This is a genomic window from Ktedonobacteraceae bacterium, from assembly GCA_035653615.1.
In the GTDB taxonomy this organism is placed as follows: domain Bacteria; phylum Chloroflexota; class Ktedonobacteria; order Ktedonobacterales; family Ktedonobacteraceae; genus DASRBN01.
Window position 1 is genome coordinate 1 of sequence record DASRBN010000027.1, and the last position, 57,671, is coordinate 57,671.

The 57,671-nt window shown below is 53.7% G+C and carries 47 protein-coding genes and 1 CRISPR repeat array (1 of these 48 running past the window's edge); of the genes, 25 read left to right on the forward strand and 22 right to left on the reverse strand.

Features of this window, described 5'->3' with window-relative positions:
* Nucleotides 1-174: 174 nt before the first annotated feature.
* Nucleotides 175-729: a CRISPR direct-repeat array (repeat unit 37 nt; unit sequence GGCTAAATGGCCTGAGACGCCCGTTGGGGATTGAAAC).
* Nucleotides 730-1,120: 391 nt separating this feature from the next.
* Nucleotides 1,121-1,480 (forward strand): hypothetical protein, encoded by a 360-nt coding sequence (locus VFA09_14125; GenBank protein ID HZU68409.1) that lies wholly within the window; start codon nucleotides 1,121-1,123, stop codon nucleotides 1,478-1,480.
* A 226-nt stretch (nucleotides 1,481-1,706) separates the two neighbouring features.
* On the opposite strand, the gene VFA09_14130 is transcribed toward VFA09_14125, so the two are convergent.
* The 4 genes from VFA09_14130 to VFA09_14145 all read right to left on the reverse strand — a co-directional run bounded on the left by VFA09_14130 (nucleotide 1,707) and on the right by VFA09_14145 (nucleotide 4,065).
* On the reverse strand, nucleotides 1,707-2,297 hold the full coding sequence (locus tag VFA09_14130; GenBank protein ID HZU68410.1) for a hypothetical protein: 591 nt from the start codon (nucleotides 2,295-2,297) through the stop codon (nucleotides 1,707-1,709).
* A 193-nt stretch (nucleotides 2,298-2,490) separates the two neighbouring features.
* On the reverse strand, nucleotides 2,491-3,051 hold the full coding sequence (locus VFA09_14135) for a GNAT family N-acetyltransferase (protein ID HZU68411.1): 561 nt from the start codon (nucleotides 3,049-3,051) through the stop codon (nucleotides 2,491-2,493).
* A 166-nt stretch (nucleotides 3,052-3,217) separates the two neighbouring features.
* On the reverse strand, nucleotides 3,218-3,511 hold the full coding sequence (locus tag VFA09_14140) for a GlsB/YeaQ/YmgE family stress response membrane protein (protein HZU68412.1): 294 nt from the start codon (nucleotides 3,509-3,511) through the stop codon (nucleotides 3,218-3,220).
* Nucleotides 3,512-3,774: 263 nt separating this feature from the next.
* A complete protein-coding gene (locus VFA09_14145) occupies nucleotides 3,775-4,065 on the reverse strand; it encodes a GlsB/YeaQ/YmgE family stress response membrane protein (protein ID HZU68413.1) in 291 nt (96 codons plus the stop codon).
* Between the two features lie 339 nt (nucleotides 4,066-4,404).
* Between VFA09_14145 and VFA09_14150 the strand changes: the two genes are divergently transcribed.
* Together VFA09_14150 and VFA09_14155 are read left to right on the forward strand one after the other, a co-directional pair.
* On the forward strand, nucleotides 4,405-5,790 hold the full coding sequence (locus VFA09_14150) for an MFS transporter (GenBank protein ID HZU68414.1): 1,386 nt from the start codon (nucleotides 4,405-4,407) through the stop codon (nucleotides 5,788-5,790).
* 330 nt (nucleotides 5,791-6,120) lie between these two features.
* Nucleotides 6,121-8,550, forward strand: coding sequence for a transglutaminaseTgpA domain-containing protein (locus VFA09_14155; protein HZU68415.1), 2,430 nt, complete (start codon nucleotides 6,121-6,123; stop codon nucleotides 8,548-8,550).
* 36 nt (nucleotides 8,551-8,586) lie between these two features.
* Here VFA09_14155 and VFA09_14160 read toward each other — a convergent pair whose 3' ends face one another.
* Entirely contained in the window at nucleotides 8,587-11,355 is a 2,769-nt protein-coding gene (locus tag VFA09_14160) for a DNA methyltransferase (protein HZU68416.1), read from the reverse strand.
* Between the two features lie 261 nt (nucleotides 11,356-11,616).
* On the opposite strand from VFA09_14160, the gene VFA09_14165 reads away from it, so the two are divergent.
* Complete coding sequence (locus VFA09_14165) at nucleotides 11,617-12,522, forward strand: hypothetical protein (GenBank protein ID HZU68417.1); 906 nt, start codon at nucleotides 11,617-11,619, stop codon at nucleotides 12,520-12,522.
* A gap of 41 nt (nucleotides 12,523-12,563) precedes the next feature.
* Entirely contained in the window at nucleotides 12,564-13,466 is a 903-nt protein-coding gene (locus VFA09_14170; protein ID HZU68418.1) for a hypothetical protein, read from the forward strand.
* A 47-nt stretch (nucleotides 13,467-13,513) separates the two neighbouring features.
* Here the strand turns inward: VFA09_14170 and VFA09_14175 are convergent, their stop codons facing one another.
* Nucleotides 13,514-14,311: an anti-sigma factor gene (locus VFA09_14175; protein HZU68419.1), complete on the reverse strand. Its 798-nt coding sequence runs from the start codon at nucleotides 14,309-14,311 to the stop codon at nucleotides 13,514-13,516.
* A 241-nt stretch (nucleotides 14,312-14,552) separates the two neighbouring features.
* Here VFA09_14175 and VFA09_14180 point away from each other — a divergent pair, with 241 nt between their 5' ends.
* The 4 genes from VFA09_14180 to VFA09_14195 all read left to right on the forward strand — a co-directional run bounded on the left by VFA09_14180 (nucleotide 14,553) and on the right by VFA09_14195 (nucleotide 17,969).
* The gene (locus tag VFA09_14180) at nucleotides 14,553-15,830 is read left to right on the forward strand and encodes a DUF4010 domain-containing protein (GenBank protein HZU68420.1); all 1,278 of its coding nucleotides are present in this window, start codon (nucleotides 14,553-14,555) and stop codon (nucleotides 15,828-15,830) included.
* A gap of 183 nt (nucleotides 15,831-16,013) precedes the next feature.
* Nucleotides 16,014-16,658 carry a DoxX family protein gene (locus tag VFA09_14185; protein ID HZU68421.1) on the forward strand — a complete coding sequence of 215 codons (645 nt, stop codon included), beginning with the start codon at nucleotides 16,014-16,016 and terminating at the stop codon, nucleotides 16,656-16,658.
* A 201-nt stretch (nucleotides 16,659-16,859) separates the two neighbouring features.
* Entirely contained in the window at nucleotides 16,860-17,309 is a 450-nt protein-coding gene (locus VFA09_14190; GenBank protein HZU68422.1) for a nitroreductase/quinone reductase family protein, read from the forward strand.
* Between the two features lie 24 nt (nucleotides 17,310-17,333).
* The gene (locus VFA09_14195; protein HZU68423.1) at nucleotides 17,334-17,969 is read left to right on the forward strand and encodes an ERG2 family protein; all 636 of its coding nucleotides are present in this window, start codon (nucleotides 17,334-17,336) and stop codon (nucleotides 17,967-17,969) included.
* Between the two features lies 1 nt (nucleotide 17,970).
* Here the strand turns inward: VFA09_14195 and VFA09_14200 are convergent, their stop codons facing one another.
* A complete protein-coding gene (locus VFA09_14200; GenBank protein ID HZU68424.1) occupies nucleotides 17,971-18,915 on the reverse strand; it encodes an NAD(P)-dependent oxidoreductase in 945 nt (314 codons plus the stop codon).
* Nucleotides 18,916-18,987: 72 nt separating this feature from the next.
* Nucleotides 18,988-20,664: a hypothetical protein gene (locus VFA09_14205; GenBank protein HZU68425.1), complete on the reverse strand. Its 1,677-nt coding sequence runs from the start codon at nucleotides 20,662-20,664 to the stop codon at nucleotides 18,988-18,990.
* A 389-nt stretch (nucleotides 20,665-21,053) separates the two neighbouring features.
* Between VFA09_14205 and VFA09_14210 the strand changes: the two genes are divergently transcribed.
* The 6 genes from VFA09_14210 (at nucleotide 21,054) to VFA09_14235 (ending at nucleotide 25,975) form a co-directional block, all read left to right on the forward strand.
* Nucleotides 21,054-22,235: a cellulase family glycosylhydrolase gene (locus tag VFA09_14210; protein ID HZU68426.1), complete on the forward strand. Its 1,182-nt coding sequence runs from the start codon at nucleotides 21,054-21,056 to the stop codon at nucleotides 22,233-22,235.
* Between the two features lie 118 nt (nucleotides 22,236-22,353).
* The gene (locus VFA09_14215; protein ID HZU68427.1) at nucleotides 22,354-23,103 is read left to right on the forward strand and encodes a class I SAM-dependent methyltransferase; all 750 of its coding nucleotides are present in this window, start codon (nucleotides 22,354-22,356) and stop codon (nucleotides 23,101-23,103) included.
* 116 nt (nucleotides 23,104-23,219) lie between these two features.
* The gene (locus VFA09_14220) at nucleotides 23,220-23,582 is read left to right on the forward strand and encodes a DUF488 domain-containing protein (GenBank protein ID HZU68428.1); all 363 of its coding nucleotides are present in this window, start codon (nucleotides 23,220-23,222) and stop codon (nucleotides 23,580-23,582) included.
* A gap of 147 nt (nucleotides 23,583-23,729) precedes the next feature.
* Entirely contained in the window at nucleotides 23,730-24,482 is a 753-nt protein-coding gene (locus tag VFA09_14225) for an HPP family protein (GenBank protein HZU68429.1), read from the forward strand.
* 116 nt (nucleotides 24,483-24,598) lie between these two features.
* Nucleotides 24,599-24,844 (forward strand): DUF2630 family protein, encoded by a 246-nt coding sequence (locus VFA09_14230; GenBank protein ID HZU68430.1) that lies wholly within the window; start codon nucleotides 24,599-24,601, stop codon nucleotides 24,842-24,844.
* Nucleotides 24,845-24,853: 9 nt separating this feature from the next.
* A complete protein-coding gene (locus VFA09_14235; protein ID HZU68431.1) occupies nucleotides 24,854-25,975 on the forward strand; it encodes a glycosyltransferase in 1,122 nt (373 codons plus the stop codon).
* A gap of 28 nt (nucleotides 25,976-26,003) precedes the next feature.
* Here the strand turns inward: VFA09_14235 and VFA09_14240 are convergent, their stop codons facing one another.
* Nucleotides 26,004-28,274, reverse strand: a complete 2,271-nt coding sequence (locus tag VFA09_14240; protein ID HZU68432.1) for an NAD-dependent epimerase/dehydratase family protein — start codon at nucleotides 28,272-28,274, stop codon at nucleotides 26,004-26,006.
* Between the two features lie 345 nt (nucleotides 28,275-28,619).
* Here VFA09_14240 and VFA09_14245 point away from each other — a divergent pair, with 345 nt between their 5' ends.
* Entirely contained in the window at nucleotides 28,620-31,136 is a 2,517-nt protein-coding gene (locus VFA09_14245) for a cellulase family glycosylhydrolase (protein ID HZU68433.1), read from the forward strand.
* Nucleotides 31,137-31,222: 86 nt separating this feature from the next.
* Here the strand turns inward: VFA09_14245 and VFA09_14250 are convergent, their stop codons facing one another.
* From VFA09_14250 to VFA09_14270, 5 genes are all read right to left on the reverse strand, one after another.
* Entirely contained in the window at nucleotides 31,223-32,035 is an 813-nt protein-coding gene (locus VFA09_14250) for a sugar phosphate isomerase/epimerase family protein (GenBank protein ID HZU68434.1), read from the reverse strand.
* The gene (locus tag VFA09_14255) at nucleotides 32,032-33,102 is read right to left on the reverse strand and encodes a Gfo/Idh/MocA family oxidoreductase (protein HZU68435.1); all 1,071 of its coding nucleotides are present in this window, start codon (nucleotides 33,100-33,102) and stop codon (nucleotides 32,032-32,034) included. The genes VFA09_14250 and VFA09_14255 overlap by 4 nt, the downstream gene beginning before the upstream one ends.
* A 4-nt stretch (nucleotides 33,103-33,106) precedes the next feature.
* Entirely contained in the window at nucleotides 33,107-35,080 is a 1,974-nt protein-coding gene (locus VFA09_14260) for a hypothetical protein (GenBank protein HZU68436.1), read from the reverse strand.
* Between the two features lie 68 nt (nucleotides 35,081-35,148).
* Nucleotides 35,149-36,408: a lactate racemase domain-containing protein gene (locus tag VFA09_14265; protein HZU68437.1), complete on the reverse strand. Its 1,260-nt coding sequence runs from the start codon at nucleotides 36,406-36,408 to the stop codon at nucleotides 35,149-35,151.
* Nucleotides 36,409-36,446: 38 nt separating this feature from the next.
* Nucleotides 36,447-37,271: an SDR family oxidoreductase gene (locus VFA09_14270; GenBank protein ID HZU68438.1), complete on the reverse strand. Its 825-nt coding sequence runs from the start codon at nucleotides 37,269-37,271 to the stop codon at nucleotides 36,447-36,449.
* A 576-nt stretch (nucleotides 37,272-37,847) separates the two neighbouring features.
* Here VFA09_14270 and VFA09_14275 point away from each other — a divergent pair.
* The gene (locus VFA09_14275; GenBank protein ID HZU68439.1) at nucleotides 37,848-39,035 is read left to right on the forward strand and encodes an acyl-CoA dehydrogenase family protein; all 1,188 of its coding nucleotides are present in this window, start codon (nucleotides 37,848-37,850) and stop codon (nucleotides 39,033-39,035) included.
* Between the two features lies 1 nt (nucleotide 39,036).
* Here the strand turns inward: VFA09_14275 and VFA09_14280 are convergent, their stop codons facing one another.
* The 3 genes from VFA09_14280 to VFA09_14290 form a co-directional block, all read right to left on the reverse strand.
* Entirely contained in the window at nucleotides 39,037-39,597 is a 561-nt protein-coding gene (locus VFA09_14280; protein ID HZU68440.1) for a phage holin family protein, read from the reverse strand.
* Nucleotides 39,598-40,011: 414 nt separating this feature from the next.
* Entirely contained in the window at nucleotides 40,012-41,202 is a 1,191-nt protein-coding gene (locus VFA09_14285) for an MFS transporter (protein HZU68441.1), read from the reverse strand.
* Nucleotides 41,203-41,442: 240 nt separating this feature from the next.
* Nucleotides 41,443-41,709: a hypothetical protein gene (locus tag VFA09_14290; protein ID HZU68442.1), complete on the reverse strand. Its 267-nt coding sequence runs from the start codon at nucleotides 41,707-41,709 to the stop codon at nucleotides 41,443-41,445.
* Between the two features lie 419 nt (nucleotides 41,710-42,128).
* On the opposite strand from VFA09_14290, the gene VFA09_14295 reads away from it, so the two are divergent.
* The 4 genes from VFA09_14295 (at nucleotide 42,129) to rlmD (ending at nucleotide 46,090) form a co-directional block, all read left to right on the forward strand.
* Complete coding sequence (locus tag VFA09_14295; protein HZU68443.1) at nucleotides 42,129-42,914, forward strand: sigma-70 family RNA polymerase sigma factor; 786 nt, start codon at nucleotides 42,129-42,131, stop codon at nucleotides 42,912-42,914.
* Nucleotides 42,895-43,440 carry a hypothetical protein gene (locus VFA09_14300; protein ID HZU68444.1) on the forward strand — a complete coding sequence of 182 codons (546 nt, stop codon included), beginning with the start codon at nucleotides 42,895-42,897 and terminating at the stop codon, nucleotides 43,438-43,440. Before VFA09_14295 ends, VFA09_14300 begins: the two co-directional genes overlap by 20 nt.
* Nucleotides 43,441-43,528: 88 nt before the next feature.
* Nucleotides 43,529-44,512: a polymer-forming cytoskeletal protein gene (locus VFA09_14305; GenBank protein HZU68445.1), complete on the forward strand. Its 984-nt coding sequence runs from the start codon at nucleotides 43,529-43,531 to the stop codon at nucleotides 44,510-44,512.
* A 222-nt stretch (nucleotides 44,513-44,734) separates the two neighbouring features.
* Nucleotides 44,735-46,090, forward strand: coding sequence for a 23S rRNA (uracil(1939)-C(5))-methyltransferase RlmD (gene rlmD, locus VFA09_14310; protein ID HZU68446.1), 1,356 nt, complete (start codon nucleotides 44,735-44,737; stop codon nucleotides 46,088-46,090).
* Nucleotides 46,091-46,154: 64 nt separating this feature from the next.
* Here the strand turns inward: rlmD and VFA09_14315 are convergent, their stop codons facing one another.
* Together VFA09_14315 and VFA09_14320 are read right to left on the reverse strand one after the other, a co-directional pair.
* Nucleotides 46,155-47,714, reverse strand: a complete 1,560-nt coding sequence (locus VFA09_14315) for a PH domain-containing protein (protein ID HZU68447.1) — start codon at nucleotides 47,712-47,714, stop codon at nucleotides 46,155-46,157.
* A 103-nt stretch (nucleotides 47,715-47,817) separates the two neighbouring features.
* Nucleotides 47,818-48,393, reverse strand: a complete 576-nt coding sequence (locus VFA09_14320; protein HZU68448.1) for a hypothetical protein — start codon at nucleotides 48,391-48,393, stop codon at nucleotides 47,818-47,820.
* Between the two features lie 429 nt (nucleotides 48,394-48,822).
* Between VFA09_14320 and VFA09_14325 the strand changes: the two genes are divergently transcribed.
* Nucleotides 48,823-49,605, forward strand: coding sequence for a 2-phosphosulfolactate phosphatase (locus VFA09_14325; protein HZU68449.1), 783 nt, complete (start codon nucleotides 48,823-48,825; stop codon nucleotides 49,603-49,605).
* Nucleotides 49,606-49,735: 130 nt separating this feature from the next.
* On the opposite strand, the gene VFA09_14330 is transcribed toward VFA09_14325, so the two are convergent.
* The 3 genes from VFA09_14330 to VFA09_14340 form a co-directional block, all read right to left on the reverse strand.
* The gene (locus tag VFA09_14330) at nucleotides 49,736-50,713 is read right to left on the reverse strand and encodes an NAD(P)H-quinone oxidoreductase (protein ID HZU68450.1); all 978 of its coding nucleotides are present in this window, start codon (nucleotides 50,711-50,713) and stop codon (nucleotides 49,736-49,738) included.
* Between the two features lie 23 nt (nucleotides 50,714-50,736).
* On the reverse strand, nucleotides 50,737-51,378 hold the full coding sequence (locus VFA09_14335; protein HZU68451.1) for an SCO family protein: 642 nt from the start codon (nucleotides 51,376-51,378) through the stop codon (nucleotides 50,737-50,739).
* Nucleotides 51,379-51,486: 108 nt separating this feature from the next.
* Nucleotides 51,487-52,413 carry a heme o synthase gene (locus VFA09_14340; GenBank protein HZU68452.1) on the reverse strand — a complete coding sequence of 309 codons (927 nt, stop codon included), beginning with the start codon at nucleotides 52,411-52,413 and terminating at the stop codon, nucleotides 51,487-51,489.
* Between the two features lie 196 nt (nucleotides 52,414-52,609).
* Between VFA09_14340 and VFA09_14345 the strand changes: the two genes are divergently transcribed.
* The 3 genes from VFA09_14345 to VFA09_14355 form a co-directional block, all read left to right on the forward strand.
* Nucleotides 52,610-53,461 carry a cytochrome c oxidase assembly protein gene (locus VFA09_14345; protein ID HZU68453.1) on the forward strand — a complete coding sequence of 284 codons (852 nt, stop codon included), beginning with the start codon at nucleotides 52,610-52,612 and terminating at the stop codon, nucleotides 53,459-53,461.
* A gap of 118 nt (nucleotides 53,462-53,579) precedes the next feature.
* Complete coding sequence (locus VFA09_14350) at nucleotides 53,580-56,708, forward strand: SMC family ATPase (GenBank protein HZU68454.1); 3,129 nt, start codon at nucleotides 53,580-53,582, stop codon at nucleotides 56,706-56,708.
* Nucleotides 56,692-57,671: the 5' portion of a DNA double-strand break repair nuclease NurA gene (locus tag VFA09_14355; protein ID HZU68455.1), read on the forward strand. The gene runs 295 nt beyond the window's last position; 980 of the gene's 1,275 nt are visible here — the first part of the coding sequence; its start codon is at nucleotides 56,692-56,694; its stop codon lies off the right edge, out of view. Before VFA09_14350 ends, VFA09_14355 begins: the two co-directional genes overlap by 17 nt.

Sequence of the window (57,671 nt, forward strand, 5' to 3'; positions counted from 1 at the left end):
TCACATCCAGCTGAGAAACGCACGAGATGTGAGAGCATCCCGGGAAGAGGCCGTTGACGGAACCAGAAGCAGAGAGTACAATGAGCAACAGAGAGGCATCCCGGGACTCTTCCCGGGATTTTGCAAGTGCAACTGTAGTGAGGATGAACCAGAAGATATATTTGGCATCCCAGCGGCTAAATGGCCTGAGACGCCCGTTGGGGATTGAAACGTACTGTACCGTTGGGGTTCACCTGTTTCTTTGGGAGGGCTAAATGGCCTGAGACGCCCGTTGGGGATTGAAACGATAATTTTATATAATTTTCAGAAAGTTTTTTTATAAGGCTAAATGGCCTGAGACGCCCGTTGGGGATTGAAACGAGTAGAGTTGACCAGCACCAATGTTATTCAATGGGGCGGCTAAATGGCCTGAGACGCCCGTTGGGGATTGAAACGCCCACGTAAAAAGCAGGATGGCTCATCATTTACAGCGGCTAAATGGCCTGAGACGCCCGTTGGGGATTGAAACGAGGAAAGGCGGGCTCGAAACGCAAGGGCAAGAGCAAGGCTAAATGGCCTGAGACGCCCGTTGGGGATTGAAACCATCTCTGCAAATTGCGGTGGCAAGGTCGGTTTGTCGGCTAAATGGCCTGAGACGCCCGTTGGGGATTGAAACTATTTCCCATCTGTGGCGTAGTCGGGATCTAATGCCCGGCTAAATGGCCTGGGACGCCCGTTGAAGGAAAGCAACAAACTCATAGGGGATTTAAGACATGGGAAACAACAAACGTTTCTACCTTGATCCAGATCGAGAGCAGATAAATAGTTTTTGGGAAAAAGCTTTCGAGTAACAAGAAAGAAGATTTAGACGCAAAGAAAAACCTTCTCTTGGTGTTTATATAATTATCTTTAGTGCATTGATTGCCGCCCTACTAAGTTCTTTTATCCCTCTCATCGTGGGTGGCATAATTGGATTACTTTTGATTATCCCGGTACTGCTTTGAAAATGACTAACTAGCCTGGGAAGCCTATTGGGAATTGAACCCCTTTATTGCCATACTATGGAATTCAAAATTCTTACCGTTTCTGTGAATTGTAGTAGTTCTATTCAGACTATCATGCAGGGGAAAGGAGAAAACCAATGGAAGACTACATTTATCAAGTTCTGAAGCAAGCAGAAGCAATAAAAGATGAGTTATATTGTACTAAGCCTTCCGAAAGCCAGTTTGGGAAGCTTGCCGGCGAGGTGTATAGGCTGCTTAATTACATCATTATTGACTCAGACGCTGATGATTTAGCATATACAGAACACATCAAAGGGAAGGTTGATGAACTCGCGGCAAGTGTATATAGTGATAAACAAGCTCGTCTTTTCATGGCGAAACACAATTATCAAAGTGCAGTAAATCACGCAAAACAGGGTTCAGGAAAATATGGGAGAAGCGCTGTTTTTTATGAAGACGAGTTAGCAGAGTTTCGGATTCATTGGCCAAATGCCTGACATAATTAGGGCCTAACCGCTTTGGCAATCTCATTTTTCAAACGACTTAGACTACTCACAAAAGTTGCCGAACAGCTTGATAGTGCTGTGAAAACTGTTAATGCCGCTCCACCTGTAAGATATAATCGTCCAGGTTGCCGTGTTCGACCAACCTGGATAAGAAAGTGTTCAATTTCCTGTTGCCCCACCTTTTGTCGCATGCTCATAATGACACTTCTTTCTTACCTCAGGCACTCAGTTGCACGAGCGCTTTCCTCAAATTATCAGACAATTCACGCTGATGGGCTTCCTCCTGCATGAGCAAATGATTGATCTGATTCTGCCAATCGTCAAGAAAATTGAGAGGAACAGCGTACCTCTCCTGCTGATACTCCTGGAGTGTTAGTAGTCCGGTTAATCCATAACCCACTGATGGCGGCGGCAAATGACGTTCTTCCCATAGAGCAGCAAAAGGTGCTTCGGGAAAAGAGGGGAGGCAACCAAGCGCAAATGCCAGACGGAAGAACCACCACTGCTGAAGATAGAGTGTAGCAAGTGTGACAACCGCGATATTTTCAGCAATTCCACCTTGACTGCGCTGAAGTGCTTCCACAACAGCAGGCGCAAGCTCTGGATGTAAGATGAACAGGGAAATACTCGCATTCTCGACGAGTGGATAGCCACACGCTGCCAGTCGCTGAATAAGGTCAACCGGGTCCACGTCCTCATGATCCTCATTCACCGCCGAACCATTTCCTATGAGATAGAAAATTCCTTGTGCGCGTAAAAACGTGATCAGCGCATCAACTTCATCCCAGTCAAATGTGCTATTCATCATCCCGTTATTCCTCTCACAGAACTTCTGATTGTATCTTTTGGGAGCATAGCATAATCAATGCGGTCTCGCAATGGGCCATTCATTGTTCATCTTCGTTTATTTTCCAGTCTTTCCTACAGATGAGGTGAAAAGAGCATATTTCCATGTTCTTCTCTGATACAGTGCGGTCAGGTTGCCTGGAACTGATGAGAACCTATCCCTGTTCCCCGTTCTCCAATGTCTTTACCATGCGCAGGTAGCGCCGTTGGTAGAGGATGGTGTGCCGGGTGACTACATAGTGCAGGTGCGTATACAGCTCCAATGCCTTCTGGTTCCCCTCGGCGACATTAAGCGCGATCCTGGAATAGTGATGCTGACCTGCCAGCTGCTCCGCTGTTTGCAGCAGGCGCGTGCCAATTCCCTTCCGACTCCAATTTTTGAATACAGCGAGCGCGTCAACATACCATTCATCGTCCTCCGCCTCGCGTTCGAGCCAGCTTCCAACGGCAGCATTCAGCCGTACCTCGTCTCGTCCCCCAAAGCTCAAAACCAGTCCGACCACCTCCGAGCCATGTTCAGCGAGTTGGACGTTTTGATAGCTGAAACGATCGCCTTCCTGCCGGAAGAAGTGCCGCAAACGCTCGCTCCACCCGCTCTCGTGTTCTGTGCCCAGAGGATAGGTGACCTGTGTATGTATGTATGCTGAGTAAAGCAAGACTGCCGCTACCTCAGCATCGACCGGCACGGCTGGTCTGATCTGTATCGAATCTCGCATCGCTTCTCATAGAGATGGTTACCATCGCTGTGTTTGATGGCAGGATGACCTGTACCTGGTCACTATACCACACCGCACCAGGCCGATGCCGGGAAATGCCGGAACCCAACCGGTACCTTACTCTAGTGGGACTTCAACGACCACGTCTTATTTGGGATATAAGGAGCTATCTCCTACTCGGCCCGCCGCTAAAGGCCTGCAAAATTGCCACTAATATGCACGCTCCAAGGAAGGCGATAATGACGGTGCCCCAAAAATGAAAGGTGCCCGTAATATTCAGCAGGCCTGCCAGAAAACCCCCGATTACAGCTCCGATTAGCCCGACGATGATGTTGCCGATGCAGCCGTAACCGCGACCGCGAATGACGGCGCTGGCGAGAAAGCCTGCGATCAGGCCGACAACAAGCCAGGTGAGCAGATCATTTATGGCGAAAGTGACGGTAGTGGCTAGAACTGTCATAGTATGCATCTCCTTTTGCTTCTTATTATTATTCTGTTTACTTTTTTGTTATTGAGCAAACGCTAGACGTACCATCATTAGTACGTAGAAGAAGCTCTGGAGTTGTGTGTACCTCGCTCACGCCAACCTGTTTCTTTTTGCCAAAAAATATGGGAGGGCGGCTCAACTTGTTTGAGCCGCCCTCCACGTTTTGCACGAATTGGGCATCCCCGCTATCCTGAGCAGGCATTCGTGCTTACCCCGCTACTTCTCCCTACCATCCATTATAGCGTGCGTCGTGGTCCATAACTGCCACTGATCAGGCGCAGGATAGCAATCAGGATACACGCGCCGATGAAGGCGACGATGATGCTCCCGATAAATCCGCCTGTTCCTATACCTATCAGGCTGAACAGCCAGCCACCGATGAACGCGCCGATGATGCCGACAATGATATCACCAATGATACCATAGCCGCCGCCGCGCATTACCAGGCTGGCAAGAAAACCTGCGATTAACCCTACTACTAACCACCAGATCACGGCACCAACACTAAGGTCTGCAAGAACCATCATTGTAAAATCCTCCTAACTATTCTCTAGTCGATACTTTCGCAAATGCTGATATCGAGCAACGATTATTTCTACTCGAAAATTGCCTAAGCAATCTTCACCAATCCTCCGAACTTTACGCATTTGCTGATAATACATTAACCTGATTGATTCCATAAGGCAAGTCAACAATAAAAACGTTAAGTAAGCTCCAAACTAGTGTTAATCTTTTTAAGTTTCTATCAATAGTGTAAATAGCGTTTAGCTCGCCTGCCCTCCTGTCCTTTTGTCCATTGTTCGCGCCGGGGCGATATGGTACTCTATCTACTACATACACGTTTGCAGTAAGCAGGAGTATTCATTATGTCCTTCGTGCCCGATTCCCCGGAGACAACGCCGGAGATAGTGGCGGCGGATACACGGGTATCACGAAAGCCTCGTTTTGGTTTATCGCTGTCGCGTTTGCCATTAAATGTCTATCTGTTGCTCCTTTTCACGTTGGGGAAAGGGTTCCAACTCAGCATAAGCGCGTTGACGCTCAATTACTATGTGCATAGCCTGGGCTACCGTCCCGACTTCATCGGCGTTTTCAATGCCATGCCCGCCCTGGGAGCGCTGGTCAGCGCCGTTCCCGTTGGGATGCTTTCAGATCGTATCGGACGCAAGCCGGTGCTGGTATTGACGGCCATCCTCACGCCGCTCTTTCTCGCCTTCTGCGGGCTGGTCGCCGCCCCTTTCTGGTTGCTGTTCTGTGCTTTTATGCAAGGCGTCGTCTCCACCGCCTACTGGGTGACGAATCTGCCGCTGTTGACCGAAAGCACGACCGAAAGGCAGCGCGTCGGTGTGTTTGCACTGAATAGCTTTCTCTTGCTTGGTGTTGGCGCTTTCGGCAACCTGCTAGGTGGCGGCTTGCCCGAATTTGTGGCCGGTTTGCTGCATGTTTCTGCTGCCAGTACGATCGCGCTGCGTTGGGGAGTGTTTGCTGCCGCGCTTTTTACCTTTGTCTTTGGCCTTCCCCTCTGGTTGTTGCGCGAACCAAAGCGAGCCAGGGCAAAAACAGCGAGCAACGTAACGGAGAAGGCGGTCTTAGAGGAAACCATGCGCACTGGCGAGCCGGTGGTTGAAACGGTGCTCCATAAAAAGCGAGAGCGACTGCCCATTGTGCTGTTCGCGAAATTACTGGTGCCTGACCTCCTTTTTACCATGGGCGAGGGCGCTGTTGTTGCGCTCATGCAGCTATTTTTCATCTTACGCTTCCACCTGTTACCAGGCCCCCTGGGTCTCATTTTCACCTTTTCGGGTCTGACCGGTGGCGTCTTCTCACTGACTGCGCCCCTGTTTGTCAAACGCTGGAGTAAATTACGCCTCATCACCTCTGTACAGTATCTCAGCGCGCCCTTGATGGTGCTGATAGGTTTTTCCCCCACGTTACCTGTAGCAATAGGTGGCGAGTACACGCGTTCACTTATGCGTACCTTGATAGAACCCGTCTATGCCGCTTTTGCTATGGAACAGGTCTCAGACCGCCACAGGGCGACGCTGTCAGGTTTCTATTCGGTCACCTGGAGCATTGGATATAGCATCGGGCCTTCTGCTGGTGGATGGTTGCAGTCCAATGTCAGTCTTTCCGCCTCCTTTGTCTTCGGAGCGTTCTGCCTTGTGCTGGCCGCCAGCCTGTTGCTCGTATTTTTTGGTAGCCAGCTGAGAAGCCCTCGTGCGATTGAAAATCAGGCTGTGAAAAAGGAATAAGGGGTAAGATGCAACAAATTGGTTCACCCTTTCGTCTTTTTAAAAGAAAGGCCTGTACTCATTTTTGCCTGTCGAAATGGGTGGGAGTCCCATTTTCACCGGGCCATAAGCCCTGCCTTAAACTGAACGCGGTCTGAACCACCGGGATGCGAAATTGTGAACTACTGCATAGCCTTCTTGTGAGTTGTGTCGTATACTAGCAAGAAGCATCGTATGTTTCTACTGCTATTGTCTTGCCTGATAGGGGCAAGAGAGCGATACCCTTGATGAACTAGAAGCCAGCTCAGGGTGCCAGAGAAGGTAAACCTGTGGCTATAGAGGAGCCTGTTGATGCGGTCCAGTGTAGTTGAGCCTCAAAACCCACGCGGCGTTGGGACTCGTAGTAGTAATGCGCCTCGATCAGATATACGTCCTCCCTATCCTCAGCAGCGCATGCCGAAGCCGCCCAGATATGAAACAAAATCGTCGATCATCCCGGTACCGGCTGAAGGCTGGCTGGCTATGCTATTACTGGCCGTATCCGTCTATTGCGTTGTCTTCTCGATTGTCGCCGCGAACTGGGTCAGTCACAGCTTCATACTCTTCTGGAGTACGGCCGCCGGACTGCTGCTGGGGCTGGTGGTGGCGAAAATTCACCGCTTTCCGCAGGCCATCCTGCACCTCGCGGCCTGTCTCGCGGGCCACTGGCTGTCCATCTGGCTGACGAGCGTCCTGGCCTATCATATTTCGTGGCTGCTATTACTCGAAAATTTACGCTCCGTGATCGGCGGGGGCTTCACATCCGCCGTCTCTCCCGGCAGCGCGATGGTCTTTCTCTTTTACCTCTCGTTCCTCTGCTTCTTCCTGGGCTATTTTGGGTCCTGGTTGATCTACCGCGCGCACCTGCCCTGGCTGGTGGCGCTGGTCTACTGCGCCATCATGCTCGTCAACCTCAACTATGTCAAGCAGGACCTCTCATTGCTGGTCATTGTCATGCTGGGGGCCTTGATACTGCTGATCGCGCGCATTCACCTCGTCAATCAATTGAACCAGTGGATGAATGATGGGCTGCATACCGATCGCACCTGGCTGCGGAACATCTCGCGCCGCTTCGTGCAGATTCCCGCGGTCTTTGCGTTGCTGGCGCTGCTCGCTGCCTCAATCCTGCCGGTCCTGGCCCAGCCTGCATCCGGCGTCTCTTTCTGGAACATGCTGGATAACGCCTGGACGAACATAACCAGTGGGCAATTCTCTCTCAGCGCGCCGGGTCAGTTATTTTCGCCCTACGAAGCCCCGGCCAACTTTTTTGGCGATACGCTTGCCATTACAGGCAACGTCAATTTGCCCAGCGGCGAGGTGCTTTACTATAGCAGCACGGCCCAGCAACAGTCGCAATACCTGGAAGGCTTCACCTACGATCACTTCGATGGGCATATCTGGACAAGCAGCATTCCCGGCCAGGCGCAGCTTTATCCCGCCAACAGTCCCTTACCATTTGATGATTCCGGCAATGGTACTCATCAGCAGGTCACCACCTCGGTAACAGTATTGCTTCCACCTGAAGGGACGAAGCATTATATCTTCGCGCCCGCCGATCCGCAGAGCTTTAACGTAGATACCATCGTTTATGACAATGGGTCTAACCTCACTACTGCCTGGACGCAGCGGGCGCCCCTGACCGCGGGCGAGCATTATACAGCGGTTTCTATGGTCTCAACGGCAGGAGCGACGGATTTATCGACCGTGCCATTGTACCAGGATAACCAGGATTTCTGGGCGAGCGATGGATACTTCCAACAACTCCAGAATTATTATTTGCAGACCCCCGCCGATCTTTCGCGGGCCGTCTTTCAGACGGCTCTAAATTGGACGCAGAGCGCGACAAATGAGTATGACGCGGCTCTGATGCTGGAACAACATCTGAACAATTCCTCGCAGTTCACGTACTCGGTCAGCAATCCCCCGGTTCCCAGTAACGTGGATGCCGTGGACTGGCTGTTGCAGACCCACCGTGGTTACTGCACCTACTATGCCACGGCGATGACTATTATGGCTCGCCTGCTGGGTATGCCCGCGCGCGTGGTCAATGGCTTTAGCCAGGGGCATTACGATTCCACCCGTAAAGCATGGGTAGTAGATGGCACTGATGCCCATAGCTGGGTGCAGGTCTATTTCCCCGGTTTCGGCTGGATCAACTTCGATCCAACGCCCGGTTTTTCGTTCAACGGGGCTGCCAATCCACAGCCGATCCCTTCGCCCGCGCCAACGCAGCACCGGCCTACGCCAACGCCCACGGTTACCGGTGGTTCTACTCCGGGCAAGCATCATACTCCCACACCGGCCTCTTCCGGTTCGGGAGGCAATTCCAGCGCTAAGCCGGAGACGCAGGGTCTCTTTTTGGGCTTCTCAATACTCATCCTGCTGGCATCGCTCTTCATGCTGCTGCTGGCAATAGCCAGGTACAGGCGCGTTACCGCTGCCGGCGTTACGACCATATCCAGCATATTCTGGCGCCTTTCGCGGCTTGCCAGTCTCGCGGGTATGCCGCCCCAGCCATGGCAGACGCCTTACGAATACACCCGTACCCTCAGCCGCCACTATCCGCAGGCCAGGACGCCCTTGCGCCGCCTCGCTGAACTCTTCGTACGCGAGCGCTGGGCCCCTGCTCACCAGGCGCCGCGGGCCGCGGAAGCTGAGGATATCGAGAAGCTCTGGCCCACTTTGCGCAACAGCCTGCTGCGATCCCTCTTCAGGCGACTGGCCAGGATTGGGAGAAAGTGACCCGCGTGAGGAAAGGCGAGCAAAACGTGCCGATTTTCATATACGGAGATTAGAAAGTCCAGCCTGCTCCTCGCCCTCATCATCCTGGTTTTGCCCCATACGGTACTTGATATCATAATTGATGATGAAGTCCAGTTCTTCACCGGTGAAGCCGTAGTGTTGCGCAAGAACGCGGTCTATTTCGTCGATGATGGGCTTGGAGTGCCTGGGATAAAACTCATCATAGATCACTCTCCCGGTAGCCTTATACTGTGCCTCTTTGCGTACCGCATGCCTCCTATAATCATCCATCAGTCTCTGGCAAATTGATGCGAGCACCTGCTTGTCGCATTCTCGCATGGAATCCAATCCCAGTGGGAAATGCTCTATTTCCCGCATCGTCAGATCGCGGCAGTTTGATAGGACAATAAACCACCAGTAAAACAGGCTGCTGTTCATCACCCCTGCCACTACATCGCTGTCTATCTTCTCAGATAGGAGCAGAGATTTTACATGTGAGGAGATTTGCTCACCGTCGCGCTCATTCCAAAAGTAAGGCGCAAAAGTCATAGCCCTGATCCAATAACGAGGAGCATTGTGGAAGAAAACAGGTGTTCCTGTATCTGAAAGCTGAGATAAGAGTTCTCTGAAAGTAGTTAATTTCTTCCAGATGTTCTTTTCGCTAGCAGTGTGAATCTTCGGTATCGAGTTATGAAAAGCTACACCCGTCACATCTTTGTATTCCAATGTAGTGAATAAGGCTGGTCGCGCCTCCTCCTGCCAGCGATGATATTGGGTAGAATAGAGTACCGCCGGACCAGCGCCAGGTTCACTCACAAAAATAGCAAGCCGCTGATCAACACCGGCAAAAAGCTTAGCAGGCCGGATACAATAGGTGGATATCCACATGCTTACGCAAGAATGAATGCACAAATCCATCAATGGCTCCATCCTGTCGGTGCAAAATGCCGAATGCGGTACGATCATTCCAAATCTGCTATGTCGATGTTGTAACTTCAGTGAACGCTCTACGGTATAAGCATAGAGATTCCCACAAGATGCAGTCATATACTGCTGAATAGTGTATAACCCTCGAACCTTGCCATACTCCACATATGGCGGATTCCCAATGATTACGTCGAAGCCGCCACGCTTCATAATGCCATAAAACTCAACCCACCAGTGGAAAGGCTGATCCTGGGCTTTCTGCTCCAGGCGATCATCAAAGATCACCTGGTTCTGGAAAGCCCTTTCTTCGCGGGTGCTGCCCTTGCCGGTGGTCTTGCCCTCGATAGCACGCTTTGTCTCTTCTTCCGAGGCAAAGCCCACCAGTGTATTGCCGGCGCGAATGTTGAAGCCGATGCCGGGCAGCGATTCGATGTCGTTGAACTGGCTGGCCTGGGAGACGAGCTTGAGGAAGAGGCGCAGCTTGCAGATTTCGGTGGCCTCTTCCATGATATCGACACCGTAGAGATTATTGATGATGATGGATTTGTAGATGAAATATGTGCGACTGGGATGGCTTGCAATCTCGCGCAGGATGGCGCGGAAATAGTCCAGCCGGGGATGCTGCTGGCGTTTGTTGGCGAGTAGAGCGGCATCGAGCAGGTCGCGCTCATCGATCATCTGCTGCATGCGCTCCAGGCAGGCTTCGTAAAGACGTTCCAGGATGTTGAGCGCGGCGAAGAGGAAGGCGCCGGAGCCACAGGTCGGGTCAAGCACGGTGACGCTGCGAATGCTCTCATAGAAGGCGCGCAGCAGGTCGGACTCCCCGCAATTGCTGATGGCATCCCCGGCGAAGGCGACGATATCCAGGTTGTATGTCACCAGGTCGTTGATCGAGGTGATCTCGCCCGCCGCCAGCTTCGCCCGCACCTCCTGGTAGCGATTGTGCCGGGCCACCACCTCGCGCCAGATTTCGCTGGGCAGGGCATATTCTTCCGGCGCTGTCCTGTTCCATTCGTCGCGCTGTGCCACATCATGCAAGCCGGCCTCGATTTTAGGGGGCAGCGGCAAATCACTGCCTTTTTTGACGGCCTCGTAGATGTAGCGGTCGGGGTCTGCGCGCAGCAGCGACCAGGCCGGCCCATCGGAGTTGAAGGCCACCGGGCACTGCTGCTGGGCGGCATCGAAGATATAGGGGATGATGGTATTCTTGCTGATGTACCTGGTAATGTCCTCTTTGGTGTAGTAGGCGCCCATCTGCTTCTGGTTGATGTCTTTCTCGAAGATGTAGCCCAGCACGTCGGGGTTGATGTCTTTCTCGTTGCGCAGTGGCCGGTCGTCCAGGCGCCAATCATAATCGTCGAAGAAGCTAAACAGTTTTTCAAATGCCTCGTCTGGAATGTTGAGGTCGGGATAGCTACGTTCGAGCGTGTGGATATCGAACAGGCCGCCGTTGAGATAGGGAATGTTGCCCAGCAGCACCTCGAGTTCGGGCGAGCGCTCGCGCTTGCTCAGCCCATCATGAAACAACGGGAGCAGGAAATAGCGATAGAAGCTATGGAACTGGTCTTCTCCACACTGCTGCTGCACCCATTTCAGGCGATTGGACAGGTAATGGGGATCGCCATCCAGCGCGCCCGGCGTTTTCGTATCGAGAAAGCCCTTGCGCTGGATGAAGTAGATGCACATCAGGCGATTGAGCATCAGCGAGGCGTACCACTCGCGATCTTCTTTTGAGGGAATGCCCTGGATAAATTTGAGGAAGGCGTCGCGTTCGAGCTTGAACCGGTCGTAGAAGCGCCGCGTGACGCGCTCGACATCAAGGACCCTCGCCGCGCGCTCAACCATCACTGCCGTGTGAACGCTTGTGCTGGTTGCCATCTACGTTTTTTCCGTCTACTCTCACCGCTTTTGTTCTGTCCTGCACCTGAGCTACTTCATGATTGAGGATGGCATGAGTATAGCAAAGTGGCGCGTAGAACTCAAGTAACATGCGTAGGCATGCATGGATGTATCAATCAACGTTACATCCATGCATGCCTTTCGTCTCATCTAATTGGAAGATATATTGCTATATATATCTTGCTTGCGTGTTGAAATGTAGCGGTTGGGCATCCATAAAGGTGCCAGAGGTGGGGAGCGATGGAAGAGGAGTGGGTGGCACAAGATCGTCCGCTTGTCGCGTGCGCATTTGGTTGGGGTCGAACCTTTCGCCTGTATCGCAATCGTCTCGATGTCGATGGTGAATCCTATGACTTAAAGGACCTCACACACGTCAACCTGGTGTATCATGGTTTTCTGGGCATTCAGTCGGCGCGGCTGGAATTGCGTTTTGCCCGCAAACGCCTCGTCCTGCGTGGCATTGCCGCCATTAATGAGGCCCGGGAAGCCGCCGACTACTTGAAAACATGGTATGAAGATAGCAGGCAGGTCACCGATTACAGCGCCGCGTCCTGTAGAGACAGCGCCTGGTGCCTGTCCCCCGCAATAGAAGCCCAGGCAACCGCGGGAACACCCTCTGCTGAATCATTTCCCGCGTTTCGCCCCGGGTCTGACATCGCATCGCACGATGATGTTTCCACAGCCGATTGGGAACACGAAAGGATTGCGGCACCAGCTCAACCTCCGGCAGACCGCCTTGAAATGATCAAAACAAATATAAGCCTGCCTGTTGTGCGCGTCCCTGTACGATTGCTGCCTGGCGAATATGCTCATTACAGCACCAGTGCCACTCTTTGTGGTGAGCGCGCCGGTCTAGAACAGGAGATTCGCAAGCACCCCGCCGGTTACTACCCGGAGCGAGACCATGGCATGCTCATACTCACGAACAGGCGCATGATCTATATCGGGCGTAACGATCAAATTGTGCTGGAGTATAACTCCCTATTGCACTTTTCGCGCCTGCGCACCGCCGTCGCATTTCAAGCCGATCATTGGCAAAAACGCGTCATCTTTACAGTGCCCCAACCCATCGAGTGCGCGCTGTACATGGAAGCAATATTGCACCGCTTGCAACAATCCGTGTCATATCACGAGCAACTTTTGTGATTGCTCTGTAATACGGGGGAAGAATAGGATAGGGTAGAAAAATGATAGATACGCTCATGGCTCTCTGGAATCTCATTTTCCGCAGGAATGTAGCCCACTACGCGCTGGCGCGTCCTCGTCGCTTCAAAGCGATACCGCTTGTGCTGGCTTTGCTCCTCATTTGCACCAGTATATCCCTACTTCTGGTTACGATTGGCGGCATATGGCCCTCCTTGCAACATTCAGGGAAAAACTCGCATGGCAATGGCAAAGCAGGCGCTCATCAAATAACCTTAAGTACCGCGACTCCTCAATCGACAATACCCGCGATAGCTACAGTTCCGGGGACAATAACGCCAATGATTACCAGCACGGTAACAACCTGTAGCGGCACTCCTACAATGACCGGTTCGCGTGGCATACCCGCAAGTCCGACGCCAACGCGTGGACAGGGTGGCAAGGGTAAGCAACCGGGCACGCCCACACCTGTACCCACACAACAGGGTTCGCAGCCCACCCCCCCCATCATCTCCGTGTCGCCGGTCGTGAATACCACGCCTCCATCAACACCTGTGCCCACGCCGACAGTGCCGCCCTCACCAACAGCCTCGCCCACTCCCAGCGTTACGCCGACCGGCACACCTACGTCCAGTCCGACTGTAACTCCTTCGCCTGGCGTCACGCCTTCTGTTACGGCCACGTCAACTCCAGGTGGCAGCCCGACAGTGACGCCAACCGGTAGTATCGAGGCTCCGGCCAGCGGAGGAGGTCCAGGTGCGGGCGCCGGGCAAAATGGTTACCCTGCCGCGGCAAATTGCCTGAACGATAGTCTGGGTATAGATGGCAATCAAGATATCCTATGGACTGTAGGGCAGTATATATGGATCATCCTGGGTTGTGCCATTCTGGGCGCGCTGGCAGTTTGTGGGAGCATCTATCGTTTACGACGGGGTAGGGACAGATAATGGCATGTAATTATTTCATCCGGCCCCAATTATCTTTTAATCCGTCTCTACACCATGACTAACACGGGATGGCTCAACTGGCCTGATGCCACGACCGGCCCGGCGGGGGCATTTTTGCTGCCGTTTGGGCCGCGCTCCAGGCTCACGGCTGCCGCTGAATAGCTGCTAATATCGCCGGGAAAGTCTACGCTCGCAATACCATTCTGAACCGAGAGCAGGCCAATGTTTACCGTCCTGCCGTTTTGAATCAACCAGCCCTGGTACACTTGCTGGGCCTGTAGTTTTGGCAGTCCCTGCATAATCAAAATCGTCAGGTGCTGCTTCGGCAGGTAGATCAGTTTGCCCGAAGCATTCTGAGTAGATGGAGTTCTACCGGTGAGAATATATGATTCGGCCACCTCGGGCCGGAGCCCATTCACCTCCTGCGCCAGAGCGCCATTTTGTTGTTGAAGAGATGCCACGGTATGCTGCAACGAAATATTCCAGGCCGTCATGCCGCCCAGCAGGGCCAGCATCAATACCGCTGCCGCTGCGATACCTGCCAGGCGCCGGCTCCATCGTCTCGCCCCAATAGCGCGGGCAGACCGCACCTGGCCGCCTCTCTCTAGCGGAGGAACATCCTGTTCCCCGCGAATAGTCGCCAGCAGCCTGTCTTTTGCCTCTGGCGGCGGATTTACCTGCGTGACAGACAATGGCAGCAGATCCACGACGGAGCGCAGTTCCTCGTAGAGATGCGCGCATTTCACGCATCCCGCCAGGTGCTCTCGCGCCGCCTGGCGTTCTTCGGGAGTCACAGCATCTAACGCAAATGCGCCCGAAAGCTCTTCAAATTCTTCACAGGTCATATGCCCTCATGCTCCATTCTGTCTCTCCATTTGCACTGTACTACGAAAAGAGGTGCTTACCAGATTACCTTTTATAGCCCTGCTATATGCTACCAAAACTCAGGCATACGTTATGACGTGTAATGATACTATCGTATCTTTTGAAGGTGAGGGCAGGTCACCTATCACGCTCTGGTACTTCATAGCGTATAATGGGTAAACAGGGTAATGAACCCCTCAAACTCTCAGGTTTCCGGTACATATGGATACATCACTCCTACTCGCTGAAAAAGTCGCGGCATCAGCGGCCATCGGTCTGCTCATCGGCCTCGAACGCGAATGGGCACATAAAGAAGCCGGCGTCAGAAGTTTCGCTATTGCTACGCTGCTCGGTACGCTGGCCTGGATCGTCTCGCCCACGCTGGGCTTCATCGAAGTCAGCGCTGTCCTGGTCGCGATCATCCTTGTGAATCTCTATTCGCTGACACAAAGCCAACCCTTGCAGATTACCACATCTTTGGCATTAGCGGCAACAAATGTACTTGGCATCCTGGTAGGAGCAGGCTACTTCTTCCTTGCTTTTGGGTGCGCCATTGTCATCGCTGCCCTGCTGTCGTGGAAGACCGAACTTATTTCTTTCACCAGCAAGCTAACGGTGCCCGAAATTCGCGGCGCACTGCTGCTCGCCTTCATCGCCGTCGTCGTTTATCCCTTGCTGCCGGATCAGAATGTTGGCCCGCTCAGCATCGTCAATCCACATGCCATCTGGCTAACGGTCATCATCGTATGCGCCCTTAACTTCTTCAACTACATCCTCCTGCGCCTCATGGGGCCAAGGGGCATCCCCTATAGCGCGCTGCTTGGCGGGCTGGTCAACAGCGCGGCCATCTCTCACTTCCTGGCCGAGGAACTCAAGCGTGATAAAGGAGCCTCTGCCATCCGGGCTCCTACAAACCTGATCCTGGCAGACCTGGCCATGATGTTGCGCAACGCCGTACTGGTTATCTTCTTTTCATGGGCCGCCGAACTGCAGGCCGCCGTCGCTACCGCGGTCGTACTTGGGCCAATGATCCTGGTCGCGGGAATCGTCGTGCTCATTGCCTGGCTCCGCTTGCATATAACAGGCAAGGAGAAGGCATCCGAATTCACATCTCCCCAGAAGGCGCCCCTCATGTCGCCGCTTGACCTGCGCTATGTACTCACTTTTGCTCTCTTATTCTTCTTGCTGACCGTCTTCAGCGGTATTGGGCAGCACTTTTTTGGCGCGGTAGGCTTCATCGTCGTCGCCATCGTCGGGGCATTGATCAGCGCCACCTCTTCATCTATCCTCATCGGAAATCATGCCAGCATGCACCTGCTCGCGCCTGCTCCTGTGGCCGCGGTGATCTTCGCCGCCACGCTAATGGGACTGGTAGAGAATGTGGCCATCTTTCTTGTGGTTTCGCGCCAGCGACAGATAGCGCTGCGTATGGCGCTGTTGACGCTGCCGGTTATCGCAGTGGGGGTAATAGCTCTTGTACTGCTCGTCATCTTTGGATGAGGAAAAGAATTTCTGTGATGTTCCCGTGATAGTTTTACCTCGTCCGGTGATGAGTTCGTGATCTCCAAACCTTATCCTGTAAGTGGCGGAAGAAAAGCAAACAAAGAGTACCTCACGAAACAGGGTGAGGCCACAAAACAGGCACATTCCGCCTGCAAGAGATAAATAAAGGAGCAAGAGATCATGAGTATCGTAAGCACTATTCATCCCAAAGATTCGACCCATATTCCTGAGCCGCCGATTGCGAAATTCCTCTTTGCGGATACGCGCATGGCCTGGTTCTGGCTGATCGTCCGTGTGTATGTTGGCTATCAGTGGTTGACCGCCGGGCTGGAGAAGTTGACCGGGCGCGACTTCACGATTGGAGCCTCGTTCAGTAAAGTAGTCAGCACGCCCTGGGTCTTTAATGCCCACGCGGGAGCCGGTCTGAAAGGCTTTATTATGGGAGCGATTGCCCAGGCGAATGGATCGTATGCGCCGGTGCAAGGCTGGTATGCCTCGTTCCTGCAGCATTTCGTCCTGCCAAATGTGGGTGTCTTCGCCTACGTCGTCACCTTCGGGGAAATCCTGGTGGGACTTGGTTTGATCTTCGGCGTATTGACCGGTATAGCGGCCTTCTTCGGAGTATTCATGAACCTGAACTTCATGCTGGCAGGTGCGGTGAGCATTAATCCGATCATCGGCACGCTGGCCTTGTTCATCGTACTGGCCTGGAGAGTGGCGGGCTACTACGGCGTCGATAGTCTTCTGCTCCCACTGCTGGGCACTCCCTGGACGGGCAGGTTGGCCAAAGGTGGCAAAGCAGTTCCAAAAGAGAAGGCAGCCTGACAGTAGGGTAGTTGAAGTAACCGGGGAGTATAACGCTATCTCGAATTGAGGCGGGTGGCCGGAAAGCTTTCTTCCGCTTTCCGGCCACCTGGTTTTTTCTATGGGAGAGAGGTAAGTATCCTTCTGCTCATTTGACACGCTCAACAATGAGAGCGCACAATAGAAAGTGTTCTATCAAAGAGAAAAGAGGCAACAAACAGGTTGAGCTGGCACATTCCCAACGCCGTCATGCTGGCCGCCGACAAGGTGACCCAGTTTCTCTACTGGTCCACCGGCGGGCGGTTGGGCGAAAAGCAGTTAAGCTATTCGATGCTCCTGCTGCACACCATTGGACGCAAAACCGGCAAGCGGCGCACGCATACACTTTTATATTTTCGCGATGGAGAAAACCTGGTTATCTGCGCCTCCAATAATGGCTCCCCGCAGCTTCCTGCCTGGTATCTGAATTTACAGGCACACCCGCGCGTCTGGATTCAACATGGGCGCACCAGGCGCGAGGTGATCGCGGAAACGGTTGGTGTGGAGGAACGGCAACGCCTCTGGCAGCGACTATTGCAAATCCGTCCTCAATATGCCGACTATCAAAAGTATACCTCGCGTGTATTTCCCATCGTTATTCTCAAGCCTCTTCCTGGAGAAGAGCATGGTTGATCAGATCAAGGAGAAACGTTGCGTATGGCCAACTATGTATTCGATCCGCAAGTCATTCACGAAATCAGCCTCAAACATCTGGGGAAGCCGCTGGAGCAGATGTTTGCGGATATTAGCGCCGAATTATCGGAACGCTATCCAGGCATGATAGATGATTCTAAGCCCTGGATCTTCAATAACGCGGGCGGCGTGATGCTCGAAATGAAGCTGCTGTACGCCTCGACGAAAGAATACATCATGCTCTGGGGCACACCTATTGGAAGCGAGGGACATACCGGGCGTCACCTGGTCGAATTTTATGATACCGTGCTCGATGGCGAGGCCTGGTACTATACCGAGGGCCAGTTTACGCGCGATGTCTATACGCCGGGGGATCATATCTTTGTCGGCAAGGGGCAAAGCGCCGGAATGCATTATCCAGATCACGTGTGGATGATTGAATACGCTCGTGGCCCCCTGCCGACGCTGCTCCCATTCGGCCTTGCCGATGCCCTGACCAGCACGCACGATTTCAAAACTGCCATCCAGACGGTCGTCATCTACTTTTCGCTTACCGGTCGCCAGATGTCAAGAGGCCAGAAGATGGCGCTCGGCTCGCTTGCCGCCGCCGTCCTGCTCTTATGGAGTGTCAGAGGCAAAAGAGGGCGGCGGCGGGGATAAGTTACCTGTGGTAATAGGGCGACATGCGCAAAATCCACCAGCGGGCGGCGGGACGTACCATGCGCGTGAGATAGCGTTTATAGCCGACGATGCGCGTCAATTGCCGCATGATGTCGTCGAACGAATAACGCTGGTAGTGCAGCAGGCGCTGGCTCTCTTCTGTATCAAGCCAGTCCGTGCAATAGGGTTTGTGGCCAAAGGCGCTCTCCGGCAACATGCCGATGCCCATCATCTCCAGCATGCGCCCCAGGTAGTCGCGGTAGAGCATCTGGCAGCTGGGGCCACCGCCGATGAGCAGCGTTTTGCCCCAGGCCTCTTCGCAACGGATGCCGTTGGCGATTGCCATGCCCGCATCGTAGGTGTGAACGACCTCGAAGCGTGTGACAAGAGGAATTTCGAACATGATAGGATGCGGGCTGCGCAGGCTCAGCGGCGGGACATCGGCAAAACGGAAGATACTCCACTCGAGGCCAGATGTCTTGACCATCTCCTCACAGGCAATTTTGTGTGTCGAGTAGTGGTCCGTCGCCTGAACCGGGTCGGTTATTCTGCGTGGCGGGGGTTGCTCCTGCGTATAGCCGAAGACATCGAAACTGGATGCGAAGAAAAACCTGGGCGGTCTGGATAAGCTGCGAGCAGCGACGAGCAGGTTGCGCGTTCCGCCAATATTGATCTGATGCGCGAGCTCAGGATGTTCCTCGCTGTATGGCGGCAGCATGTAGGCCAGGTGAATGATCGCGTCTCGATCCTGCACTGCCTTCGACACGTCCGCCGGTTGCCGGATGTCACCCTGTATCAATTCTATCCTGCCCGCGAAACGCCTGGCAGTGCGTGCATGAGCCTTGCGCCTGGATACGAAGCAACGCACTTCGTGTCCCTGGCGCAATAACTCATGCAGCGTACTCATCCCGATATTGCCAAAAGCGCCGGTCAGTAAAATCTTCATCTCGTTCCATCCTATCCTGTCTTACCTCAAGCATTGTCTTTGACAGTATAGCACAGGACGAGGGGAGAGAGTTTACAGCAACCCGTAAATCTCCAGACTCCCTTGCGTGCCCACGAAGACCTCGCCATTGGCAACGGTTGGTGTCGAGAATTTGACATAACTGGGTAGTCCATCACGGCCCGGATTCTGGTTCGTGTTGTAGAGTTCGGTGCCCAGATTGGTGGCATCGTAGGCGTGCAGGATGGCGTTGGGATCAAGCGTCCAGAGGATGCCTGTGCCAGGAGTCGCGCCATTGCTGGAGATGACGGTATTGCCGCCCGTGAAGCCGAAGCTCTCTGGCGTGCGCGATGTAGGACTCTTCGAGAGCAGCCCGTTACTCAATTGATACGCCTTCACCGAATCGCCATTTCCGCCGAAATAGACATATTCCCCATTGGAGCCGTTCCAGTATGCCGGCGTGCTGAAGAGACCGCCAATGGTTCCAGGCGCAAATTCCTGCACGATTCTGTCCACATTGGTGCGGTACTGCTTGCTACAAGGATTCTGGATCGAATGATATCCTCCCATCGATTGACTATTGACGACGTAGATGCGTCCTTCTTTTCCGGCGCTGATGATCTCGTTCTCGGCAGGCAGCAGCAGTGGCCCTCCTGAACCCAGGTCAGTATCTTGCTGCTCAAGGCATAATTGATTGAAAGGCGTGAAGTAGCTCACAACCGATAAATTTTGTGAGTTCAATTTGACGAAGCTATCTCCGGCATCCTTTCCGCCTCCTTTAAGGTCGAAGGTGCCGTTGCCGGACATGAAGTAGATGTTGCCATTGCTATCGGCGGCCAATCCACCGCCGGCTTGCCAGATACCTGCCTCGGAACCGTTTGGAGAGTCGTTATAGACGGCAACGCGCTTGAGAGTGGAAGCATTATACCCCATCACCCACCCATGATAGGGGCCGATATCGCAGTGTGAGGCCCAGGCGATATAAACCACGCCGTTCAGCAGCAAGAGGCCGGCACGCTGGCCTTCGCGCAAAGCATTAAAGGTAATATGCCCATTGATGCTGCCATCGCCGCTGCCCTTAACTTTCGCGGCAATCGTTGCCGGCTGTTTCACCTCGTTACCGGTCGTGATATCGATGGCGTGCAGGCGCTGGAAGTATTGACCGTGTTCTTTAGTCGCGGCCACCGCGTACAAAATGTTGGCATTGGCATCGATCACCGGCGTGCTGGTGATGCCAATCTCCGGTGTGAGGTCGCCGCAACCCGTATCGCTGCTGGGGATGGGGGTGATAGCGGGAGGATTGATAAAGCTGGCGTGCCACAACAGCAGATTCTGGTCGGCATCGAAGGCGTAGACACTGTCATGTTCGGTCGCTACGATGACCATGTTGTGCAGGCTGCCACCGGTATTGACATTGGGCACGAAGAGCGGCTGCGCATAGACCTGCCCGTCAACCGGGTACGAGAGTTTTTTGCCGAACTGCTTCACATTGACATTGCCTGTAGTGAGGATGGTTTCATTCAGGTTTTCGCCTGTGCGATAGGTGTCATACTTGTTGGTTAGCACGGCTGTGTTTGATGGCGCCGGGTGATAGGCGCCTGGTGCGGCACCTGCTTGAGCATAAGCCGTACTTGTTAGTCCTGTTGCTCCCGCGAGCATGAGAAGGAGAAGGCCCGCTCTTATTATAAAGAGAGCGCCGGGAGACGAAAAAGGCCCGTTTTTGGGCCAGAGAATCATGCGGTCTTTTGACATAAAGCATGTCAATCCTTTCTTCATCACAAAACGAGAGGGGCGTAGCGCATGAACTCCAGCCGGGATAAGAGCCATCCCTTGCCCTCACAAAGCAAACGAGCATTGCAAGGAAATTATAAACATATTCTCTATTTTATTCAAGCAATAAGATGATATTTTTTGAAATATAATGAAACAATATGAGGTGATTTGAAGTGGTGACGCTCAGATTTCCTCTCTGCATGATTTCTCCCCCTCAAAAATGGCAGGATCAGAACATCTAGTACTTTGTGGGCCGCCTGTCAAAAAATGAAACTTGCTTGCTTACTGCATCGTACAAACTTGTAGATATTGGACATCTCCGTTTTTGGCAACTTCCACAATCGTTACTCAACCCGGAGGGTATGACGATGAATAACAATCCTATCAATCCTCGTCGGAATCGCAATCTGCTCATCTTTTTCGTGTTGCTGGCTGTAGTCGTCTTGATCGCCAGCTTTGCTTTATCGTATGTGTTTTTACACAGGCCTAACTCGTCGCTAACGACTTCCGCTACACCCACGCCAGCTGGAACCTCATCGGGGCCGGCCACGTGCAACGGCCAGGGTGTGACAAAAAATCCCGATGGCTCCTATACCTTTTCCTGGCTGCACATCAATTCGCAGGGGCAGGTCGTCGATTCGCATAATTGCCTGGTTCACCTGCTTGGCGTGAATATGGGCGGTCTGTTCCTCAGTTCAGCCGGACACGAACCGCTGGCATCGGTTAGCTGGTATAAGCAGAATGTTCCAATGAACGTGGTACGCGAAGCCATCAACACCTACTGGTGGGACACTAACGTCTACGTGCCGGACGCGCACATGCATTACCAGCAGTGGCTCGAAACGGTGATCAACTGGCAAAAGCAGAACGGCAACTACGTGATTATCGACGCTGCCACGCAATTCCACAATCCACCCTGCGGCACGGGAGTCACTGTTCCCTGCCCCTCGCAGAACCAGGCGAGCAAGAATACTCCACCCAACCCGCAAGAGCAATCAACCTATCAGCCTACACCTTTGCAGGCGCTCACTGACCTGGCAAAGTTATATGGCAATGACCCACAGATCATCTTTGACGTGTGGAACGAACCCTCGCCCAAGGAGATCAGCGGCATCAGCATGCAAACCTACTTCCAGTACATGAACCAGCGCATCGACACGGTGCGGCAATATGCGCCCAATTCCATCGTTATGGTCTACGAAAACGGCCTGTCGCAGATCATGTCCGGTCAATATCCCATGTACGCGCAAAAAAATCTTATGTTTGATGCCCACATCTACGATGCTGGCTGGAAGCCGGGTGACACAACCGGGCTTGTCTCCTTCGTACATGCGCACGGAGACGCCTTTATCGTCGGCGAATGGGGTGGAGTTCCTGGTCAACCCTCGCCCAGCGTCATGATCCCTTTTCTCAAGCAGTATGATGTCGAGGCCTGCTACTTCGGTTCGAAAGACCTGGTAAAAGGCAGCGCCGCTAAGTCCGCTCAGTTGCAGCTCAACAGCATCGGCCAGGCTGTCGCCAGCGGCTATGGCTCGATCTTCTCTTCATAAGGAGGATACCCAGGGACGTAGAGCCAGGTAGAACGCTCATTTGCCTTGCTGCTATCCTCTGATGTATATTTTTTGTGAAGAGCAATATATATCATGAGGATGAAAGGCAGAACGTACAGTGACCGAGACAAACAACACCACCGACCGGTGGAGCGAGAGCGATTCACAGATATTCCTGAACCACAGCGAGGTATTTGTGCCGGGGCGCGCGGAACAGCTCGCGAGCCTGCTACATCTCATTCCCGCACAGGCGGATGAGGCTTGCACGATTGTCGAATTGGCGGCGGGTGGCGGCATACTGGCACGCGCAATCCTGGAGCGCTTTCCTGCCTGCCATTACGTGGCGCTGGATGGTTCGGAGGTTATGCGCGACCACCTGAGCCGTTCGCTGGCCATGTTCGGGAATCGCCTCGAGGTACGTCCTTTTGAGCTTGAGGAGCAGGATTGGCGCGTGGCTCTGCCTGCTCCCTTGCGCTGCGTGCTATCATCGCTGGCCGTCCATCACCTATCGGACGAGGGCAAGCGCCAGCTTTTCAAGGATATAAGCGAGCGATTGGAGCCGGGCGGAGCCTTACTGCTGGCCGATATCGTCAAACCCGCGACGCCCCACATTGCCGAACTCTTCGCGCGGCAATATGATGACATCGTGCGCGCGCAAAGCGTGGCCACCTATGGCGATTTGCGCGGCTACGAATCGTTCCAGGAGTTGAAATGGAACTATTTCATCTACGACTATGCCGACCCCAACTCCTACGATAAGCCATCCCTGCTCAGCGACCAGCTTCTATGGCTCCGCGAAGCAGGATTCGGCATGGCAGATTGTTTCTGGATGCAGGCCGGGCATGCAATCTACGGCGGCTACAAGTAGTTCCAATCCCCAGTGGGAAGCCGGGAAAAGGTCCGGTTCCTGCCGCTTCTCCGTGGGGAGCGTATAGTGATCAAACCCGAACATGTCAGGTGCAAATGCACTAAGAGGTGTTACAGATGGCAAAGCACCATGTAACTGTGGCTATCAAGCGTGTATACGACCCGCCTGAACCCGGCGACGGCACGCGCGTCCTGGTGGATCGTCTCTGGCCGCGTGGCCTCTCCAAAGAGCGCGCAAAGGTCGATCTCTGGCTCAAAGAGGTCGCGCCCAGCAATGACCTGCGCAAATGGTTCGGCCACGATCCAGAGAAATTCCCAGAATTTCGCCGCCGCTACGAGGCCGAGCTGCGATCTGAACCAGGTCAGGAAGCGCTGGCAAAATTGCGCGACCTGGCCGGTCAGGGGAAGGTGACGCTAGTGTTTGCCGCGCACGACAGCGAACATAATAACGCGGTCGTCTTGCGCGATTTGCTGGCATAGTGGAGCCGGTAAACGCGGACAATGTTGTGTTTGCGTTCGGGGGCTTATCTGCATTAGGATTCCCTGGCAGGTAAATTTCTCAATACTCGCTTACCCTCGCCAAAATGTGGCAGAGAGCAGGGATTATATACTCAGGAGAAATGCAGCATGGACCCGAAACCAGGTGCAGAAGATCCGGCGGCGCAGCAGACGAGCGATAGACCAGCACAGGTGGGTATGCAGAGCGGCATGAACCGGCGCTGGCGGTATCGTATTGATCGCGAACACCCTATCGGCGGTGAAATGTCCGATATCGTCAAGGGTCTTTTCACACGCATGCGTTTGCCCTGGCTCTTAGGCCACCATGCGCAGACGCCGGTTCTTGCCATCTTCAGCTTCATTAATGGCTGCATCAGCATTGGCATCATGTCGGCGCTGGCCCTCGTTACGCACACTGCATTTATCTTCCCTTCGCTCGGTCCCACTGCTTTCCTCTTTTTCTATACGCCTACCGCTCCAGCCGCCTCTCCGCGCAACACCATCGTCGGTCATGCTATCGGTGTGCTGGCCGGCTATTTCAGCCTGGTCGTGACCGGTCTAACGATGGCCGGGCCGGCTCTTTCCGTCGGCGTCACCTGGCCGCGTGTCCTCGCTGCGGCTCTCTCGCTTGGCCTCACCGCGGGATTGATGGTTTTGCTCAGATCTCCACACCCGCCGGCAGGCGCTACCACGCTTATCATCTCGCTTGGCCTGTTGACGAAACCACTGCAGCTGCTCATACTGATGGTGGCTGTGGTACTGCTTACTTTACAGGCTTTCATTATCAATCGCCTTTCCGGCATTCCCTACCCACTCTGGAATCCACGTCGCGAGCCTGACGAGGAGGGAAAGAAAACCCGGGATAGCGTGAAGTCGAGTTGAGATAGGAGGTGTAAGCGTATCCGGTTGTTACCGGCAAAGCGTGATATACTATGACAGATTGGCCTGACAAGACAACTGGTTACATACATTTCATGCAGGCCACGAGGAGGAAAGCAATGAATGATAGTGAAATCCTGCATCGTATCACGGCTCTGGTGGACGAAGAACATCACCTGATGCAACAATCAGAAGAAGAAGGCGGTCTGAGTGACGAGGAACGCACGCGCATGCACGAACTACAGCTTCAACTGGATCAATGCTGGGACCTCTTGCGCCAGCGTCGCGCCCGCCGTGAATTTGGCCTCAATCCAAACGAGGCGCAGGTGCGCGATCCGAACATCGTGGAACACTACCAACAGTAATCGCATACTATGACAAACATCTTGATCATCACCTCTCGCACCGGTGGGGGCCATATGAACCTCGCGCTGTCGCTTAAGGATATGCTTGGCGCGAGGTTCTCTATTGATATCGTTGATCCTTTCCCACCTGTTGTTGACAGGTATTACGCCGGGCTCAGCCGCAACTTCCTCACACTGTGGGATTGGCAATACAAATATACCGATAATGAATTTGCCTCGCTCTGCCTGCATAAAGGGCTGGCGTTACTCGGCCAGAAACGGATCGCAGGCCTTATCGAGCAAGCTGCCCCTCAACTCATCGTTTCAACGCACGCGCTCTTGTCTTACGTCGTCGCGTCTGCAAACCGGCAAACCGGTCTGCATATCCCGCTGGCGTTCCAATTGACCGATCTCGAATGCGTGCATACCACCTGGTTTAGTGAGAAGTTTGCCGATGCCTACCTGACCCCTACGCGTGAAATCTTTGCCCAGGCGAGCGCGGAGGGAATTGAGCAGGGCCGCCTGCACATAACGGGCAGGCCCGTGCGCAAGCAATTCTTACAAACATATGATTCCGCTTGCAGGGCTGAAACGCTCGCGAGCCTGGGACTCTCGCCGGACGCCTTTACCGTCTTTCTCCAGGGTGGCGCGAAAGGTTCCGCCAGAATCGAACGCACCATCTCCAGCATTTTTGCTGCCGGCAGCGCGCGGGCACCCATTCAGATTATCCTGGCAGCAGGCAGCAACAGCGCCATCATCTCGCGCTTCTCAGCTATACCCAGCCTGCGAGTGCTGCCATTCACCGAAACCATCGCGCCTTACATGGCCGCTTCGGACCTCATCGTTGGCAAAGCGGGGGCGAGCTTCCTGACGGAAGCCATCATGCTCGAGAAACCATCGCTCATCACCACCTACATCCCCGGTCAGGAAGGGCCAAACCTGCGCTTCATCGAACGCTATAACCTTGGCTGGACCTGCCTGGATGCGCGCGGCCAGCAAAAACTGCTGACTCGCATCGTGCGGAACCCCGACCTCATCGCCGAAAAAGTCAGCAGCATTCAATCATACAAGCAATGGAATATGTCGGCCAATGCCAGCATTCCGTCCGTCTTCAATAGACTGCTGGGCTATCAAGACACTCTTGAGGCTTAATGCCTTCAATCTGGCCCCTACCCTGCCTTTACTTGAAAGCCTGTTTCCCTGGCTTCGAAACGACATTGCTGGCATTGCGCCAGTTTACCGTCGGCGTGATCAAACTGTGATCGATATGCTCGCGGTGTTCGATGGCCAGCTCGATCAACGATTGTAGCACGCCGTCGTTCAGCAGGTGTGGATCGAGGCCAAGCTCGATCAGGCGCGTATGCACTGCGTTGTAATAGTGCTGCTCCGCCTCAACGCGAGGATTGGCCATGTGCGCGATTTCCACCTTCAATCCCATCTCCTTGCCCTGCCGCACCACCATGTGCGCCAGGTCGAGCAGCGAGAATTGTTCCGTGATCTGATTGAACACCCGGTACTCACCCGCACGGATTGGAGACAGGATCGCCAGTTCGATACAGCGAATCGTGTCTCGTATGTTGATATAGCCGCGTGTCTGCCCGCCCTCACCATAGACGGTCAGGGGATGGCCCACCGCAACCTGCACGCAGAAACGGTTCAGCGCCGTGCCATAAATCTGATCGTAATCAAAGCGCGTTGCCAACACCGGATCGAGCATCGTCTCATCCGTCTCGACTCCGTAAACGACTCCCTGGTTGAGGTCGGTTGCGCGCAGCCCCCAGATTTTGCAGCAGAACATGATGTTATGGCTGTCATGGACTTTAGAATTTCCACACCAGAGAGGTTTACCATTGCGCCGAACCAGAATGATACCATCTCCTGGAACTTCACAACAATAAACCATGCCTGCGTAATCCTCTATCCAGTCGTTAGGATCATCTGGGAGCTGATTGACCTGAAAAACTGTCGTCTTTGTGAAGTTTACTCGATATTCGCGATTCTTTGCCCACCCAGTACCTCCTGCTCGATCAAAGTAAGAGATGTTTGCGGAAAGTCCTAACTTGAGAGCCATTTCCTGCACCTCATCTGCGAGCTGCCGCGAAGATGTATAGTAGCGCCCGTAATCACGCTCATTATCCATCCATAAGCCATCACCTGACATCATTGCCTCGAAAAGAATACGGAGTTGCCGCTTTGACAGGTTTAGCAATTCGCGCGGTATGTGTTTGGTTAGACTTGTGCCAATCTGAGTAAGGTAAACAGCAAGCTGTGTAGAGAACAAATAATGCCCCTCTAGCTCATTGTTCCTATCTGGATAGGAATATACACTATAGGTACAGCCTAGTAAGGCGGCTATCCTCTCGAAGACTGTTTTTACTTTCCTGGACTTTGCACCTGGTTTCTGATTGATACAGATACAGTTTGGCACTTTTTTAAGCCATACTCCATCAACAGATCCCTCAGCAATGTACCATCCCAGGAAACGTAGCCAGTCATCCATAGGTAACTCTATAGCTGGCTTACGAGCATTTATATCGCCAAAGACATAGTAGCCGGGTAGAGTAAATGTTTCACGTTCTTCGCCATTCCACTCACAGGTGAGATGATAGCGATTGTACTTACCAAGTATGTCTTTTGCCTCCTCAAAGCGCATCGCTTCGGTACCATCCCGGCGTTTGAAAGAAGTAACCATGCGGTGATTTGGTGTCACACACAGATCAATGCGTCTTTGCTCAAGGTAGTACATAGGACCTTCATATAGGTACGATGTAAGGGCTGTTGGTTTCTCATAAACGATATGAGGATCGTCAAGTTGTCTTGTAGCTATCTCATCATTGTAACTCAGATCCTTGAAGAGTTTCCACCCACTCCGTGTCAGAACCTCAGTTCTATCATCATAACATAAATGATAGATTGAGCCAGGCTGCTTGGGATACGGCAGCACGTCCGAACGACCCTTGTGATGAATTTCGATAAAGCCCTCTTCGATATCGATATTCGGCGTCCCATATTCGCCCATCGTGCCTAATTTTACCAGGTGGCTCTCTGGCGCGTATTCGCGCATGGCATACAGCACATTCAGCGTGCCGATCACATTGTTCGTTTGCGTAAAGACCGCGTGCTTGCGATCGATCATAGAATAAGGGGCGGAGCGCTGTTCGGCAAAATGTACAATTGCCTCCGGTTCGCTTGCTTGTATCGCGGCAACAAGCGCATCATAGTCCATTGTATCGCCGACATGTATATGGATGGTGCGCCCTGTGATCTCTTTCCACCTCTTCACCCGTTCATACAGCGTCGAGATAGGCAGGAGGCTATTAAACCCGCGTTCTAGATCAAACTGCCTGCGCATGAAATTATCAAAGACCGTTACTTCGTGTCCCTTTTTCGAAAGGTACATCGCTTGTGCCCAACCGAGGTATCCGTCTCCGCCGAGTATCAGAATACGCATAGTTCCTCCAAAAGACAAAGATCAGTTTCACCCTTGCTTGTTACGATATCACAAAAAAGCAATTCGCAACAGGCCTGAGATGCTCGTTCATAAATATCGTTCAGAAAGTATACGTAGCACCACGCTCCTGGATATACACGGGCACTATGACTTTTTTCCTAATCCCTCTCTAAAATTTCCAGCATTTTTGCCGATTATTTGAGGTCAAAGGAATAACTTGAAACAGGGTGAAGTATTGACTCATGCGTTTATCTTGTTAGAATGCTAAACAGCCATTCTAGGGGTTGTTTTATATGAAACCTATGGGGTGACCATTCTGGTGGCCCATGAAAAAGGGAGTCGTAGATGTCACGTTCATTTAAAGTAATTGCTGCCAGTATCATATTGCTGGCTATAGTCGCCGTAGGGGTCCTCTGGTACGCACCAAAGGGCTCATCGAATGCTGCCTCCAATGGTATTCGACCGGCCGTCACCCAGGCTAATGGCCCGTATAGCGTCAGTGGCAATCAAATTCTCGACGCTCAGGGGCATCCCTATTTATTTCATGGAATTGGCCGTGACTCACTGGAGTATGACTGCAATACCGACGGCTATTTCGATTCCACTCACCTGTCCTATATGGGGTATGGACACAGCGGCAATGGCATTACCTATTGGGATGCCAATACTATTCGTCTTCCACTCACCGAGGGCTACTGGCTGAGAGATTTTCCTTCCAAACATTGTGTGCATACCCAGTACCAGAACCTCGTGAAGAGTGTAGTTTCGACCCTCACCGGCATGAATATGAATGTCATTATCGATCTGCAATGGACTGATGCCGGTGGAGCGGCCCCCGGCAGCGGTGCCGCATTTGAAATGCCGGATGCTGATAGCGTCACCTTCTGGACACAGGTTGCTACCATGTTTGCCGGTAACCCCAATGTCCTTTTTGAATTATACAATGAGCCTCATCCTGCTCCAGGCAACTGGGCATGCCTGATATCAGGTTGCGCGATTAGCGGCGATAAATCGTATGTCGTCGATTGTAATTGCTACATTACCGCCAACTATACGGCTGTTGGTATGCAGGCGCTGGTCAATGCTGTGCGCGGCACCAAAGCGAATAACCTGGTTCTTGTTGCTGGAATGGACTGGGGCTTTGACCTCAGCGGCTTCGGCCAGAATCCTATCACGGGCGGAAATGTCATCTATGACACGCATCCCTATCCTTATTCTGAGAAGATGCCCCAATACTGGGACAATGCTTTTGGCAATATCAGCAAAACCTATCCTGTCATCTCTGCTGAGAATGGCGAATATGATTGTGGCACCAGTTATATGAGCCGCCTGCTGACCTACTTTGATGCTCATAACATCAGCTGGATTGGTTGGGCGTGGGTCAACATCAACTCTGCCTGTGGTTATCCACAACTCATTATCGATTATAATGGCACGCCGGCCCCCAATATGGGTGTGTTGATCTGGCAATATCTGACGAGTTATGCCAATGGTACGCTCCTACCAGGGCCAATCAGTTCTACCTGGTACTTTGCCGAGGGTAAGGTTGGCCAGGGCTTTATCGAATGGCTCACCATACAGAACCCTGATCCCGTCAATTCCTGTTCGGTCAAAATTCAGTATCTTCTGACGACCGGTACAGTGACCTATAACCGCACCGTCAATCCCAAAAGCCGGTATACGGCGTCGGTCAATAGTGATTTAGGTACTCCACCCAGTTCTAGTTCATACAAGACAGATTCCATTATCGTTACCGTCAATAATCCGACCACCTGTTTCGGTGTCGTGGCGGAGCGCCCCATCTACTTCACCAACTTCTTTGGCGAGAGTAGTGGCAGTGTCGTCATGGGTACGGTAACGCCCGCCAAGGTCTTCTACTTTGCCGACATGCCCACGGTGAAGGGTTCCGACTCGTTTATCACCATCCTGAACCCGCCCGGCGGCAGTACGGCAACCGTTACCGCGACATATTACGCGGGAGGCAAGCAGGTTGGCTCCGCTCAAACAACCACAGTCACGGGCGGCAGGCGCCAGACGATCAATCCACCGCCAATGTCGCAGCGTGTCATTGCCATTGTAACCTCATCGCAGCCGGTGGTAGTGGAGCGACCCACCTACTTCAGCAGCTTCCCGGCAGGTAGCGTTGGCAATGTCTCCGGTGCAGCCTCGGTTGTAGGCGCGCTCAGTTCCGCCAACGAGTGGTTCTTTGCTGAGGGTCATAGCGGCAGCGGTTACCAGGAGTACTTCGTGATTGGCAACCCCGATCCGTCGAACACTGCACAGGTGAATATTAAACTTGAGGGCGCGGGTGGATCGCAATCGTTCCCCGTCACCGTCGGGCCGCGCAGCCAGGCCATCTGGGATGTGAACGCGCATAGCAGTGCCGATGTCTCGGCAGATATCACCTCTCCTACCGCGGGCATCGTTGTGGAGCGTGAGATCTTCTTCCACTATACCGGTCAGAATATGAACAATGCCACGGGCGCGACCGATATCACTGGCGCCGTTGGTCCGGCGGCCTCTCGCTCCGAGTCATTCGCCGAGGGCTATGTCAACACGGACTTCAACGAATGGCTTACGCTCTTCAATCCTACCGGCAGCAATGAAAACATTTCGGTGACAATTGTCAATGGCTTTGGCAGCGTCTATTCGTTTAACGTCAATGTACCTGCCAACTCGCGGTCGGTCCAAAATATTACGACCATCGTACACCAGAACCTGTATAATGGCAGCCAATCCCAGGGCTACAACATTTCAATGACTGTGCAATCGTCCGGCTACTTCTTCGCCGAACGCGTCATGTATTGGAATGTAGGTACCACACAAGGCGGCAGCGATGATATAGGCTACATGGGTCTCTAAACTCCAGCGATAGTTGGAAGTGCAGAGAGGCCAGCGTATCCGATCCCGGCCGGGATCGGATACGCTGGCCTCTCTGCACTTCCAACTTAGGAAATTGAAATGCGCTTCAATGCCTGCGACGCTTGCCGGAACAAATCCGGCCCACTAAAGCCGGAGAATTGTCCCTCTGCCGCCAGGTGTGGCTCCAGCGAGAAAAAGCCATCATAGCCATCCGCGCGCAATCGTCGCAGCAGTTCGGGCCATCTTGCCACGCCCTCTCCGGCAGGCACAACTTTTCCATCGGCACGCGCGTCCTTCACATGTACATAACGCAGCCAGGGATGTATGGCCTCATAGGCGTCGGGGTAAGGTATCTGGCCGCACTGGATAAAATTTGCCGGGTCGAGAATGGCCTGGAAATGAGCATCATTGATGCTTTCCAGCAAGTCAACGCAGCGAGCGATAGTATCCCCGTAAATATCCTTCTCGTTTTCATGCAGCAGCGTAATGCCGGCAGCATCCGCCCTGGCAGTCATCTCACGCAGGCGCCGCAGTACCTCGTCTCGCCATTCTGCCGGATCGCTTTTCGCGGCTTGTGGGGGATAAAAGGAGAAAATGCGTATGTAGGGCGTGTCAAAAAAATGTGCCAGCGCAATAGCCCGCTCGAAGCGCCCTAAATGCTCATCGAAGGGACTATCCACAGGCACTTTATCGATGGGCGAAGCAATGGCGGAAACTGCCATGCCCTGCTCATTAAGCATGCGCCGCAGTTCGTCTACCTGCCCATCGCTCAGATCCAGCACATTCGTTCCCCAGGCAGCGCGCAGGTCGAGGAAATGAATATCTTCGCTTTGTAATACCGCGATCTGTTCGCGTGGGTCGAGAGCAATTTCGTCGGCAAAAGCGGAAATGTGTATCATGCCAGCAGGACCTCCTTATGCGTGCGGGCCGATTCATAAATGCCCAGGATAATTTCCACGGGGCGCCGTCCTGCATAACCATCTACAAGCGGCGTCCCATTCTCACGAATAGCGCGCATCATATCCGCTATCTGCGCGGCATGGCTCCTGATAGCCAATGCGGCAGGATTCTGAGCCGCCCCCTCCGCATCCTGTGTGCCCGTCCGGGTCTCTTTCTGGCTGCCTCCACTGGCTCCATAGGCTCCCACTTCCTGCTGATCGTCTCGCGCCAGGTGCAGGTAGCCCAATCGATCATCCTCGATCACTGCCGATCCCCTATCGCCAAAAATTTCGACGCGCGTCGTCACGCCCGGATAGGCTCCCGTTGTAGCCACAATCGCGCCCAGCGCACCATTCGTGAAGCGCAGCACGGCCACGGCCACATCTTCCGTCTCCATGCAATGCGCCAGCGTATCCGTATAGGCGTAGATACTTTTGACCCTCCCCATCAACCATTGCAGCAGATCAATCGAATGGATAGCCTGATTCATCAATACCCCTCCACCGTCCAATGCCCAGGTGCCGCGCCATGCGCCGCTATCATAATAGGCCTGCGATCTCCACCACGGCACAAGCGCGTTGCCGAGTACCAGCCGTCCAAGGGCCTGCTCCTCAACCAGTTGATGCACGCGCATCGACGCCGGATCAAAGCGATGCTGGCTGATAACCGCCAGCTTCACATTCATTTCGCGCTGTACGCGCAGCATCTCATCAATCGCCTCAAGGCTAATCTCCATTGGCTTCTCTACAATCACGTGTTTTCCCGCCCGCATCGCCAGGCACGCGAATTCGCCGTGCAAACCGCTGGGCACGCAGATATCCACCACGTCCAATTGCTCGCGTGCCAGCATCTCCCGCGCATCAGTATAGGCGTGAATGCCGTGCTTTCCGGCAAGCTTCTGCGCCGCGGCTGGCACGATATCGGCTACGGCGACCAGTTCAGCACCGGGCAGAGTGCGAATCGCATCGGCGTGCGTCGGACCAATTACACCGCCTCCAATAATCCCAAAGCGTAGTTTCTCTGACATCGCTCTAATTCTCCTGGCTCAGTATCTTTGTCGTTTCCTGGAAAAAACGCTCAAGCGACTCGTATAGGGCATCTCTAGAACTCTCCAGAATCATCAGCAGGCATGTTCGCCCGACCTCGATCATCGCCTGCCACGTGCTTACCGCCTGGGCGCGCAAAAATGTATCGTTATAGCTGCCAAGGAGCATGGTTTCGGAGTCGCGCACCAGCAAGCGCAGGCTCACCAGGCGAGGCGGCCCATCCATCTCGCTCTGCTCGGTCGAATGGTAAGCAGCAGGCGCGCGGCGAATCTTTACAGGAACACCCAGCAGTACGTTGCCGATCCGGTACATGTGCGAGGCGATCAGCTTCAATACATCCGCGGCTATCTCACCGTTGATGGTGAAATCCAGGTAAGAGAGGGATGCAGGGGAGATAGCCTGCCCATTTGGGGCAGTCAGCGCTAATCGCAATGCGGCAGCATACATGGATGCAGGATCTCCCTGTACCCTCATCTCTGGTGGGGCATACAGCATAATGGTTCCACTCGAGACGCTTGCTTTCCAGCCCTGCACGAACTGCAAAGGATCATTCATCATGCGCAGTGACCGCGCTCGTGTTTTATAGTTCTCGACGGCAGGTTGACCGGCGAATCGAATGCGATGCAGGTATCCATAGAGAGCCATGCTCAATTGCCATTCCAGGAAACTGGCCGTCAGGGCGATCAAGCGGCGTCGCGGCTCATCGCTGGCAAGCAATGGCTGGTAGAGCACGAAATGCCCGGCTTCGTCCTCCCTTTCTGCGATATCCGTCTCCATCCGTACATGCAATAAACCGCGCGCCGAATAGCCGGGTGCTTTGGGGTTGAGCGCCTGGTTCTCGAAGACCACGACTCCCTTACCGCTCTTGCCCAGGCTCTCCTCCATCAACTGTTCCACCCAGGGTATGAACGCCGACCATCCAGGGGGCATTTGCAGCGGCATCCCGCATCTTCCATCCACGCTTGCATCGCTCAGCGCAGCTGCCAGTTGCACAAATGGCGAATCCGCCGGACGCGAGGTCGCGAGCTCCAGATTATACTCGCCCCAGGCTTGCTGGAGCAATGTTTCAAGCAGGCCTGCTTTTCTTACTGGCTGGCCGTCTGTAGGATTTTCTTCGTGAATGTCGGGACCTGTATCATGTGAGGGTGGTGGCCGATGAATCGGCGATGGGCGCGATAAATCGGCCACCGGTGGTTGAACCGGCTCTTGTGGCTGTTCGCTGTCTGATTTCTGCTGCAGGCGTGTCAGGTAAAGGGCGGCGGGCAGCAAGAAAACTCTTGTGGTTGGAGCGCTCATACGCCCGCCGGTGCCGGTTCCACCATCCAACTGCAAAGAACGTGTGGGTACCTGGTGTTCCTGGGCAAATGTGTCGAGGTAAGAACCCGGCAGTGTCATCACGAGTAGATGCCGTGCCGCTCGCAGGCGCGCCTGTTTCAGCAGGCCGGTAAACCATTCCAGGTGCGTGATAGGTTCCTCAGAGGTCATTCCCATCGAAACGCCGATCATCATCACATCATCTAGCAGCGCGCGCAAAAACTCGGGGTTTGATATTGTGCCAACTGCCGGCAGCCTCAGATTCTTAGCGGCCGCTATCCTGCGCACAATTTCATTCAATGCTGCCGGGTCTGTGCTATCAAGTGGATAGATCGTGAAGTGATCCGGGTCACTGCCACTGCAAAAGCCGAGATCGGTGAAGACGCGCACGGCGATGACAGAGCCACCCATGCCTGCCCAGATAACATGGCGAATGCCGCGCTCCCATAATTCCCGTGCCTCAATTTCTACCTCCTCCAGCATGATAGGATCGGCCAGCAGGCGAGGTATACCCTCCACCCAATCCAATTTGAGAGCGCCATCCTCGCTGCCGAGTACGGCCATCAGTCCTTCCTGCCGCCGCAATTGACCGATGGCATCCTCCTGGATGAGCCTGCGCATTGAGGGCGAATCTTCTATGTTCATGGCTTGAACTCTTTCCTTCTAAACTCCGGCGGATTTTTCAGATATCTGTCCAGATCAGGATCGTACTTCTACAAATTTTTTGCGCGGTAAAGCATTTCTCCCGCATGTGGCACGACCAGAATTCCTTGGTTCTCTCGCCCTTTCCATGCTTCGGGGCCGATTTTCTTATAGTCAGCATAACCCAGGTTGACATGGCGGCAGCGGGCTTCGGAAATGCCGGTTGCCAGCGTCACCTGGATGCGCGGCGTTTCGATGCCGGTTTTTGCATCGTAAGTGCCTGTACCTTTTACGTGTGTGCTGTGGGCCAGGATACTGCCGGGCACATCTTTGAAGCGATCCCACTGCTTCAGAAAATAATCTCGCACGTGGTAACCTACCTGGTCGATCAGTTTGCCATGCGTGTAGGATATTTCTTGAAGGTGTGGAGCATAGATGATGACCTCGCCACCATCGGCTATCGCCGGCTCCGTTTTGTACATGGCCTTGGCAGCAGTCCACAGGTCGTCGTACATCTCCGACGGCATGGAGAGAACGCGGCGAAATGGCGTATCGACCGTAATGATGTTGAGGCGCGCGGAGAGATCGGCTGCCTGGCTCCAGGCGTCTTTGCAAGGGCCGATGTAAAGGCCGTGCAGATCGGTTCCCTGCATGACAAGCGCCATGCATAGCAGCGGTTTTTGGACAAACTCTGCTGCTCGCTCGATCACCCGGCGTACAGGAGTATCTTTGATGCCGATGGTTTTCATGCTCGTGATGAGCGCCCCCAGCCAGTGGGTGAAATTGATGATATCCGCCCCGGCGATGCCTGGAAAGAGGTATTTGGCGCCGCCGGAGAAGCCAGCCACCTCGTGAGGGAAGACAGGGCCACAGATAATCAACTGGTCGTATTCATGAATCAGGCGATTAAGCGTGACCGGTATTTCATCGACCAGCAGACCATCTGTGAGCCGGTCGGCCTCCGCGCGCGATATCACGCCTATCGTTTGCAGCTGATCGGGCTTATCCCAGTGGTGATTGTAAATCTGTAGGTTGGGGTAGCGCTCTTTGCGCTCACCTGCTCTAACTCCCACCAGGTGGTCGATTGCCTCGTCCGGCATGGCCGCGTGTGTCCCCAGGGCGATGAGATAGTCCAGTTGCGCGACACGACGGCCAAGCTGTTCATAAAGTAGCCGGAAGAAGAGTGGAATCGGTGCCGTGCGCGTCCCATCAGGAATGATGATCAGTACGCGCCTCCCATCGAGCGGCAAGGGATCAATGGCCCGCGCTATGAGTTGGCGGATATCGTCAACCGCCAGAATCGCGGTTGTTGAGCCTTTTCCTATGGTCATAAATCGTTCTCCCGGCTATTGCCGCAAAAGGGATCGCTCTACACGCCGCTGTATGCCGAAAATCCGCCATCAACGGGGATAACCGTCCCTGTGACGAAGGCAGAGGCAGGGCTGACCAGCCATAACAGCGTTCCGACCAGGTCTTCTGGCATTCCCATACGTCCCATAGGCGTATGCTCGATGATGGACTTTCCGCGTGCTGTCCAGGCGCCGCTTCCGGCATCGGTGAGTAAATAGCGATTTTGTTCCGTCAAGAAGAAGCCGGGGGCCAGAGCGTTGACGCGGATACGCGGGCTATATTCCTGTGCCATGTAGACTGCCAGCCATTGCGTAAAGTTGGTCACGGCTGCCTTGGCCGCGCTGTAAGCAGGAATGCGGGTCAGGGGTCGCAGTGCGTTCATAGAGGCGACATTGACGATGCAGCCCTCTCCTCGCTCGGCCATATCGCGTCCGAATACCTGGCAGCTCGAAAATGTGCCCATAAAATTCAGGTCGAACACTTCACGCGTAGCATGCAAGTCCAGGTCAAAAAAAGACCGTTCGGGGGTCGTTGTAGCATGCGGATTATTGCCTCCAGCGGCATTAATCAGAATATCGACCTGGCCAAACTCCCTGTGTACCTGCTCAAGCGCCTGCTCAAGCGCAACGCGATCAAGCACATTACAGGCTATCCCAAGCCCCTGGCCTCCGCCTGCCTGGATTGCCTTTGCGGTCCGTTCCGCTGATTCCATATGCAGGCTCAAGACTGCCACCCGCGCGCCTCCCTGCGCGAGCGCGGAAGCCAAAGCTCCTCCCAGACCACCACTACCACCTGTGACAACTGCGTTCCTGTTTTGTATGGCGAAGAGCGCTTGAAGATCCATCCTCTTTTCTCGCTTTTGCTGTTCTCTCACAGTATGACAATACCTATTTTACGCTGAAACGCTCTATTGTTGCACGTGAACCGTTACAATAGGACACCTTCCATATTACCATTATCTTGCCTGGATACGATATTGATACCATGCGTACTCAAAACCGGACCTTGTTCGCGCGCTATATAATAGGAAGAATCTATCTGCCTTGAAAGCATCTCGTTGTATACTATGAAACAAAGGCCGGGACATGTCATTCTGAGTGCAGCGAAGAATCCGTGCTGCGTTGGGACATGTCATTCTGAGGCAGCGAAGAATCCGTGCATACTATGAAACAAGGGCCGGGACATGTCATTCTGAGTGCAGCGAAGAATCCGCAGGAACCACGGCGCGACCTGGCTCAGGAGAGATTCTTCGTTGCACTCAGAATGACAAGCGAGAGGGTCTTTTTCGTAACAAGCGGGAGGTTTTTTTTTTCATGACAAGCGAGAGGGTCTTTTTCGTGACAAGCGGGAGGATCTTTTTTTCGTGATAGATATACGAGAGGGTCTTTTTTCATGGCTAGCCATAAAGAGAGGAAATATCATGGCAACAGAAGTAGGACAGGCACACCAGACGGATTTTTATTTGATGGATGAATTGCTGACACCTGAGGAGCGCAGCATTCGCGACAAGGTACGTGCATTCTCCGAAAAAGAGGTCATTCCTATCATTAACGATTACTGGGAGCGAGCCGAATTTCCATTTGAGCTTATTCCCAGGCTCGCGGCCCTGAATATTGCCGGTGGCAGTATTCAGGGCTATGGTTGTCCCGGCATGAGCGCCATCGCATCAGGCCTGATCGCGCTTGAACTGGCGCGCGGTGATGCCAGCATTTGCACCTTCTTCGGCGTCCATTCGGGCCTCGCCATGTCCTCGATTGCTATGCTCGGTTCAGAAGAGCAGAAGCAGCGCTGGCTGCCGCTCATGGCGCGTATGGAGAAGATCGGCGCTTTTGGCCTGACCGAGCCGAATCACGGCTCCGACGCCGTGATGCTCGAAACGCGCGCGCGGCGTGATGGCAACGAATACATCATCAATGGCGCCAAACGTTGGATTGGCAACGCCTCTTTTGCCGATGTCACCATCATCTGGGCGCGCGATGACGAGGGCAAGGTGGGAGGCTTCCTGGTCGAAAAAGGCACTCCGGGCTTCGAACCAAAGGTCATGACCGGCAAGGTGGCCAAGCGGGCCGTCTGGCAGGCCGATATCACGCTCACAGACGTGCGTGTGCCCGCCGAAAATAGGCTGGCCAATGCGCGTAGCTTCAAAGATACCTCGCGGGTGCTGACTGCTACCCGTTCCGGTGTTGCCTGGGAGGCCGTAGGTCATGCAGTGGCCGCCTACGAAATCGCGCGGGACTATACGAGGCAGCGCGTGCAGTTTGGACGCCCGCTCAACAATTTCCAGATCATCCAGACCAAGCTGGCCTCGATGCTTGCCAACGTCACCAGCATGCAATTGCTGTGCCTGCGCCTCGGCCAGTTGCAGCAGGAGGGCAAGATGACGGATGCGATGGCCTCGCTGGCGAAGATGAACAATGCACGGCTGGCGCGCGAAGTTGTCGCGGAGGCCCGCGAGATGCTGGGCGGCAATGGCATTCTGCTGGACTATCATATCGCGCGTCACCACGCCGATATCGAGGCCGTCTTTACCTACGAGGGAACGGATACAATCCAGTCGCTGATCGTTGGCCGGGATATTACGGGAACGTCGGCGTTCGCGCCTCACTAACCTATTGTTCCATCGGCGGCATCTCTTGTGGATATTGCACTGTAGGCTCCTCGTACTGTGCGTTACTGCGGGATTGTTCTTCTGGCGGATACGAATAAGGAGGTACAGGCTCCTGGGCGCTGCCCTGCGTGGGAGTCGGAGTGTATCCCTGCTCATAAGGTGCATAAGGCTCTTCAGGCGGTGGCTCCGGCTCTCCATAGGGTTGGTAGGATTGGTATGGTTGCTGGGGCGGCTGTTGCTGCTGGTAAGGCGAGTATGGCTGCTGCGGCCCCATAAACGAATTGCCGGCCATGGCCCTGCGCAGCAGGCCCAGGATAATTGCCGCGACCACCACCGCGAATATTCCGGCGACGAGCCATGCCCAGATATGGGTGAAAATAAAGGCGAGTAACAGTACCAGAAAGACCATACCGACGATGCCGCCTCCCGGCCTTCCGTATCTATATCGATAGGCGCGGCGGGCATTTCGATAGGCTAATCTCTGCATACGCCACTGCATTCTGGCGGCTCGCCGTGCATCCCGTGCCGCTCGTCTCGCCTGCCATGGGTCCTGGTACGACATACTTTGCTCCTCGGAAATTGTAGCCTGATGAAAACTATTCGCTTGTGCTCTAAAATACTATACCCCACTACCTCGATCATTACCAGAGGAATTTTTAGACTCTACAAAACTTGAAGATGACTAAGCAGGCTCGGGGTTATAAGTGGTAGGCGCAGGATCATCATTATCGTTTTTTATTCCTCTCTCCGTACAATGTTTCTCATTGACGGATAACCAGAATGTCCTTTCGGCGTGGTTAGTGTATCACTTCCGAACCTGGGGGCTAAATTACTTTGCCAGAACACCTCTGGCAAGTTTCTAACCTCTATTGTATGTATACGCAGCAGGGTTGATTTTTACAATTATGAAAAAGGCCATATATGACGTTTTGCAATAATTGAAAGTAAGAGATGCCAGAGAACCGGCATCCCTTGTTTACATCTGCTGTCTTTTAGGCACGATAATCAATATGAGTACCGGAGCCAGCCCCAACAACCCGACTCCTGCCAGCAGACCAAAGCGGCTGGCAACCAGCCCTACGATCCCTGGCAGGACGATCTCAAATGGCGCTCCTAAGCCAATCACCGTGCGTACCATGGCTGAATGTCCTGGCTGGCGTGCATATGCTCCGGCCTGCGCAATTGGATAAAGACCAGAGGCTCCCAGGCTCATTACAAAGAGCGAACAGGCGACCAGCCAGATGGAGTGCAGGGCCAGAAATCCAATCATGCCGGGCAGCGTCAGCACTGCCAGGCCTATCAGGAGCCGGTGAGCTGCGATGCGCTTCACGAGGCGATCAAGGATCATCAATCCTAGAAAACCACCGATCATATGGATAACAATCACCAGGCCGATTACCACCTCGCTTACATGCAGCACATCGTGCATGTAGAGGGCGGCGAAACCAATGAATATCTCATCCAGCATCGTCGGCAAAATTGCAAGGATAGCCCAGCGCAACAGGAGTGGGTCCCGCAGCGCCTTACGCAAGCTTTTTAGTATGCCAATCGATTCGCTTTCCTCTTCATTATGGTGTGAGGAGACTGGACGCGGGAAAGGTCGCAAACTGAGAATCGTTGCTACTCCTAACCATAGGCCCACAGCTAGCCAGCACAGCCCTGTCCAGCCCATGCTCAGCGTGACGAAAGCTGAGACGACCAGGGGCGAGAGCAAATCACCGATACTGCTCATCAATGTCCAGCGCGTCATCGTTCGCATACCATCACCTGGCGCGCTATCGATCAAAGCCGCTTCCGAGAGTCCCACCGCTGTGCCGATGGCCGGATACAGCACAATAAACACGAACAATAACCAGCCGAAGCTGCGTATAGTTCCGGCCAGCGCAAAATCGCAGGCCAGTACAAGCAGACCTCCCAGGATCCACCAGCGTTTTGAGCCACGGTCGCTTACCAGGTTAATGATGGGCTCGAGGATCATACTCGAGATGGCACCGGCGCTGAAAAGCAATCCTACCTGCGCGTATGTCAGTCCCAATTGATCGCGCAAGAGCGGCATGCCCACTATTAGAAAACCCGTCATCAGCTCATCAAACAGGCCCATGCTGAGCAAAATCAGGCGTAATGGCGAAAGATTGCGGAAGCGCGAAACGATATGTGAATTGAACATGCAGGATATAGTCCTCTCTGAAAATGCACACGTGAAATCAAAATGGCGGCGTTTATGAATACATTTTCAGAGAAGGAGGGGCACGCGAATGTTGACACGAATACTTGCGGACACACTGAATAGAGCCGGTTCCGGCTCGAATGTGGAGAAGAGGCTCACAAGTGCTTATGAACCTCAGATAGTATTGAAGCTGTGAAAGTTAGCAGGGGCTACGAGTACTCATATGAATGAACAGGCTCCTCATGCTAAAGGATGTTCCGTACCATGGTCTAAGGCCAGAGAATCAAATTCCTTCCATGGATTACGCAGGGTAGGTGTAGCGAGCAAGGGCAACATGGGTGAGTTTTTCGGAAGCTCCAGGATACGCGCAATAAGACCCTCGGGCGGCTCTAGTTTCTGTAATTTATCAAAGAGCGTATCCACATCGTCCTTCGGCAACGTAGCATCCGGCAAGCGGATATCTGAGGAGTTATCATTTAAAACATAGACATCTGGAGCAAATCGCATGGCTCACTCTCTTTTCCTTACAACACTAACTATCTCTTCTGTTAGTACGTAATAGACAACCAGGAAGTTTCAGTTTTCTCATCGAAATTTAAAGCTTTTTGCGCTCTTCTGATTTTTTTCTTATTTTTCGTTTCTAAAAGCTGAGCATTTTTTAATTGGATCTTCATAGAAAAGTGCTTTTGATGAAAATTCTTTCATCTTCATCAAAACAAGTAAGCAAGAGACTTGACGCGAGAAGGAACGTAGAGGTCTGATGGATCGGGCCTCGAAAGGGACTTGCCTATTGAGCATCCTCGTGTTACACTGCTAGCAAGAGATTACAACTTTTTTAGGCATTCGTCGTATGTATAGTCAGGAAAAGATTTTTCTAATATAACCATATGGTTACTAATGAAAATAGATAATGAGCGGTGAGAGAAATGGAATCGACACTAAATCCTTCAGGGGCACTGGAAGTCTTTGGACCTCTAGGTAAGCCAGCGCGTAAGACACGCCGCCGGCAAAGTACCGGGACGGTCTCACCCCAGGGTATTTTAAGCCAGGACCAGGCGATGGGTAGCGATGCTTCGGCAGTAATGCAGGGTATATCTGGCGCCTATGCGCGAGGGGCAACTGTCGAGGAATTGAGCGACGCGGAGCTTGTCGAACTGGTGCTTACAGGTACGCAGGAGGCTTTTGAGGTACTGGTCGAGCGCTATAAAGATGCTGTACAGAATCTTGCCTATCGTATGTTGAGTAATGTCACGGAAGCCGAGGATGTGACGCAGGAAGTCTTTGTACGCGCATATACTCAACTCTCCACATATAAACCGGCGCATAAATTTAGCACGTGGCTGCTTTCGATTGCCTCGCACCTGGCTATTGACCAGCTGCGACGCCGGCGTTTTCTAGCGTTACCGTTAGAAGATGTGCCATTCCTGGAATGGATTACCGACCTCGGCGCAGGCCCGGAACAATCGGCCCTGCAGGGGGAGCAACACGACGAGATCCAGGCCTACTTGCAGAAGTTGCCCAGCAAGTATCGCGCCGTTATACTTCTGCGTTACTGGTACGACTTATCTTATGAAGAAATTGCCATGGCTCTTAACCTGACACCGGCTCTGGTCAAAGCCCGCTTACACCGCGCGCGTGAGCTACTGGCTCGCTACATACAGGAAAACAAGGAGAACGAGGAGGAGCAGAGCGATGCGTTGCCACGACGCTGACCATCGGCTCACCGCTCAAGATGCAGGGAAATTCGCGCAGCCAGATACCTCGCCGGTACAGGAACAGCTGGTTGATCGTGGCACTGTCCATTCATCAGGACTGCCCCAGCAGCATCTCGATAACATGCTCCAGCCCCCGTTATCGCACATGTACCAGCCGATATCGACCTACCGTATCATGCAGGCAGTGCAGCAGCAAAGGCAGATAACCCGGCAGCTTGAGGAAATCCGCACTCAACAGAAGGCTCGTCTGCGTATCCTTCCGCCGCTGTTGGCATTCATTTTTTCGCTGCTGGGTGCGCTGGCGGTGTTAATAGTGATACTGGCATTTTTCCGGCCTGAGGTACTGGTAGGAATTCTATCGGGGATGGGTGATGTAATTGCAGGCTTTTTCGTTGTCGCGCAGTACCTGCGGGCAGGGTTGACATTCATCACCGGCAACAGTTTGATTCTCTCAGGGATAGCACTTGTCCTGGTGGTCATGATGGGAATGTGGCTTCGCTTGATGCGTTATCCACAAACGTAGAGAAAGCGCCTGTCCTGGCGTCCATTTCGGCATGTGTGGTGTAGAAGGCGAAGGTCATGGTTGCCCAACCATGATAGGGAGTTCCTGTATGCGTAAGACCGGACGTACACCCTGGGTTCTGTTAGTATTGTTTGGACTATTCCTGATACTGGTACTTCCAATCGGCGGACCCCAAAATCTACCGGCACAGTTCATACCAACAATCGTTCAGGCATCGGGTAGACAGAGCGTGGGTCCTACAAGCCAATGTACAACAAGTCACGAAGGGCCATCTTTTGGTGGAACGCTTGTTATCAATGGGCAAGAAGTAATATGTAGCGACATAACCTCGTTTGGTGGGGTAATTACTATTAAGGGTCAGGTACGCGGCGATGTAGTTGCCTTTGGCAGCAGTGTCATTATTGACGGCATCGTGACCGGAAATGTGGACCTGTACGGAAGCAACGCGGTCCTGCATAATGGTTCTCATGTACATGGGAATATTCTTCTTTATGGAGGCAGTTTTTATAAAGACAAAGGGGCGCTGCTTGATGGGCGGCCCATTTACAATTCAGGGCACTTCGGTTGGGTTTTTGGCAGTGATGACACATTCAGTTTCCCTTTCTTGTCTATCCTCACATGGGTAGCGCTGGGTCTGATATTCACTCTACTACTCCCCGAACATGTAATGTTAGTGCGCACAACGGCGGCAAATCATAAAGGCCGCAGCTTCGTTGTCGGATTATTAACGGTATTGATTGCTCCGGCGGTCCTGGTTGTATTGATAGCGCTTATTCTGCCTATTCCGCTGGCAATTATAGTGGCATTAGGGCTGATTGCGGCATGGGCTTTGGGCACGGTGGCAGTCGGGTGGCTCATCGGCGAGCACCTGGTACATGCAATAGCGCCGCAGTACAATAGACGCACCTTGCAGCTACTGGTTGGACTGACAGTGCTGACGCTGGCAGGAGGGTTGCCCCTGATTGGCTGGTTTATCACGGTTGTAGCTGGATTAGTAGGACTTGGAGCAGTCCTCTTAAGCCGTTTTGGGACGCGGCTCTACGGTCGGCCCAAAGGACCCTTGAATCTCTGATGATTGCTTTTATCGACCTGGACTGGAGGTCATCTCTTTACAGGACGAGATTGAACCGTACAAATATATTGGAAAGTTGGGACGGACACCAGAAATGCAGTAGCCAGGAGAAGTAGAGACAGTGCCTTATGCCTGTCCTCGTAGGAGCGCAAGGACAGGCATAAGGCACTATCCCTACCCCTCTCTCTCTCTCTATCTTGCAGGTGTGCCGCCGAGGTGTATATGAGCATTGACGTTGAACTAACCGATCTTGCCTACGGTGGAGATGCCGTGGGCCGTTACGAGGGGCGAGTACTCTTTGTACCTGGAGGGATTCCTGGTGAACGAGTGCGCGTAGAGGTCGTCGAAGAGCGCCGCGGACATGCGCGCGCTGCTCTTTTGGAAATCCTGCGTCCTGCCCCTGAGCGAGTCGAACCGGCCTACCCTCTGCTCACGGATAGTGGTTGCCAGTGGCAACATATCGCCTACCCCGCGCAACTGACCTGGAAAGCGCACATCGTGCGCCAGCTTCTTGTACGCATCGGCAAGCAGCCTGACGCGCTTGTCCATCCTACTATTGGTATGCCTGCCGGTAGCTCGGCCTGGGGCTATCGCAACATCGCATTATTTTCGGTAGGCCCGGAGGGAGAAATCGGCTTCAAACTCACCGACAGCCACGAAGTACAGGACCTCGAAACGTGCGAATTATTGCATCCTGCCCTGGATATGGTCTACCAGCGAGTGCGCAGCAAGCTTAAAGCGTATTTCGGCGATTCTCTCCCTCAAATGATTCAGGGCTTTACCATACGCGGCGCTATCGGCGCGGTCAGCACCCCCAGCTCAAATGCAGAGAGCGTGAGGGCAGTACCCACATTGCTCTGCATGCATGCGCGTCCCGGTTCAACGATTGAAGCGCCACAGCAGTTGGCACAGGAACTGGTGACTACCGCTCCCGGCATTGTCGGCGTCATTATTGAGCGTGTCGGTGGCCGCTACGGTCGTGTCGTGGCAGGTCAGGAGTTCTTGACCGATGTCGTATCCGGTCGCCGCTTCCGGGTTTCCGCCGATTCCTTCTTCCAGGTCAACATGGTACAGACACCGGTGCTGGTTGATCGCGCCATAGCAATGTTGGAGCCTCAACGCGGGGATACGGTGCTGGATGGCTACAGTGGCGTCGGTCTCTTCTCAGCATTCCTGGCTGCTCGCGCCGGTCGCGTGATTGCCATCGAATCGCAGCCCAGCGCTGTGATGGATGCGCGCGCCAATACTACCCTGAACAACCAGAATAACATCACGACGCTGGAAGGGACCTTAGAGCGGCTCCTGGGCCAGTTGTACTACCGCCGTGAACGAGTCGACCTGGCGCTGGTCGATCCACCGCGCGCCGGTTGTCATCCTAAGGCATTGCAGGCGCTGCAATCGCTTGCCCCGCGCGTCATCTGTTACGTCTCGTGCGACCCCAGTACGCTGGCACGTGATATCGCCACGCTCTGTGGCAGCGAGCGCTACCGCCTTGTGGCCGCACAGCCCATCGATATGTTCCCGCAAACATACCATATCGAATGCATCGCGTTGTTGGCACGTACAGGGATGAGATAGATAAATTTCTAGAGTAGAAAGAGACGGGGATGCTTGAGGCTTTCGTGAAGGCCTCAAGCATCCCTTACTTACTCAGCAATACCCGAATCTCCGGTCGCTCGCCTGTATCCAGATCGACGTGAATAACAGCCCCGGCGGGAGGTTCCTGGCTTACGATTACGCCCGCGGGAATCTGGGGGTAGGATGGAACCTCGCCGATGGGAACCACCTTCATGCCAAATTCCTCGGCCCGCTCCACCGCCGTCAGCAAATCCAACTTCTGCAAGTTCGGCACGCCACGGTTGACCATCTGTTTTTCGAGGATCGTCACAACGTTGCTGAACCACTCGTTCAATTCTTGCTTGCGTTTATTATTCGCCTCGATCTTGTCTGCCTTCTCTTTAAATCCCTTGATGGCATAGATCTTATCCTGAATGAAGAAAGGATGATCAATATGGGTCATCTTAATGTCCGGACTGGAACCCGGTGTCTCAACATAGACATCCCCGTATCCAAGCAAGAACTCAAAGACGTTGCTCATCCTCACCTTGACATCGCGGATATTTCTGTACTCCGTCTCGTCACGGGCCTCGTAAAAGAAGATGAACTTGCGCTCGATATCGATGATGCGCTTGTTGGTTAGAATGAACACATCGTCAAAGTAATTGATGATGGTCAGCAGGATGCCGATGATTAAGATCAACACTCCGGCAACAACAAAGCTGGTAAATTGATGGGGGAGATAGATGATGCCAACAAATCCCAGCAGAAGGAGCAGTACAGGAACAGTAAGGCGCATAGCAAGCACATACCTGGACCGCTGAATGTACATGACTGTAAATTCGTCGGTTTGATAGTGAACGTCGGCAGGAATACGTAGCGGCCCTCCAAATGTCCGCAAAGGGCCACGCGGGGCATCTGGTTTTTGCCGGCGTGCATATTTAGCATCTGCATCCTGCAGTTTTGGAACATCTTCCTCTTTTGCCAGTTTCGAAAGTACTTCATCTAGCTCCGGGTTGGCCGGTCTGGGAGGTTTCGCTTTGGCTTGTTTGGCCGCTTTATATGCCTCAGAGACGCCCAGGATGGCATCTCTAATCGCCTTCGGGTTGGGTACATCCTTGATATCTAGACGACCCCCTACCAGGTAGACGTGGACAGTACCATAGGATGCCAGGAAACTCATAGGAGTAGCGCGGTCAACCCCCACCTGCTGTACCCTATCGAGGCCTGTTTCCTGGCGTGTTTGTTGCAGAAAACCGCGCCAGGTCAGAATACGCTTATTGGTAATAATATCGACTTCGAGCCACCAGAGGATGAGGTCTTTGTAAACGAAATAAGCCGCGGTGATGATAACAAGCAGTCCGACGAGCAGGGTTAAAAATGTGAAGAGCGGCTTCAGAGTTGTTTGACCAATATCTACTCCCAGCAGGATGATAAGCAGGAGCAGAGAACCAAGAAAGGGTAAAGCAGAGCGGATAAGAAACCAGGGATGCCTGCGCACCACTTTCCTGACCACTTCATCCGGCTCCTGGCCACGGAAATGCAACTGCTTGTCACGGCCACGCCACAACTGGCGCAGACCGCCATGTATGCGTCGGGGACGCCATGCCTCATCAGGTGCCTGTTGGGGTGCATTGCTGCTCATTTACTCACCTCGGTCTTTCGAGCGGGCAGCCGCAAGGGCCTGCCCCTGGCATTCCTACTGTGCTGTGTCGTCTATGTTTGGATGGACGACCACAAGGCCGCCCCTACTTTTTCCCGCCTGCGCCGCCTTTCTTCGCGTTTGCCGCTATCAGGCCTGCGATGACCGCTATTACCGCAACTACAAAGATGATCAACAAATAATTGCCGACCTGGCTCTGACTCGGCGTACTCACACCGACCGTAATCAGAGGAGATTTGGCAAAGACATTCGTTACGTACTCAATCAAAGCATAGCCGGTGATAACTGCCGGAATCACACCTAAAAAACGTTCGGCGGGCGTAGCCGGCTTTGGAAATGCCCTGTTACCAATAATATACCCCAAACCGACAATAACAACAAAGGCAATGATAGTTACCACCAGTACATTCACATCCGTAGGAGCCGATGGCGTTTTTGTAGAGGATGAGGAGCCACCTGCGATGATTTGCAGAATGACGGGAAGGCGCACAAAAACGAAATCCGCGAGCCCCTTTCCGCCGCCCAGGAACAAAAATAACACCCCTGCCAGCGAAAATGCCATTGAGACTATCTCACGACGCCATCCCCGCATAAAGCCCAGCACGCCAAAAGCAAGCATGGCTATGAAAAAGCACTGCGGTGCCGTTAATAACAAAGCCATATGTTTCTGTTCCCCTCCCTCAAGCGTCAAAGACAATACGATAGTGGGCCAATCAACCGGTAAAGCATGAAGTCGTAGTCTCCCTAAAAACATCTATTACCGTTATCTTACCACAGCTTTACGACAAAATATAGAGTATTACGGCCCAATTTGCTGAGATATCCCTAAATGCCGGGTAAATTCATAAGAACTGGTGATACGAAGAATATGCCGGGGGATTCTTCGCTGCGCTCAGAATGACATGCTCCCGAACATATCTGGGGCATGTCATTCTGAGCGCAGCGAAGAATCTCTCACCGACGTACCAGTAACCACCAGCAATCCATCCTCGGTTCTGCTATAATCATCAATCAGAATAAGTATCTGCTCTCAAAAAGGATACTTCTTTTCAAAACTTAAGTAGTTGATACAGAGACAGGAATAAGTCATTTGCGCTTGAACGTCTTCTTCACTCCTTCATCCGTCATTGTGGGGGAGCCAGCAACTCATCACATTTACATTGTCATAGATGTCATTCGTGCCACCACCACGCTTGCCGTTATCTTCGAGCAGGGCGCTACCCATGTTCTGGCCGGAGAAACGCTTGAGCAGGCGCAAGCAGCTGCACAGAAATTGCCTGGATGGTTCCTCTGCGGTGAACGTAACGTGAAGCCGTTGCCCGGTTTTGACTATGGTAATTCGCCCGTCCAGTTTTCTCAACTCGACCTGAAAGGTCGCGAACTGATTTTGACCACCACCAACGGCACGCGCGCTTTCTATGCCTGCCCCGAACAATCAATTCGCATGGCCGGCAGCTTCTACAATGCTCACGCAGTGACTGCCAAAGCGCTGGAGCTTGCGCGACAGTACAGGAGCGACATCAGCCTGGTATGTTCCGGGGAATATGGTTTATTCGCGCTCGACGATACTGTGTGCGCCGGGTATCTGGCCCTTGAACTGCAGCGCCAATACGAGGCCTATCCTCACGCTGAGCCTCTATTGATCGATGAAAGCGTGCATGCCGCCATCACCCTGTACCGCGCTTACCCGGTACCGGAATTGATCGAGCATAGCCAATCGGCGCAGTCCGTAATCAACGCGGGTTTGCCGGATGATGTAACGTTTTGCCTGCAAAAAGATGGCGGGATGAGCGTACCAGTGGTGGTGGGGAAAGACGAGGGAACCGGATTATTGTTATTAGAACGTATTTCAATCCCGGCCAGGAAGTCGTGAAAAGATCCGGCTCCCGCCGCTTCTCTGTAGGGGGAGTATAGCGGCCACACCCGATCATGCCAAGAGCAAATGCACGAGACAGGAAATGCTCGCATGGCTGCGCGCAGCCATGCGAGCATTTCCTGTCTAGCTATCCTACCCTCACGATCAACTTGCCAAAATTCTTATTCTCGCCCATCGCCCTGTGAGCCTCTGCAATCTCATCGAATGCGTAGACATGTTCGATAATCGGCTTCACCGTCCCGTTTGACAGCAGAGGCAGAACACTTGTTGCGAAACGACGTGTTACCGCCAGCTTCTCCTCAAGGGTGCGCGTGCGCAGGGTCACGCCGCGCATCGATATGCGCTTACCCATCAGCATGCCCAGGTTCACGTTTGCCTGGACGCCGCCCATCGTTGCCAGAAAGACGATGCGACCCCATGGCGCCATGGCCTGCAGATTCTGTTCCAGGTAGGGCGCGCCAACAAAGTCGATAATCACGTGTACGCCCGCCCCGTTGGTCAACCGCTGCACCGCCTCCGCGAAGTTCTGGTCAGAGAAACCGGCATCCAGACCCAGGGCCTTAGCTCGCTCCAGCTTCTCTGGCGTGCGTGAGGTGCCAAAAGTGGTCGCGCCTGTCGCGTGTGCGAGTTGGATGGCCGCCGTTCCGACTCCGCTGCCTGCCGCGTGAATCAGCACGCGCTCGCCCATTTGCAGGCCTGCCTGCGTAAAGAGCGCGTCATGCGCCGTCATGAAGACCTCCGGGATGCCTGCTGCCTGCTCAAAATCCAGGTTCGCCGGAATTTCTACCAGCATCCCCTCGTGAACCACGATATATTCCGCCTGCGCTCCTCCACCTGCCAGGCCCATCACCCTCTGTCCCGGCTTCCACATGCGTGCCAGGGGACCAACCGCATCGACCTCGCCCGCGAATTCCATTCCAGGAATATTAGAAGGCCAGCCCGGGGGCGCGGGATATCCCCCCGCACGCTGCAATAAGTCTGCGCGGTTAATCCCCGCCGCCCTGACTCTTACTCTCACCTGGTCGCCTGCCGGTTCCGGCGTCTCGACATCCTGGATTTCCAGCACGTCCGGCCCGCCGGGACGAGTGATTATTACTGCACGCATGAGCTTTGCTCCTCATCTCGCTCCTACGCCTGAAGCAACTTCTGTAAATCCGTGGTCATCTCGCTATTGGTGAAATTCTGATCTAGCAGCACCTGTTCGCGGCCCTGCTTATCGATCAGGTACAGCACCGAGGTATGCATACTCGTGCTGGCGGATATGCTTTGCGCATCGACAGCGTAGGCACTCCAGATTGGCGAGAGTTGATTTTGCGTTCCGGTGAGATAGTGCCAGTAGTCGGTCATCTGGTGCTGCTCGGAAAAGGTCAGGGCCGAGGCTTGCGTATCGCCTTTGGGATCGACACTGACTACCAGGATTGCCACCTTTTGCGCGTTGCTGCCCAGGCTCTGCATCGCGGTATGCAACTTTTCAGCGATCAATGGGCACACGGTGGGACAGTGCGTATACATGAAAGTCACAATGACAGGTTCGCCTTTGAATTGGGCCAGCGAAACCGTGTGGCCGAACTGGTCCGTCAATTGAAATCCGGGCGCAGGCGAGCCACCAAGGTCAATACCCTGCAAGCCCAATGCGTTGCTTGTAGTTGAGGAACTACTGCCGGACCCTCCTGTCGTGTTGCGCAAGCTCAAGAGGGCCACGATCAATACGACAAGCAGGGCCATCGTTATAACTGATAAACGTGAAGCCAGGCGCCAACTCATACTCATGATTTTGATTCCTCTAGAATATATTCCTGATGCCCTACCCCGAGCGCGCTATATCTGCTCCCTATGGCCTAGCAATCGCCTTCAAGGGTAGCGGCTCTCCCTCTTTACTTAATGAAGAACTCTATCTAACACCATTGCGGCGAAGATCATCGCCAGGTAGCAATTAGAGTACCAGAAAAGCGTGCGCGCCCATTTCTTTGTCTTATCGCGCAGCAAACGCACGGCCATGTATACCAGTATACCACCCAACACGAGCGCCGCTGCCAGGTAGAGAAATCCCATTGCCCTCATCGCAAATAGCACCAGGGTAACCGCCAGCAATAACAGCGAGTACAGGAAAATCTGCTTGCGCGTCTCAGATTCGCCCATCACCACCGGCATCATAGGAATATGTGCCTTCTCGTAGTCTTTTTGAATTAACAACGAGAGCGCCCAGAAATGCGGCGGCGTCCAGTAGAAGATGATGGCGAAGAGCCAGATGGCCGGCAGTGAAATGCTATTCGTTACCGCCGCCCAGCCTACCAGCACGGGTACAGCGCCCGCCGCACCACCGATGACGATATTTTGCGCCGAGGTGCGTTTGAGCCAGATCGTATACACGAAAACATAGAAAAGAATGGCCGAAGTCGCCAGCAGCGCGCTGAGCAGGTTGACGAAAAACGCCAGAATCAGGAATGATCCGATGCCTAATAGCAGGCCAAAGATCAGCGCCTGCGCTGGCTGCACCCTGCCTGATGGCAGTGAGCGACGCTGCGTGCGCCCCATCACCTGGTCGATATCACGGTCGATGTAGCAGTTGATGCAGTTGGCGCTGCCCGCCGACATCGCTCCACCCAGCAGCGTTGCCAGCACCAGACCCAGCGATGGGAATCCTCGCTCCGCGATAGCCATAGTTGCCACCGTCGTGCCAAGCAGTAGAACCGTCACATGCGGCTTCATCAGGTCGATATAGGCACCGATTGTTTGTTTGATTGGCCGGGCCTCTCGCTGCTCCTCTATTCCTTCAAGCTCTTCCAGCTGTTGTACTGTCTTCATGCGAAACGAAATATCCTTCATGTATTGTTGATGAGGCAAGAATAATTAAGACATCTTGTATTGTCATGGATGCTCCTGTTACCATCCTTGCAAAAAATGATGCCTGCCTTACAGGTTCCTGAACGGTCTTGCCCCCCCTTCCCACCCCTGCTATAGTATCTAACGAGTAAGTGTGTATAGGTGAAAGGTCCCGGTTATGACGGCAAATATAGATCTCAACTTCTGGCTCACACAATGGAATCTTGATCCATCAATTCTTATCGGCACGGCATTGATTATCGGTGCCTATCTATATGCTATCGGCCCGCTGCGCAGGCGCTATAACTTTGAGAAGGCTACACGCGGCCAGGTTTTCGCGTTCTTATCCGGGATGATTATCATGTTCCTGGCGCTTATCACCCCGCTGGACGAGCTTGGCGACTCCTACCTGTTCAGCGCGCATATGGTGCAGCATTTGCTGATCACTATGATCGGACCGCCATTGCTGCTGATTGGCACACCCGAATGGTTCTTGAGGCCAATAGTACGCAACCCGGCGCTATTTCGTATCGCGAAGTTTTTGACGATGCCTGTTATTTGCTTTGCCCTTTTCAATATCGACTTCTGGCTCTGGCACGGGCCGCCGCTCTATGATGCCACGCTGGAAAACGAGTCCATTCACATCATCGAACACCTGACCTTTATCGTCTTTGGCGTCCTGAACTGGTGGCCGATGTTTAGCCCATCGAAGGATTTGCCGCGCCTATCTATCGGCGGGCAGGTCCTCTATCTCTTCCTCAGCGGCATGCCCACCGTCGCGCTGGGGGCCGGTCTCACCTTCTTACCGCCGCTCTATGCTCCCTACATTACTGCTCCGCGTGTGTGGGGCATTTCTGCGGCTACCGACCAGCAGTTGGGCGGCCTCATCATGTGGATCCCCGGCAATATCCTCTATATCGTCATCATGAGCGCCCTCTTCATTCGCTGGATGCAACAACAAGAGGCAAAGCAGATGGCGCAGGAACGAGAGCAATATGAAAAAGAGGATGCGAGCGGCGCTGTGATATAGTTCCTCTTCCCATCCATGCTATAATCGCATCAGCATTTCCACTTTTCCACGCCGGTAGCAGAATAGGGAAGTGGAGATAACTATATTTCAGCTTGTTTGTTGGGAAGGCTGCATTGCAATGCTCATTACACGCATCGAGTTAGAGAACATCAAGAGCTATCGTCACCTCACGGTCGATTTCCGGCGCGGCACCACCGCTATCAGCGGCCCTAACGGGTCAGGCAAAACCACGCTTGTTGAAGCCATCGGCTACGCCCTGTTCGACTTTCTTCCCTATAATCAGACACAATTCGTGCGCGAAGGCGAAAAATTTGGCCGCGTCGTTGTCCACTTCCTCGGCAATGATGACCGCCCCTACGAGGTCGAGCGGCGTTGCGGTGCGGGCGCGAAGTGGTTCGTGTATGACTGCGAAGCCGATATGCGCCTTGAGCAAAGCACCGATGTACTCGACAAACTACACGAACTCTTCGGCATCGACCGCGAGCGCCCCCTGGACAGCCTCTTCCGCGATGCGCTGGGCGTGCCCCAGGGAACATTCACCGCCAGTTTCTTGCTCACTCCGGCCAAACGCAAGCAAGTCTTCGATGCGCTGCTGCAAATAGAAGACTACAAAACCGCCTTCGACTATCTCCTGGAGGTGAAAAATAGCTACAGAGATCAAGCCCAGGTTCAAGTGCGTGAAATTGACCGCCTCACTGTTGAGACACGCGAATTGGAGCATTGGCGCTCAACATTGGCGGAGAAGCGCCTGGAAGACCGCCAGAAGAAAGAGCAAAATGTGCAGGTAATGCAGCGCCTCGCCGATTGTAGAGAACGTGAGACGGTTCTGAAGCAGAACCAGGAGCGCCTCAATCAGTGCAGAGCGCAACTTGATCTGAGCCGCATGAAACATGAAGGCGCTCAACAGGAGCTGTCCAGGAGCGAAGCAACTCTGAACGAAGCTCGCTCCGCGAGTCAGGCAGTTGAAAATTCGCTGCTGGATTACCGGCGCTATCAACAGGCTGAAACAGCGCTAGTTGCCCTGCGTAAGAATGAACGAGAGCGCAACACCTTGCGGCAGCAACACGCGGAGCAGCAAAAGCAGCTGGCGACCATCATCGCCACCATCGCTCATCTGCAGGTGCGACTTGACGAGGTAGCCACCGCCCGGCAGCGCCTGGAAGCATTATTGCCCGCCTATGAGCAGCAAGTTGAACTGGAAAAGCAGAAAGAGCTGCTGGCGCAGCAGGTGACCAGCTACGAGGGCCTGAAAAAAGAAGCACGAAATTTCAGTCAGAAACTGGCGGACTGCCGCCAGCAACAGGAAAAACTGCAAAGGCGCATCGCGGAGATCGAACCGCTCCGGCCACTGGCCGAAAAATTGACCGAACGTGTCGAAAAGGTCGTCCAGCTTCAGACACGGCTGCTTGATCGCGGCACGAAACGCAAGCAATACGAGGAGAAACGCGGCCAGTTACAGGAGAAACTGGCGGATCAGGAGCATACTGCCACCCAGTTACGCAAGGCTGAAGACTATATCACCAGGGCCGAGCAGCATCGCGCGGAGGCCGAGGAACTGCCGGGCTTGCAGGAGCAATTTGAACGGCTTTCGGCGCAGAAACATAGGCTCGAAGGCAACATCGAAAGCTACCAGGAATCGCGTCGTCTATCGGCGGGTGGTCAATGTCCACTGCTTCACCAGCCTTGCCTCAATATCAAGCAAATAGGGCTGGTGAGCCTCGAATCCTATTTTGATGGCCTGCTGGTCGAGGAGCATACGCAATACGAAGCGCTCGCGCAACGATTGGAGGCCATCAGCGCACGTATCGTTTATGTGAAGAAACATGCCGACGCGCTGGAAAAAGTAGGGCAGTATATCGAAAGGCGCGACATCTGTACCGATAAATTGCAGCGTTTGAATATCGACATCACGCGCCTGCAACGCGAGATTGCGGACCTTGAGCAGGGTTTGGAGGAATTGAAGCTCGTTGATAAACTCATTCTCAAGGCAACGTCAGACCGCGATGAGAGCCAGAAAGCGGATCAACAGGTGCGCGAACTGGAGGGGTTCCGCAAGCAGTTCGAGCAAGTGCAGGCACAGATTGAACAATATACAGCCGACCTGGAGGAGCGCAGGAGGCAGGCAGATGCTATCAGCGGCAGCGCAGCACAACTCGAAGAGGTGAACCAGGCATTGAAGGCCCTGAACGACCCGCGCTCGCTCCTGAAAGTCCAGCAAGAAACCATCAAGCAGGAGCCTGTCCACCAGCAACAATTGCAAGCAGAGCAGCAAAAGCGCCAGCAGGCTGAACAACGGCTGCACAACCTGGAGGAGCAATTACAGCGTTTCGCGGAGCTTGACGTGCAAATCGGCGAGCAGGAGGCAATTCGCGCCCAATGCAAATCCGGGCATGATGCCTATATTCAAAACGAGAACGTCGCCAGGCTGCTGCCCGCGCGCGAACAGTCCTACATACAGGCAGCGAGCAAAGCAGAACAGGCTGAACAGGAATTGCGCAAGGCAGAAGTAGCCTACCAGCAAGCGGCATCCACGTTTGACGAGCAGGAACTCCTCTCCATCCAGACAGAGATCAGTCTACTTCAGAAAACACAGGGGCAACTGGCAGAAGAAATGAATAATCTCCAGTCAAAGATTAACGAACTGGAGCAAAATATTGCGCACGCTGAAGCGTTGCTAAAGGAGTTGGAGGCCGCGCAGCGGGAGAAGAGTACGCTCGAAGACCTGCAAACGATGGTGGAGCAGTTCCGTAAGTTGATCAAAGAGGCCGCGCCACACGTGCTGAAGGCGATGCTGAACGATATCTCAGCCGAGGCCAATCGCATCTTCGGGGAGATCATGGGCGACCGCAGCGCGCAGCTTTTCTGGGAGAACGACTATGAGATCGTCCTGCGCCGCCAGGGGGTCAATCGCACCTTTGCCCAGTTGAGCGGCGGCGAGCAGATGAGCGCGGCGCTGGCCGTTCGCCTGGCGCTGCTCAAGAAGCTCTCCACGCTCAATATCGCCTTCTTCGATGAGCCGACGCAGAACATGGACCTCTTGCGCCGCTCGAACCTGGCCGAGCAGATCCGGCGCGTGCGCGGCTTCGACCAGCTCTTCGTCATCAGCCATGACGATACATTTGAGCAAGGACTTGATAGCCTGGTGCGCCTGCACAAAATAGACGGCGAGACACGCCTGCTGACCGAAGACGATGACAATATGTTTGCGATAGAAGAGCAGGTGCCAGTCCATGCTGCACAAAGGTAAACTTCAGGCGGCTCTGAACGTCAAGCGCGGCCAGTTCAGCGCCTACGACGATTCGTTCAACGACCAGGTGCAGGCCTACCGCGAAGCACTGGAAACGCTGTACCAAAAATACTCATCGGGCTTCTTGCTTGAACAGGACCTTCCAGATGATGGCCCAGGTATGCAACCGGCGGGAGCGCGTCCCAGCATCGAATTTGATCGCTGGCTGGTCAACGCGCCCTACAGCTTCTATCACGGTCCGCTTTTTCCATTCGGGCGCGAATTCGCCAATCACGAACAGGCGCGCCAGTGGGCTGAGTGCATCGAGGGAGTGACGACGCTGGCGGTCGATGGCAGCCAGCTGCAGCCCTGGCGCGACGCCTCAATTCCCGTGGCGCTCATTCAAGTCGGCTTCTTCGCTAATCCTCACGCGCATGGCCGTCCATATACCAAGGATGTGCGCATGGAAGTACTCGCGCCGGATGAAATCATGGAAGCGTCCAGAAGCGAGGGCAAAGACCCCGATAGCTACCCCTATTCCGAAATCCAGGTCACGCTGCGCCGCTACAAATTAGAGGTCGAGACGCTTTGCGAACAAATGATACATTTTGCGAGCATGCGCCGTCCAGGCGATCCCGCCCATAGTCCCGTCGTCTTTTTTGATGGCTCGCTGGTCGTCTCATTTGCGCTGACGATGCCCAGCCCTTACCGCGAGCAATACATCGCCTCAGCCGTCTCGCTACTGCAAACTTCGGAGGAGTACCGCATCCCGCTGATCGGCTACATTGATACCAGCTACGCGCGCGATGTCATTACCATGCTGCTGCGCCTGGATTCCTCAGAACGTCATGGCCGACCCATGCTGCGAGAAACAAAGAAAGTCCACGATGCGCTACTCTGGCAGGGACACATGCGCTGGGGAGATCGGACACCCGCGATGATCTGCGCCCGCGGCGACATCCTTGAAGGCTACGGTGCCTACCG

What these genes read in the sequence shown, in the direction of transcription:
- VFA09_14260 (HZU68436.1), bottom strand. Translation starts at nt 35,080, where the DNA reads ATGAACATAGAAGATTCGCCCTCAATGCGCAGGCTCATCCAGGAGGAT.
- rlmD (HZU68446.1), top strand. Translation starts at nt 44,735, where the DNA reads ATGAGCATTGACGTTGAACTAACCGATCTTGCCTACGGTGGAGATGCC.
- VFA09_14275 (HZU68439.1), top strand. Translation starts at nt 37,848, where the DNA reads ATGGCAACAGAAGTAGGACAGGCACACCAGACGGATTTTTATTTGATG.
- VFA09_14330 (HZU68450.1), bottom strand. Translation starts at nt 50,713, where the DNA reads ATGCGTGCAGTAATAATCACTCGTCCCGGCGGGCCGGACGTGCTGGAA.
- VFA09_14150 (HZU68414.1), top strand. Translation starts at nt 4,405, where the DNA reads ATGTCCTTCGTGCCCGATTCCCCGGAGACAACGCCGGAGATAGTGGCG.
- VFA09_14295 (HZU68443.1), top strand. Translation starts at nt 42,129, where the DNA reads ATGGAATCGACACTAAATCCTTCAGGGGCACTGGAAGTCTTTGGACCT.
- VFA09_14145 (HZU68413.1), bottom strand. Translation starts at nt 4,065, where the DNA reads ATGATGGTTCTTGCAGACCTTAGTGTTGGTGCCGTGATCTGGTGGTTA.
- VFA09_14175 (HZU68419.1), bottom strand. Translation starts at nt 14,311, where the DNA reads ATGACCTGTGAAGAATTTGAAGAGCTTTCGGGCGCATTTGCGTTAGAT.
- VFA09_14140 (HZU68412.1), bottom strand. Translation starts at nt 3,511, where the DNA reads ATGACAGTTCTAGCCACTACCGTCACTTTCGCCATAAATGATCTGCTC.
- VFA09_14290 (HZU68442.1), bottom strand. Translation starts at nt 41,709, where the DNA reads ATGCGATTTGCTCCAGATGTCTATGTTTTAAATGATAACTCCTCAGAT.
- VFA09_14255 (HZU68435.1), bottom strand. Translation starts at nt 33,102, where the DNA reads ATGTCAGAGAAACTACGCTTTGGGATTATTGGAGGCGGTGTAATTGGT.
- VFA09_14165 (HZU68417.1), top strand. Translation starts at nt 11,617, where the DNA reads ATGGAAGAGGAGTGGGTGGCACAAGATCGTCCGCTTGTCGCGTGCGCA.
- VFA09_14250 (HZU68434.1), bottom strand. Translation starts at nt 32,035, where the DNA reads ATGATACACATTTCCGCTTTTGCCGACGAAATTGCTCTCGACCCACGC.
- VFA09_14300 (HZU68444.1), top strand. Translation starts at nt 42,895, where the DNA reads ATGCGTTGCCACGACGCTGACCATCGGCTCACCGCTCAAGATGCAGGG.
- VFA09_14170 (HZU68418.1), top strand. Translation starts at nt 12,564, where the DNA reads ATGATAGATACGCTCATGGCTCTCTGGAATCTCATTTTCCGCAGGAAT.
- VFA09_14220 (HZU68428.1), top strand. Translation starts at nt 23,220, where the DNA reads ATGGCAAAGCACCATGTAACTGTGGCTATCAAGCGTGTATACGACCCG.
- VFA09_14230 (HZU68430.1), top strand. Translation starts at nt 24,599, where the DNA reads ATGAATGATAGTGAAATCCTGCATCGTATCACGGCTCTGGTGGACGAA.
- VFA09_14315 (HZU68447.1), bottom strand. Translation starts at nt 47,714, where the DNA reads ATGAGCAGCAATGCACCCCAACAGGCACCTGATGAGGCATGGCGTCCC.
- VFA09_14280 (HZU68440.1), bottom strand. Translation starts at nt 39,597, where the DNA reads ATGTCGTACCAGGACCCATGGCAGGCGAGACGAGCGGCACGGGATGCA.
- VFA09_14125 (HZU68409.1), top strand. Translation starts at nt 1,121, where the DNA reads ATGGAAGACTACATTTATCAAGTTCTGAAGCAAGCAGAAGCAATAAAA.
- VFA09_14160 (HZU68416.1), bottom strand. Translation starts at nt 11,355, where the DNA reads ATGGCAACCAGCACAAGCGTTCACACGGCAGTGATGGTTGAGCGCGCG.
- VFA09_14240 (HZU68432.1), bottom strand. Translation starts at nt 28,274, where the DNA reads ATGCGTATTCTGATACTCGGCGGAGACGGATACCTCGGTTGGGCACAA.
- VFA09_14195 (HZU68423.1), top strand. Translation starts at nt 17,334, where the DNA reads ATGGCCAACTATGTATTCGATCCGCAAGTCATTCACGAAATCAGCCTC.
- VFA09_14245 (HZU68433.1), top strand. Translation starts at nt 28,620, where the DNA reads ATGTCACGTTCATTTAAAGTAATTGCTGCCAGTATCATATTGCTGGCT.
- VFA09_14155 (HZU68415.1), top strand. Translation starts at nt 6,121, where the DNA reads ATGCGGTCCAGTGTAGTTGAGCCTCAAAACCCACGCGGCGTTGGGACT.
- VFA09_14265 (HZU68437.1), bottom strand. Translation starts at nt 36,408, where the DNA reads ATGACCATAGGAAAAGGCTCAACAACCGCGATTCTGGCGGTTGACGAT.
- VFA09_14180 (HZU68420.1), top strand. Translation starts at nt 14,553, where the DNA reads ATGGATACATCACTCCTACTCGCTGAAAAAGTCGCGGCATCAGCGGCC.
- VFA09_14185 (HZU68421.1), top strand. Translation starts at nt 16,014, where the DNA reads ATGAGTATCGTAAGCACTATTCATCCCAAAGATTCGACCCATATTCCT.
- VFA09_14135 (HZU68411.1), bottom strand. Translation starts at nt 3,051, where the DNA reads ATGCGAGATTCGATACAGATCAGACCAGCCGTGCCGGTCGATGCTGAG.
- VFA09_14345 (HZU68453.1), top strand. Translation starts at nt 52,610, where the DNA reads ATGACGGCAAATATAGATCTCAACTTCTGGCTCACACAATGGAATCTT.
- VFA09_14335 (HZU68451.1), bottom strand. Translation starts at nt 51,378, where the DNA reads ATGAGTATGAGTTGGCGCCTGGCTTCACGTTTATCAGTTATAACGATG.
- VFA09_14305 (HZU68445.1), top strand. Translation starts at nt 43,529, where the DNA reads ATGCGTAAGACCGGACGTACACCCTGGGTTCTGTTAGTATTGTTTGGA.
- VFA09_14235 (HZU68431.1), top strand. Translation starts at nt 24,854, where the DNA reads ATGACAAACATCTTGATCATCACCTCTCGCACCGGTGGGGGCCATATG.
- VFA09_14285 (HZU68441.1), bottom strand. Translation starts at nt 41,202, where the DNA reads ATGTTCAATTCACATATCGTTTCGCGCTTCCGCAATCTTTCGCCATTA.
- VFA09_14350 (HZU68454.1), top strand. Translation starts at nt 53,580, where the DNA reads ATGCTCATTACACGCATCGAGTTAGAGAACATCAAGAGCTATCGTCAC.
- VFA09_14210 (HZU68426.1), top strand. Translation starts at nt 21,054, where the DNA reads ATGAATAACAATCCTATCAATCCTCGTCGGAATCGCAATCTGCTCATC.
- VFA09_14270 (HZU68438.1), bottom strand. Translation starts at nt 37,271, where the DNA reads ATGGATCTTCAAGCGCTCTTCGCCATACAAAACAGGAACGCAGTTGTC.
- VFA09_14340 (HZU68452.1), bottom strand. Translation starts at nt 52,413, where the DNA reads ATGAAGACAGTACAACAGCTGGAAGAGCTTGAAGGAATAGAGGAGCAG.
- VFA09_14130 (HZU68410.1), bottom strand. Translation starts at nt 2,297, where the DNA reads ATGATGAATAGCACATTTGACTGGGATGAAGTTGATGCGCTGATCACG.
- VFA09_14225 (HZU68429.1), top strand. Translation starts at nt 23,730, where the DNA reads ATGGACCCGAAACCAGGTGCAGAAGATCCGGCGGCGCAGCAGACGAGC.
- VFA09_14320 (HZU68448.1), bottom strand. Translation starts at nt 48,393, where the DNA reads ATGGCTTTGTTATTAACGGCACCGCAGTGCTTTTTCATAGCCATGCTT.
- VFA09_14205 (HZU68425.1), bottom strand. Translation starts at nt 20,664, where the DNA reads ATGTCAAAAGACCGCATGATTCTCTGGCCCAAAAACGGGCCTTTTTCG.
- VFA09_14200 (HZU68424.1), bottom strand. Translation starts at nt 18,915, where the DNA reads ATGAAGATTTTACTGACCGGCGCTTTTGGCAATATCGGGATGAGTACG.